49 protein-coding genes, 3 tRNA genes, 1 other RNA gene and 1 pseudogene (2 of these 54 only partly in view) are annotated in these 57671 nt (G+C 40.2%); 20 read left to right on the top strand and 34 right to left on the bottom strand.

Annotated features, from left to right (window positions below):
• The 10 genes from drt2 to VCASEI_RS05225 form a co-directional block, all read right to left on the bottom strand.
• On the bottom strand, window positions 1-1235 hold the 5' portion of the coding sequence (drt2, locus tag VCASEI_RS05275; protein WP_089110811.1) for an antiviral reverse transcriptase Drt2. Its footprint begins 76 nt before the window's first position; only the first 1235 of its 1311 coding nucleotides appear in the window; its start codon is at window positions 1233-1235; its stop codon lies beyond the left edge, outside the window.
• A 741-nt stretch (window positions 1236-1976) separates the two neighbouring features.
• The gene (locus VCASEI_RS05270) at window positions 1977-5927 is read right to left on the bottom strand and encodes an NACHT domain-containing protein (protein ID WP_238321391.1); all 3951 of its coding nucleotides are present in this window, start codon (window positions 5925-5927) and stop codon (window positions 1977-1979) included.
• 509 nt (window positions 5928-6436) lie between these two features.
• On the bottom strand, window positions 6437-6907 hold the full coding sequence (locus tag VCASEI_RS05265; protein ID WP_089110813.1) for a hypothetical protein: 471 nt from the start codon (window positions 6905-6907) through the stop codon (window positions 6437-6439).
• Between the two features lie 719 nt (window positions 6908-7626).
• On the bottom strand, window positions 7627-7875 hold the full coding sequence (locus VCASEI_RS05260) for a hypothetical protein (RefSeq protein WP_089110814.1): 249 nt from the start codon (window positions 7873-7875) through the stop codon (window positions 7627-7629).
• A gap of 519 nt (window positions 7876-8394) precedes the next feature.
• On the bottom strand, window positions 8395-9006 hold the full coding sequence (gene cas6f, locus VCASEI_RS05255) for a type I-F CRISPR-associated endoribonuclease Cas6/Csy4 (protein ID WP_089110815.1): 612 nt from the start codon (window positions 9004-9006) through the stop codon (window positions 8395-8397).
• Window positions 9007-9010: 4 nt separating this feature from the next.
• Window positions 9011-10036 carry a type I-F CRISPR-associated protein Csy3 gene (gene csy3, locus VCASEI_RS05250; RefSeq protein ID WP_089110816.1) on the bottom strand — a complete coding sequence of 342 codons (1026 nt, stop codon included), beginning with the start codon at window positions 10034-10036 and terminating at the stop codon, window positions 9011-9013.
• A 6-nt stretch (window positions 10037-10042) separates the two neighbouring features.
• The gene (locus VCASEI_RS05245) at window positions 10043-12139 is read right to left on the bottom strand and encodes a type I-F CRISPR-associated protein Csy2 (protein WP_089110817.1); all 2097 of its coding nucleotides are present in this window, start codon (window positions 12137-12139) and stop codon (window positions 10043-10045) included.
• Window positions 12140-12141: 2 nt separating this feature from the next.
• On the bottom strand, window positions 12142-13368 hold the full coding sequence (locus VCASEI_RS05240; RefSeq protein WP_089110818.1) for a TniQ family protein: 1227 nt from the start codon (window positions 13366-13368) through the stop codon (window positions 12142-12144).
• Window positions 13369-13752: 384 nt separating this feature from the next.
• The gene (locus VCASEI_RS05230) at window positions 13753-15132 is read right to left on the bottom strand and encodes a DEAD/DEAH box helicase (protein WP_089110820.1); all 1380 of its coding nucleotides are present in this window, start codon (window positions 15130-15132) and stop codon (window positions 13753-13755) included.
• Complete coding sequence (locus VCASEI_RS05225) at window positions 15126-15656, bottom strand: hypothetical protein (protein ID WP_089110821.1); 531 nt, start codon at window positions 15654-15656, stop codon at window positions 15126-15128. Before VCASEI_RS05225 ends, VCASEI_RS05230 begins: the two co-directional genes overlap by 7 nt.
• Before the next feature lie 101 nt (window positions 15657-15757).
• Between VCASEI_RS05225 and VCASEI_RS05220 the strand changes: the two genes are divergently transcribed.
• Window positions 15758-16072, top strand: coding sequence for a helix-turn-helix domain-containing protein (locus VCASEI_RS05220; RefSeq protein WP_089110822.1), 315 nt, complete (start codon window positions 15758-15760; stop codon window positions 16070-16072).
• Between the two features lie 3 nt (window positions 16073-16075).
• On the opposite strand, the gene VCASEI_RS05215 is transcribed toward VCASEI_RS05220, so the two are convergent.
• Together VCASEI_RS05215 and VCASEI_RS05210 are read right to left on the bottom strand one after the other, a co-directional pair.
• Window positions 16076-17104, bottom strand: coding sequence for a TniB family NTP-binding protein (locus VCASEI_RS05215; RefSeq protein ID WP_107928101.1), 1029 nt, complete (start codon window positions 17102-17104; stop codon window positions 16076-16078).
• A complete protein-coding gene (locus tag VCASEI_RS05210; protein WP_089110823.1) occupies window positions 17104-18156 on the bottom strand; it encodes a Mu transposase C-terminal domain-containing protein in 1053 nt (350 codons plus the stop codon). Before VCASEI_RS05210 ends, VCASEI_RS05215 begins: the two co-directional genes overlap by 1 nt.
• Before the next feature lie 93 nt (window positions 18157-18249).
• On the opposite strand from VCASEI_RS05210, the gene VCASEI_RS05205 reads away from it, so the two are divergent.
• Window positions 18250-19793, top strand: a protein-coding gene (locus VCASEI_RS05205) for an IS3 family transposase (RefSeq protein ID WP_110957763.1) whose coding sequence is annotated in 2 segments (ribosomal slippage) — window positions 18250-18715 and window positions 18715-19793 — 1545 coding nt in all. Because the reading frame shifts where the segments join, the coding sequence is not laid out codon by codon here.
• A 17-nt stretch (window positions 19794-19810) separates the two neighbouring features.
• On the opposite strand, the gene VCASEI_RS05200 is transcribed toward VCASEI_RS05205, so the two are convergent.
• The 3 genes from VCASEI_RS05200 to ffs all read right to left on the bottom strand — a co-directional run bounded on the left by VCASEI_RS05200 (window position 19811) and on the right by ffs (window position 21462).
• Complete coding sequence (locus VCASEI_RS05200; RefSeq protein WP_162621023.1) at window positions 19811-20617, bottom strand: hypothetical protein; 807 nt, start codon at window positions 20615-20617, stop codon at window positions 19811-19813.
• Window positions 20618-20622: 5 nt separating this feature from the next.
• The gene (locus tag VCASEI_RS05195) at window positions 20623-21246 is read right to left on the bottom strand and encodes a TnsA endonuclease N-terminal domain-containing protein (RefSeq protein ID WP_089110471.1); all 624 of its coding nucleotides are present in this window, start codon (window positions 21244-21246) and stop codon (window positions 20623-20625) included.
• A gap of 119 nt (window positions 21247-21365) precedes the next feature.
• Window positions 21366-21462: signal recognition particle sRNA small type (gene ffs / locus VCASEI_RS05190), an RNA gene on the bottom strand.
• 245 nt (window positions 21463-21707) lie between these two features.
• Between ffs and VCASEI_RS05185 the strand changes: the two genes are divergently transcribed.
• Window positions 21708-22013, top strand: a complete 306-nt coding sequence (locus tag VCASEI_RS05185; RefSeq protein ID WP_089110472.1) for an MGMT family protein — start codon at window positions 21708-21710, stop codon at window positions 22011-22013.
• Window positions 22014-22036: 23 nt separating this feature from the next.
• Here VCASEI_RS05185 and VCASEI_RS05180 read toward each other — a convergent pair whose 3' ends face one another.
• The gene (locus VCASEI_RS05180; protein ID WP_086959201.1) at window positions 22037-22498 is read right to left on the bottom strand and encodes a YbaY family lipoprotein; all 462 of its coding nucleotides are present in this window, start codon (window positions 22496-22498) and stop codon (window positions 22037-22039) included.
• 96 nt (window positions 22499-22594) lie between these two features.
• Here VCASEI_RS05180 and tesB point away from each other — a divergent pair, with 96 nt between their 5' ends.
• Window positions 22595-23461: an acyl-CoA thioesterase II gene (gene tesB / locus VCASEI_RS05175; RefSeq protein WP_086959199.1), complete on the top strand. Its 867-nt coding sequence runs from the start codon at window positions 22595-22597 to the stop codon at window positions 23459-23461.
• Between the two features lie 59 nt (window positions 23462-23520).
• On the opposite strand, the gene VCASEI_RS05170 is transcribed toward tesB, so the two are convergent.
• On the bottom strand, window positions 23521-23997 hold the full coding sequence (locus VCASEI_RS05170) for an Lrp/AsnC family transcriptional regulator (RefSeq protein WP_086959267.1): 477 nt from the start codon (window positions 23995-23997) through the stop codon (window positions 23521-23523).
• 129 nt (window positions 23998-24126) lie between these two features.
• Between VCASEI_RS05170 and VCASEI_RS05165 the strand changes: the two genes are divergently transcribed.
• Window positions 24127-25188: a PLP-dependent cysteine synthase family protein gene (locus VCASEI_RS05165; protein ID WP_086959198.1), complete on the top strand. Its 1062-nt coding sequence runs from the start codon at window positions 24127-24129 to the stop codon at window positions 25186-25188.
• Window positions 25189-25350: 162 nt separating this feature from the next.
• Here VCASEI_RS05165 and VCASEI_RS05160 read toward each other — a convergent pair whose 3' ends face one another.
• Together VCASEI_RS05160 and VCASEI_RS05155 are read right to left on the bottom strand one after the other, a co-directional pair.
• Complete coding sequence (locus VCASEI_RS05160; RefSeq protein WP_089110473.1) at window positions 25351-28464, bottom strand: multidrug efflux RND transporter permease subunit; 3114 nt, start codon at window positions 28462-28464, stop codon at window positions 25351-25353.
• On the bottom strand, window positions 28464-29546 hold the full coding sequence (locus VCASEI_RS05155) for an efflux RND transporter periplasmic adaptor subunit (RefSeq protein WP_086959194.1): 1083 nt from the start codon (window positions 29544-29546) through the stop codon (window positions 28464-28466). The genes VCASEI_RS05160 and VCASEI_RS05155 overlap by 1 nt, the downstream gene beginning before the upstream one ends.
• A 236-nt stretch (window positions 29547-29782) precedes the next feature.
• On the opposite strand from VCASEI_RS05155, the gene VCASEI_RS05150 reads away from it, so the two are divergent.
• The 6 genes from VCASEI_RS05150 to VCASEI_RS05125 all read left to right on the top strand — a co-directional run bounded on the left by VCASEI_RS05150 (window position 29783) and on the right by VCASEI_RS05125 (window position 35381).
• Window positions 29783-29867, top strand: a tRNA-Tyr gene (locus tag VCASEI_RS05150).
• Between the two features lie 121 nt (window positions 29868-29988).
• Window positions 29989-30073 (top strand) — tRNA-Tyr (locus VCASEI_RS05145).
• Window positions 30074-30174: 101 nt separating this feature from the next.
• Window positions 30175-30259 (top strand) — tRNA-Tyr (locus tag VCASEI_RS05140).
• A gap of 492 nt (window positions 30260-30751) precedes the next feature.
• Entirely contained in the window at window positions 30752-32311 is a 1560-nt protein-coding gene (locus VCASEI_RS05135; RefSeq protein WP_089110474.1) for a nucleobase:cation symporter-2 family protein, read from the top strand.
• 159 nt (window positions 32312-32470) lie between these two features.
• Window positions 32471-33853: an 8-oxoguanine deaminase gene (locus VCASEI_RS05130; RefSeq protein WP_089110475.1), complete on the top strand. Its 1383-nt coding sequence runs from the start codon at window positions 32471-32473 to the stop codon at window positions 33851-33853.
• A 202-nt stretch (window positions 33854-34055) separates the two neighbouring features.
• Window positions 34056-35381: an anaerobic C4-dicarboxylate transporter gene (locus tag VCASEI_RS05125; RefSeq protein WP_086959948.1), complete on the top strand. Its 1326-nt coding sequence runs from the start codon at window positions 34056-34058 to the stop codon at window positions 35379-35381.
• A 123-nt stretch (window positions 35382-35504) separates the two neighbouring features.
• Here the strand turns inward: VCASEI_RS05125 and VCASEI_RS05120 are convergent, their stop codons facing one another.
• Window positions 35505-36461 (bottom strand): glutathione S-transferase family protein, encoded by a 957-nt coding sequence (locus VCASEI_RS05120; RefSeq protein WP_089110476.1) that lies wholly within the window; start codon window positions 36459-36461, stop codon window positions 35505-35507.
• A gap of 163 nt (window positions 36462-36624) precedes the next feature.
• Between VCASEI_RS05120 and VCASEI_RS05115 the strand changes: the two genes are divergently transcribed.
• Window positions 36625-36927 (top strand): cysteine-rich CWC family protein, encoded by a 303-nt coding sequence (locus VCASEI_RS05115; RefSeq protein WP_086959957.1) that lies wholly within the window; start codon window positions 36625-36627, stop codon window positions 36925-36927.
• A 42-nt stretch (window positions 36928-36969) separates the two neighbouring features.
• Here VCASEI_RS05115 and VCASEI_RS05110 read toward each other — a convergent pair whose 3' ends face one another.
• From VCASEI_RS05110 to VCASEI_RS05055, 12 genes and pseudogenes are all read right to left on the bottom strand, one after another.
• Entirely contained in the window at window positions 36970-37320 is a 351-nt protein-coding gene (locus VCASEI_RS05110; protein ID WP_086959946.1) for a DMT family protein, read from the bottom strand.
• An 85-nt stretch (window positions 37321-37405) separates the two neighbouring features.
• A pseudogene (locus VCASEI_RS19860) lies at window positions 37406-37495 on the bottom strand (AraC family transcriptional regulator); the annotation flags it as partial.
• Window positions 37496-37558: 63 nt separating this feature from the next.
• Window positions 37559-38155, bottom strand: a complete 597-nt coding sequence (locus VCASEI_RS05100; protein ID WP_089110477.1) for a GNAT family N-acetyltransferase — start codon at window positions 38153-38155, stop codon at window positions 37559-37561.
• A 35-nt stretch (window positions 38156-38190) separates the two neighbouring features.
• Window positions 38191-38382: an antibiotic biosynthesis monooxygenase family protein gene (locus VCASEI_RS19820; protein ID WP_309598714.1), complete on the bottom strand. Its 192-nt coding sequence runs from the start codon at window positions 38380-38382 to the stop codon at window positions 38191-38193.
• A gap of 128 nt (window positions 38383-38510) precedes the next feature.
• Entirely contained in the window at window positions 38511-38915 is a 405-nt protein-coding gene (locus tag VCASEI_RS05090; RefSeq protein ID WP_086959944.1) for a DUF1801 domain-containing protein, read from the bottom strand.
• A gap of 144 nt (window positions 38916-39059) precedes the next feature.
• Entirely contained in the window at window positions 39060-40166 is a 1107-nt protein-coding gene (locus VCASEI_RS05085) for a Gfo/Idh/MocA family oxidoreductase (protein ID WP_089110478.1), read from the bottom strand.
• 108 nt (window positions 40167-40274) lie between these two features.
• Window positions 40275-41696 carry a glycoside hydrolase family 1 protein gene (locus VCASEI_RS05080; protein ID WP_089110479.1) on the bottom strand — a complete coding sequence of 474 codons (1422 nt, stop codon included), beginning with the start codon at window positions 41694-41696 and terminating at the stop codon, window positions 40275-40277.
• A 257-nt stretch (window positions 41697-41953) separates the two neighbouring features.
• Window positions 41954-42916: a LacI family DNA-binding transcriptional regulator gene (locus VCASEI_RS05075; RefSeq protein WP_089110480.1), complete on the bottom strand. Its 963-nt coding sequence runs from the start codon at window positions 42914-42916 to the stop codon at window positions 41954-41956.
• Window positions 42917-43112: 196 nt separating this feature from the next.
• Window positions 43113-43424: a PTS N,N'-diacetylchitobiose transporter subunit IIA gene (chbA, locus tag VCASEI_RS05070; protein WP_086959956.1), complete on the bottom strand. Its 312-nt coding sequence runs from the start codon at window positions 43422-43424 to the stop codon at window positions 43113-43115.
• A 77-nt stretch (window positions 43425-43501) separates the two neighbouring features.
• Window positions 43502-44881, bottom strand: a complete 1380-nt coding sequence (locus tag VCASEI_RS05065) for a glycoside hydrolase family 1 protein (protein WP_086959940.1) — start codon at window positions 44879-44881, stop codon at window positions 43502-43504.
• A 57-nt stretch (window positions 44882-44938) separates the two neighbouring features.
• Window positions 44939-46261, bottom strand: a complete 1323-nt coding sequence (locus tag VCASEI_RS05060) for a PTS sugar transporter subunit IIC (RefSeq protein ID WP_086959939.1) — start codon at window positions 46259-46261, stop codon at window positions 44939-44941.
• 138 nt (window positions 46262-46399) lie between these two features.
• Window positions 46400-46705 carry a PTS sugar transporter subunit IIB gene (locus VCASEI_RS05055; protein WP_086959938.1) on the bottom strand — a complete coding sequence of 102 codons (306 nt, stop codon included), beginning with the start codon at window positions 46703-46705 and terminating at the stop codon, window positions 46400-46402.
• A 182-nt stretch (window positions 46706-46887) separates the two neighbouring features.
• Between VCASEI_RS05055 and VCASEI_RS05050 the strand changes: the two genes are divergently transcribed.
• Together VCASEI_RS05050 and VCASEI_RS05045 are read left to right on the top strand one after the other, a co-directional pair.
• Entirely contained in the window at window positions 46888-48168 is a 1281-nt protein-coding gene (locus VCASEI_RS05050; protein ID WP_086959937.1) for a PTS sugar transporter subunit IIC, read from the top strand.
• 249 nt (window positions 48169-48417) lie between these two features.
• Complete coding sequence (locus VCASEI_RS05045; protein ID WP_086959936.1) at window positions 48418-49329, top strand: ROK family protein; 912 nt, start codon at window positions 48418-48420, stop codon at window positions 49327-49329.
• Window positions 49330-49400: 71 nt separating this feature from the next.
• On the opposite strand, the gene VCASEI_RS05040 is transcribed toward VCASEI_RS05045, so the two are convergent.
• Window positions 49401-50054 carry a MalM family protein gene (locus VCASEI_RS05040; RefSeq protein WP_086959935.1) on the bottom strand — a complete coding sequence of 218 codons (654 nt, stop codon included), beginning with the start codon at window positions 50052-50054 and terminating at the stop codon, window positions 49401-49403.
• A gap of 517 nt (window positions 50055-50571) precedes the next feature.
• On the opposite strand from VCASEI_RS05040, the gene VCASEI_RS05035 reads away from it, so the two are divergent.
• The 6 genes from VCASEI_RS05035 (at window position 50572) to VCASEI_RS05010 (ending at window position 57503) form a co-directional block, all read left to right on the top strand.
• Complete coding sequence (locus tag VCASEI_RS05035) at window positions 50572-51783, top strand: carbohydrate porin (protein WP_089110481.1); 1212 nt, start codon at window positions 50572-50574, stop codon at window positions 51781-51783.
• A gap of 367 nt (window positions 51784-52150) precedes the next feature.
• Window positions 52151-53155, top strand: a complete 1005-nt coding sequence (locus VCASEI_RS05030) for a LacI family DNA-binding transcriptional regulator (RefSeq protein WP_089110482.1) — start codon at window positions 52151-52153, stop codon at window positions 53153-53155.
• 39 nt (window positions 53156-53194) lie between these two features.
• Window positions 53195-54436, top strand: coding sequence for an extracellular solute-binding protein (locus tag VCASEI_RS05025; RefSeq protein WP_089110491.1), 1242 nt, complete (start codon window positions 53195-53197; stop codon window positions 54434-54436).
• A 67-nt stretch (window positions 54437-54503) separates the two neighbouring features.
• Window positions 54504-55490: a carbohydrate ABC transporter permease gene (locus tag VCASEI_RS05020; RefSeq protein ID WP_089110483.1), complete on the top strand. Its 987-nt coding sequence runs from the start codon at window positions 54504-54506 to the stop codon at window positions 55488-55490.
• A gap of 1 nt (window position 55491) precedes the next feature.
• Complete coding sequence (locus VCASEI_RS05015; protein ID WP_089110484.1) at window positions 55492-56358, top strand: carbohydrate ABC transporter permease; 867 nt, start codon at window positions 55492-55494, stop codon at window positions 56356-56358.
• A gap of 47 nt (window positions 56359-56405) precedes the next feature.
• On the top strand, window positions 56406-57503 hold the full coding sequence (locus VCASEI_RS05010; protein ID WP_086959928.1) for an ABC transporter ATP-binding protein: 1098 nt from the start codon (window positions 56406-56408) through the stop codon (window positions 57501-57503).
• Window positions 57504-57584: 81 nt separating this feature from the next.
• Here the strand turns inward: VCASEI_RS05010 and VCASEI_RS05005 are convergent, their stop codons facing one another.
• Window positions 57585-57671 carry the 3' end of a LacI family DNA-binding transcriptional regulator gene (locus tag VCASEI_RS05005; RefSeq protein ID WP_086959927.1) on the bottom strand. Its footprint extends 933 nt past the window's final position, so 87 of the gene's 1020 nt are visible here — the last part of the coding sequence; its start codon lies beyond the right edge, outside the window — the gene reads right to left on this strand; it ends in the stop codon at window positions 57585-57587.

Genomic DNA, 57671 nt, shown 5'->3' with positions numbered 1-57671 from the left:
TTGGCTGCTCGATATCCGTACGATAGAAAGTTTCTTTGACCACGTGCTGTATACAGTTTGTGAAGCTTTCTTTTGTATAGGTATGTTTGCTCTGGCTCACCTTTTTCACGACGGATTCGATTTTCTTTTTCCATCGTTTTCTTAGCTAGTTTTACGCCACCTTTCATTTTTTCAGAATAACGAGCCAACGCAGTAGAGCGCAAAAAAATCGAATGCCCATCAAACAAAAAACCTAAATACTGTAACGGTTTTTGTTTACCATGCTCGTCAAATGAACTCAACTTACCATCGTGAATTCTAAAGTCTCTAATCTCTGTTTTATCACTATTAATTTTTACTTTTAGCGCAGTAACTTTGCTATTTGCTAGTTTCTCTATCATATCTCGATGTTTGGAAGGGACAATAAACAACATGTCATCACAATACCGAAAATACTTGCCATCAACAGAGTCAACATAGCTCTTCATTTGTGCGTCAAAATTGAGCATATATATATTAGAAAGTAATGCGCTGATCGGTGAGCCTTGGGGGATACCCATCATTCCATTCGGATTTTTCTTAATCAATCCAGAAGCACGTACTTTCTGCCTAAATTCACTAGGTGAACAAACCCGATTGCGCCCGTTAGCTTTAGGGTTATATTGAGAGATATCAAATAGATCGAACAGGGCACATTTATCGACCGTTGAAAATTTGGTCAATGAGCGGAAAACATTGTAGTGATCTTTTGGCAAGTAATCCTCACCGAGTAATTTCCTCCATTCTTCTTTTAAAATTTGATGGTCTAATGTGTCGAAGAACTTAGAGAAATCCAAAGCTATAACAGAGCAATCTTCAAACTTACTTATGTGCTTAAACGCATCATCTGCGAAATGAATATTACTTTTTCCATCTAATTTACGGAAAGCTAATACTGATTCATGCAATCCTAATTTCTTGATTTGCTTTTCGTATAAGGTTGATAGTTTAGAAGCATAAAACGCGTAGATATGACTATCTACATGAGATGAATAGGCAACACCTCTTGGTTTCGGCTTGCGGTATAGCTTACCAGTAGAAGTATCTCGATCTAACTTCGTAAGCTGGAAACTATATGAAATGAAAGGAAAAAAGGCATGCCTTGCAACCGTTATTGGGTCGGATGCTATTCGTTCAGCCTTATGAACTGAGACAGGTATATCAAAATGAAGATAGTTTCGCTTGGTAAACCAAGGGTGCTCAGTAGTGTTTTTCATAAGAAGAGAGATTCTATTCTAGCAAAACCCAAAGGGAGTGGACATGCGGCCTTTCCGTGTATCCCTTTGGGCTTTAACTAACTGGCCTAACCAATCATCTGGCCCCTAAAGGCACACGCCGCGATCTATTAGAAATGATATATAATGTAATCTGCGATGGAGACTATACAATGGTAATCTTACGCTTCATGACAATGTGTTTATCTTGGCTCTGCAAGGATAAATGCATTGACAATCTGTCACAGCCCTTCACGCCTTTCGCGTAAAGCACTCACAAGGTAATATTTTTTAATTAGGTGATCAACTTCGCTTTTCATTTCTGTGCGTGTAATTGCATAAATCAAAAATCTAAGACTCAAGTTTCAAAGAAATAGGGCTTTTATCTAAGTCGCTTTTGTCCCGAAGTGACTCCAAATCATCTTCAGCATATCTCCGGGCAACCGATTTCTAACTACTCACCTTCAATGAATAATTGTGCAATCACATATATTTCCCTCACATGAATTTTATTGAGGGAAATTTCGAAACAGGACGACAAGCAATTTAATGAGTGAAAATGACAATGGGGCAATTTCGAGTTACGCCCCCCTTCAGCAAGGTTCTGGACAGAAACGGCTTAGATTTGCGCACTAAGCCGATGGTTTCGGATAAGCTGAAATTGGGAAAAAGGGGCTTGTTACAGTCTAAAAGCTAGATGACTATTCAATTCACTATCTAAAATAATCTCAAACTCTAGTGACATTAGGAAAGTGAGACATCTAAGACAAATACATCTATCAGCCCTTTGATCTCTTGTGGCAACCTTTCTTCAATAATCAATTTGAGAGCCTGTGCACAAGTAATATCATTATTTTTGCGCCCAGCAATAGCTTCTCTGGCACCAAACCATATGACAAGATATATACCTTGCTGTTCTGCATCAGGGTGAATTGAATAGCGTTGATGCAACTGAGCGGAAGCCGCTGTATACAAATCCTTGTGCCACTGCCCTTTAGCTTCAATTACGAGTAGTCGCCTTTTACCTCCAATCATTTTCTCTGCTGTTATATCAATTCTATTTTGATTTTTAGTCTGATGTTCAGACGAAATAGTAATACTTTGTGGGTGAAGTACTAAGTTCAGACGTTCGGCAATTATCTCAACACAGCTAACTTCATTTCGGTGTATAACTTTCCCGTTATCATCTTTCGTGTAATATCTCGTAGCAGCATTGAATTCCCCACCATCTATATCCTTCTGATATTCTCCAAGTTTTTGAAGAACAAGTTGTCGTAATCCTTCCACTGTAACAACAGCGTTATTGTCCAATAAATCCACAATTTTTCCTGGAATAGGTGGCTCGAAATCTCTCAGCGCTTTTTTCCGCAGCTGCTCAGCTTTTATGCTTTTCAACTTTCTCTGAATATCACTAAAACTGTGATCTTGAATGAGGCGATTAAGGACGGGAATTGCTTCCTCAGGTGTATCGCTACCTATTGACCAAATAATTTCAGTGAGGAAACGATATGCAGTTTCTCCCACTGGGCTTCCAGTTCCCGAACTGCTAGGAAGGTGAACCTTCGGCCATTGATTGAAGAAAGCAACTAACATCGATTCTATCTTAGTAGATGTTAGATTTGGCCAGTAAGAAGAACTGTCTCGACTCATTCTACTTGAGCGGCCCTCAAACAGAAGCAGTGAGTTTCTATCACTTTTAAGCCAATCAAAATATGGCTTCGCTATTTCTAAATCCAGAAAATAGAAGGCTCGAACAAACCAAAACTTGCGCTTTTCTTCGATCTTTTCATCATCTGTCAGCTTGGGAAACTTAGACAAAAAATTAGAACAATGAGTCAGAATTATTTCATTCAGATTATTTCTATCTCCAAACTGCGCTGCGAGATCGAACAACATATCAAGCGCGTAAAGACCTAACTCATCGAAACGTTCAAGCCATTCAATTGGTAACTTTGTCCGCAAGGGTGTAAATATCTCATCATACTTCAACATATCTACTCTCGGATGAGAGCACTGGGAATCTACTAACTGAGGTTCGACATAGGAACGGAGAAACTGTTCAATTGATTCATTATTAGGGAAAAGTAATCGATTAGCTTCCGCTTTTAGAGCGTCGAACTCGGTTTCGTCAACCGCATCATATCGAACATTGAAGTTGGTCTTTAGAGCTAGGAGTAATTCTGGCTTAACGCTGTCTAAGTTTCCGTATTCACGCATTATTTCAATGCAAGATGCGAAAAGGATCGTTTCAACGTATAACCCCTTGGAGGAGCATCGCAATTCAGCCAGTTTGTTTAAGCTAGGAACTTCTGGTTCAATGAATTCATGGCAACTTTTAAGAGCGCTTTTCACAATTTCCTCGTTGCCAAATTTAAGAGCAACCTCTTCTGGTTCAGTAAGCACGGTCTGGGCAAAATTAACCAAACATCCCCAATGACGACCACTCTCAACTAGTTCTCGATTTTCTTGGATATATTGAATGTTTTCGGCATAGATATCACTTTGTCGCTGTTTATAGCGGCGAGACATTCGATTACTTCTAGCTCCCCATCGTTTATAGTTTTCTTTCGCAAGTAGCGAATCAGCCCTATTGCATTTAACCCACTCTCGCATAAACATCGGCTTCTCCAATGCCTGAATTCGCATGTGGCGTCGCAAATCATCTGGGCCTCTTTCCTCTGGCTTACGGTGTCTATTATGTCTCGCAATAAAACTCCCCCATAGTTCAGGGTTATCTGTATCAAATGCTAGATCAACTATAAACTTAAAGTCTTCATTAAATAAGCAGAGGCCTGAGTGTGAGTGAAGATCGAACTTATGCATCTTAATCTCAAATATTTGGTCACGCTCCGTTATCCCGCTGAAAACATGAGTAAGAATACCTTGTCGTAACTCGCTATTTTCATATATTACTTGAACAGATCTACTGTCTTTGGGCCCCATACCTCTATGGAAGTTTAAATTTTCAACCCAGCCCCAAACGCGCAATGGCTCATAAGGGGGTAGTGCCATATCAAAATAATGGTCCAGCATATAGCCGACAATCTTACTTATACCGTTTCGACAACCGCATTCATATGATTTTAAACCACAGATACAGGTAAGATCTCGAGTTAATGCATCTAGCAGTTGCTCGACATTTTCTTTATCTAATCTGAGAATTAGAGATTGTATAAAGTAACGAGCTCCAATTACTCGCTCTAGTTGAAGCTTATTGCTTGGATATAAATTTGCACAAGCCAAAAAGAACTTTTCGAGAAACGTTAATCCGATCGCATTGAAATCAAGGCTCTCCATTCCTTTAGCTGCCACCTCAAGTGACGCTGGAGTGGCTTCAGATAAAAGATTCGTCAAATCTGATTCATGATCATAAGTAGTACAATCCAAAAGACATTTCATTGCATAAATACGATTATACTTGTCTTCTTGAGGCTCCAGGAGGATCTGACGTAACTCATCGGTCAATAGGGGAGCAATAGGAGATTCAATCAATAGTTCAAGAATTAAATTACGTAGGTGCCCATCGCCTTGGCGGTTAAGCAGTGCTTTGGTATCTACGATAAGACCTTCTGTGAAAAAGCCTGCAACACTGAACCTACGCCAAAAATCGCTTCTCCTAAAATATGGATCCATTTCCTCGATTTCCTTCAGTTTAGACAAAAGTAATTGCTTTGATGAGGGGGCTAGCTGAGAAGGGTCTCCGTTTGCAAGGACTGCGTAAGGGTCGAGTTCAATTGCAGCATGTTGGACAGCCTTATTCCCCAAAGCAGCCATCCAGCCCAGTAGTCCACGAAGTTCATCTCTTACGGTAGAGTTCGGCGCAATAATTGGTAGGCATTGGTGTAATGTTAGGGCATCTGCAGGGTCTACTATTCGCTTTGTAAGGTGGGCGGCTGCACAATACTCAGCTACTATTTTGTGGACAGGACGGTGTTGGTCAGTACTATCCCCTGGCTTGAAAAGCCTAGTAGAAAGGACATTGAAAACTGATGGTTCGCTACCAACAAGTGATGTAAGCATAGGATATATGCGGTTTTCTTCGAATTCGCTGACGCTTACCCCTTCTGCTCCAGACAATAGCAGTTTGGCAAATACCTCTGACGAAATATCGACTTTTTGACTCGCGGAAAGTGATAGGCTGGTTCTTGAGGACGTTTGACTTACTTCTTTAGCTAATCGTTCCACTGCAAGTTTGAAGATAGATTTTTTATCTGCAAAGTTTCTTTCGCTTTCAAGGTAAGCGTCAGCAAACATTTTCAGGAACTGGGGGTTCGGCAGAAGGGCTTCCAGATCAAATCTACTTACTTCTGAATAGAATCTAGTGAAGTCTTCTCCTGGGGCATGGTGCTCAAAAATAGCGCGTTGTTCAGAATCACCAAACTCGCAAAGCCTAACCACTAATGGTTCAATTCCCAAAAAACTCTTAACTGCATTTGTGGCAGCTATATCCCACTCACTAGATCTGCTAGAAATAACGACATGGGTGGGCTTAGCTATCGTTATTTTTGCCAGAAGTTTATGAATGCCACTTTGATCAATTTTGGCAAGTTCATCAAAAGCATCAATCACAAGTGGTGTATTCTCGTGCTTAGCACCTAATTGTACGAACATGTTTGCAGTAAATGAAGATGTACCCAACTGTTGAGCCAAACTTCCAAGAAGTTCGGTTTTACCACCTCCAGGTTCGGCTAACACGACAACGCAACTTGAAAAAGCTAAGAGCTCTACTTCCGAGAAAGTCTTGCTTTCACTTGAGAGTCTACGCGGTAAATATAGCTTCGAATACATAAGCAGCAGTCACTTTCCTGAGGTAAAAAGGTGTAGAATTACTCAGAAAATCTAACAGAGTTTTTAAGTAATGTCTTTGAGCAATATTTTTATAATCAGTCTGTTATGGATAGCCTATGTAAAGAAAGCTTGCGGAGTGTCTAGTGACTTCCCAACAATTAGTTGACACTTTACTCTCCAGAATCACCTATTAGGTGTACTGAGTTCTGTCTTATCCGTTAAACACACATTAGTTTTTATATAGAAAACTCGAATAAAAAATCTCGTGGGAGTATTAACACTAACAAACTTTGGGGCATTTTCGTGTTTCATGCCCCTCAGCACACTTCTGGACAGAAGCATTTTAGATCTGTCGCATCAAAACGCTTCTATCATATTAGGAAAAGTATCTTGAAGCCTTAAATGTTTGTAAGCACTTATGGACAGACTGCTATAGGTACAAGTTTATAAAAAGGCAATAAATCACCATAAGCACCAATTAATGACCCCAAAATAATTAAGCCAAATCCATATACTTCATCTGATAAACGTTCAGCAGTTTCTTGGACATTATGATCAGACTCAGCATAGCCTTCCCACACCGACTTTAAGCTCGCCCCCTCAGTTTCTTGTAACGCTAAAATTGCATCAGAATTTTTAAACAGAAAATTGTGCTTCAAAGTAAGTAATAAGCCAAAAACAGTAATAATCACCCCTGCTTTTGTAACCAAGGCACTGCCAACGACAAAAGAAGCTGAAAAGTATGAAACTAGAAAAATTAGTATCGAAAATAGAATTAGCCAAAATCTATTAACCATTGGGCTAACAACTTTTACAATTTTTGTGAGCATAATTATCTTCTTATGAGCAGGAGTTACTATAGCAACTTTTTTTTCTGTACCAGACATATTATTCTCTCTTGTGTTACTTATCATAGAAATTGAGCAAAGCTAATCATTGAATGAATGCTAACAATTTTATAGACGGAAAAATCCGTATAATCTTTCCGTCTATCATTCCATTCGTTTTTTCATTCAAAAAGCTAAATTACTCAATTTATTCATAAAGTATGAGCTTATCTCATATTCACTATATTCACTCAGCATAAAATGCGGAAACAATCCGTATAGTTCACAAAAGCCAACTCGTGATAAAGAGCTGTGTATTTAACCAGACTCTAAAACCAACCGAAAGCCGGAGCTATATCTCTGATTCATCATGCCTAGCTTTCTAACTAAAAAAAACAGCTATTCTAATTTTAAGCTATACAGGATTAGCAACATGTAGCATGAGAAAATATATGGAAAAATAAAATCATTGTAGCCGTTGCAAGGTTATTAGCTAACGCATTTTGGGGCAAAAAACGTTTTAGAAATGACAGCGTACCGATGAGGTCGCTGTAATTAATATGAATTTTTATTACTTAATATCAACATCCTCTAATTTGTACTAATTTAAACCCGCATTGCGTATCGAATATTCAATGCCACTGTATTTACTACAGATAATGCGTGACAGAGCCACATAATGTGGCTCTTGTCGTTTATTAAAGGGCGATATTTGGAAGTGAGTGAGCAAGGTTTGCACTTTAAAAAGAGGAAAAACACTGCTCACTCCACTTATATCGTTATATCGGATAATGTTTTTCTTCATACTCTTCAACAAATAAAGCTAGCTGTTCAAGCTCAACACCTTCAGGTGTACCGGGCTCGGCATCGTATATGACATCAACTATCTCTAAAGCCATCCTGTAATCTCTTTCAGAAGCTTCAGTTCCTAATTCAATTAAGGTAGTAATGGCTATTTCATCAGCATGTGCAGTATAAGGGGTCATACCCTCAAACAGTTCTTTTTCTGATAACTGTTTTTTGCGCATAATATGCTTCTCAACTCAAAAATGATCCAATATAAAGTCAATTTTATTAGATAAAATATAATTTCAACAATTTTGGCCCACGTAACTCTATAAATTCCATGAAAAAAGTAACCCTACTAATCAACACCTAGTAGGGTTACCCTTATATGTTTTACTGCTTATCAGCAGGCATGGATGCTTTCTTCCTGACCTTTTCTTAACTGCCTATTCGGCAGGTCACGTATAGCTATCAACGGTATCAACAAAACCCACTTTCCTAGCTGCCTATTCGGCAGGTCACACTACGTTAGTCTTACCCCAAGTTACAGTAGATTTTCTAGCTGCCTATTCGGCAGGTCACTCATCATTTGTGCGCCCGCTGGGTTGCGGTCATTTTCTAGCTGCCTATTCGGCAGGTCACTATAGAAAATAGTCATAACTTCACCTGTTTTCAAATGATTACGCCCAGAAACCCTAAAGTACCTTGTATTTCAAAAAAACGAATAAGACACTGATTCTGCAAGATAATAAACAACATACTTAAAACATGGTATTTTTCAGATCAGGCACTGTTCCTTTCCATGCTTGATTCGTTGCTAGTCCGTATGAATTAAAGTGGTTTAGCCTAATATCCACACATTCTTCCTTTTGAACATGAAGCATGATGTCTTGATTGGTAGACTGACTAGAAAGTGGTATACGATGAAAGTTATCAAAAACACGGTCTTCATTAACTTTATTCGGCTGAATGTTTCCGAGCTTTTCAGCCCTATCTTGTGCGCGTTTCATTCGCCGCCTTTTTGAACCTAGGAAGCTTTTACCAATAGCTTGATTACGTATAAACCTGACCTCTTTAGCATCATCAGTTACAGGTAATACAGCTGAAAGTTCAAATAACCCCTCTTCCTTCATAAGTGAAAAATAAGGCTGAAACGACAATCCAATCAACAACTCTTTATCTTCGGCAACAAAGGCAATTGCATTACCCAATGATTCTTCTGTCCAGAATGGAAAACTCACCCCAACCGCATTCTTTCCCGTTGGATTTTTATTGATAAAACCATGCATGATTGAGATACACCGACCACATAGCAAACTGGTATCAGCATAATCAGGAAGAAATTTAACCACAAAAAAATATCGGCCAGACATACAACTATTCCTTTCCGCTATTAAATAAGCCACCTTTAACCAAAACAGACATAATAAAATGCATCTCATCAGGAATATCATCGGACTTCAGCAAAGTTTCAATCCAATGCTCTGCTTGGCTAACCAAATAGTAAAAATCCGTATTCAAGGCCGAATGTCGCCTTGCAATGACATATTCTCTATCCGCACCGTACTCATTCACTCGAAGTGGCTTATCTGCATTGTCCTGCCACCAATCGTCGATAGACTGAATAGCCGCACCAATTTTTTGCCCATGAAAAGCTACGGTTTCATCACCATTGGGAAGATGTGTTGTTGCCAATTTTTTCGTTGGCTTACCTTTCTCTTTTTGATCAAGAAATTCTTGGCTTGGATAAATTTCATCCCCCCAACCAACACTCATCGAGGCTTTGATATCCATATAAAAGTAATCTTGATTATTTGAAAGCGCTTTCGTGATGTATTGGGTTAAGCCCTTTAAAGCTTGTTGTGACTGCTTATCCCAATGCCCATACCAACTCAACTTCAACGCATTTTCAATGATAAACGTTTCTTGTTCACTGTTTAGAACTTCAATTTTTACTGATCGGCATGCTCTGTTCCGCCACAACCAAGTCCCTAATAAAATATTTTTTGCATACCGCTGCGCTAATTCTTCATAGCCACCTTTTTCAGCATATAGCGAGGCCAATTGAGTTAACATTGCCCTTACCTCTGGATCTGAGCATATTTCGGGCTGCAACGAATTAGCGTTGATTCTCAATGAATATGAACAGTAAATGGTATTCACAGTCGGTGGTACGTAACATTCTTCAATGTAATGGATGTTACCTTGTGCTAATTCATACGAAGCCACATTCTTCCGTTTCAATTCACCAGTATATGCTTGAGAATAATCGCCTTTAGATGCCCTTAATCGTGTTCTATCTATGCTGATTGGCTGAATTTTCTCTTGCGCATCAACAAAGTAAAAACACGCTTTACCCGCACTTAAAGAGCGAACATAATTCAATTGTTTACAAAGTTTCATAGCAACCTAGTTTTTATCCTTTTGAATAAGAATAGTTGCCTCATTATTTTCTTGCTTCCAAAATGCCTGCTTAAAAAAGTGATCCCGGCCACTAAAACGCACATCTATAGCACTCACACACTTAGCCACACCTGTCGTATTTTCGGCATAAACATGTAAATCCGTCAGCGAGTTCATCCTTTCAGCGGGATGTTCTAAAAAATGGAACCCATTGGTAACTGGAATTAATTCTCCATCGCTTGATAACAACTCAGTTAATTCGGTAAAGCTTGTCGGTTGCTGCTCTTCAGGGAATAACCAAGCACCAAAGGCTGGAAAAGATTTAATGCGATAAAATAAGTCTGTTTGACTACGATAAGTTTCAAGCCAATTAGTCTTTGAATGAAGATTCGGTTGGAATAGCGAACCTCCGCCAAGTGAACTTGGTAATGACGCTTTCAATTGTCTGGTGTAATCGGATAAACACCCCTTACTTTGAACCTTAATCACAATATCAAATTCCAAATCCACCGTCCTTGCAGGAAGAATTGTCGACCTCTTAACCTGAGAAATGGTTCGTTTTGCCTTGAGTACACTAGGCTCCGTTAGTTTTGCAGATGACTTGATATTCTCATTACGATAAAAGATAGCCACGCTTTGAAATTGAAATACTGCAGAGTCATTTAAGGATTGATTAAATTGTCTCTGATAATGATGAATACAACCCCATATAGCGGTTAAAGACAAACATCCGCATAAATATGGGCTACTCATCGCATTCGCATCCTCTACTCGCAACGAACTTAAATGAATGTATTGCTCTTGATTTTCTTGAGTTTTCGTCACCTCTGATGGAACGGATGGCTTACTTAATTGCTTTAAAATCCATTGTAATTGTTGCTTAAGAGGAATTAACAACTTCGGATGGTAAGCATAACGACTAGAATATTGGTTATTTTGAAGGGTCTGCTGTAATAATTGATTTAATGGATTGAGTAGCTTAATGATTTTGCATTCTTCACCATAAAGAAACTCTGCTATAACAGAATTATCATCACTTACTTGCGACACTTCATTTTCAGCAGCTAAGTGATCTCTTAACTCAATCAACGGTAATAACCATAACGCAATTTGCTTTCTTACTATTCGCAACTGAAAGTGCCTTGCTCTCTGCTGCTTTTTGGCGGTATGTAATGACTCAGAACCGCATAAATGACTTAAGACTTTGCAAAATTTTCTATTGGTTAATTGATAGTCATCGAACCACTTGCCCGTTTTATTTCTACTAGCAGAGAAAGTAGATTTAGGATCTTTATTCAAGCCTAGCGGGTAATGTAAAGCTTTCATATTACCGCCTACCGAAGCACATAAATCACCAATACTAGCTGAATTAGGAAAAGCCAAAGTTGTAAAGTTTAACCCCGAACTTTTATCTCGTGCCAACCTTTCAATCTCTAGTTGAATTGCATGACTCACAACAGGTGTGATGGACAAATAATCGCCCTCCCAAGGAAAGCGAACTTGCTTACTAAAGCGGTCTATTTCCGATGGAAAATCAGGTTTCTCTGGTAAATCACAAGTGATTGCTTGTTGTAATTGCTTTAAGGAAGCGGCTTTGAGGCCAAACTGTTTTAAAAGATTCAACCATAGTGACTCAGATCTACGAATCAAATCTAACAAGCAGCAAATCTCTTCTTGCCAAATAAAGGTACTTAATAGCCAAACCGTGTGTTTATACACCGCAGAGTTATGAGACCATCCCAGTGACGGAGATAAATAAGCGCTAGAGATAAATGAGGCATCACAAAGTAAAGGATGAGCAATGATACGCTGGTCTTTAACCCGGCAATCTGGAAATTTAAGGTTATGGGAATGCAGCCACTTTATTTCATTACAAATGATATCAATGTGCTTAGGATCTATGAGATAACCTTTCGCTCTTGCAGAGTCTAACCAATTCGAACAATCAGGTTTGCTGAGCGATAAATTCAATAGAATGGTTAACGCATTAAACTCATCACCATCGACGTCTATTAGCTCAGAATATGGCATGAAGGCTTTCTTCAATACAATTTGACGGTCAGCTTCATTCTTCTCATTGATTAAGTCTTTTAATTTAACCATCCTTACCACTCTGGGAGATACAAGTTTAAGCCATCAACCGATGAAGTCATTTTCGCCAATTTTAACTCTACGATACTTCGTAACGTAAACACTGACTGCTGACTTGCCAACTTACTGCTCATTTTAAGCCTTACACCTGCCTTAATTCCACCAAACTCATAAAGCCGATAGATTTCATCAACAGTACAAGAAAGCAACGTAGACGCCTCTAGAGAGCTTAATAGAACATCCCCCACATTGGACTTCTTATCTTTAGGATTTCGAATGACAAGATCTGTCATGTACTCTAAAACCGTACTTAAAACTTTATTATGAGCAATTTGACGATTAGGTAGCCTGCGACAATCTTTTAATAGCGAACCAAAAGCCTCATTAAAAAACGTTTGATGCCAAGGTTTAACCCGAACCAGTTCCGCTTTTTCCAATTGACGATCTAAATCAGAAAAAAAGCTTTGAGGCCACTGTTGTGCATAAGCAATAAAACTCTGTAAATTTATATCCTTATCTTCGCCATATCGATTCACGTACCACAATAAAATCCCATAACGTTCAGAGATAGAACATGAATAACTGAACAAGCCTTGTGATTCCGTCATGCTTGAGTTTGAACTACTGACTTGTAACCACTGCGACACAGACTGCTGAGCATCACTTGCTGGTTCTGTTTTTGCGTCAGTGAAACAATAACCGCATTCACAATGGTCAATAATTTCAGAGTATTGATAACCAATGCGGCAGTTACACTCAGGGCAATCGTGCAATAATTTGCATTGGTGAACATGACAAGATTGATAAGGTAAAAACTGCCAATGCTGACGGATATAACTCGCCTCTGCTAAGCATTCTGGACAAACAGGAGTGAAGGTTTTTCTTAGAAATGAAAATGGATAATCAATATTATTACGGTAAACCGCTTTGTAATCGGGTGAGAATATTGCCTTGGAATGACTTAGTGCAATTTTCATCAAGCTAAAGCTTTTAAGCTCTAATTGATTGGCTAAGTGCATCAACACTCTTACACGCATTTGGCTAGTTGTTTCTGCGTGAAATAGGTTAACCCGGCTTAACTCGAAGGGAAAAGCACCTGCCATCGCCTCATGTTGCCCAAGTGTGTCGCGCCATATATCTTCCGCGAAATGTGAAAAACGCTCGTAGCCTTGATATCGGGACAACCGAAGTAAAAAACTTTCGAACGTTTCGTCTGGGTAATACGTAAATTCAAATTTCATTGCCAACCTAAAACTTAGTTATTCTAAGTTTTAGTATTGACCAATTTTTTCATTTAACCATCAAGTAATTCAAAAATGTTAAGTCAGTCAAATTATTCAGCCAAGCAACAGTTCACAGCGTACCGCATAAACAAACTGGTTATATTTCAAAGTGTCGCGGAACTGTAATTCTGTACGACCTTGACTCTTTGCATTTACAAGATCCGAACATAAAATACGGTCATTACTTCCAGAAACAATTGACTCTTCATCAATACCTTCGAATAGATCAACGCTATCAGTTCTTAGCCGATCTTTAAACACAACAACTCGCTCAGTTGCTTCTAGCCAATTTAGAATTTAAAGCCGAGTAATAATGATCTCGACTCAAATCTCTATTTCATTTTATACAAATGCAGCAATAATTCTTTGCTTAAACTGGCCTAGTTTCAAATCGTTTTCATAAGATATTAAATCACTCCTACCATGTTTTAATGCAGCTTTGACTTCACTCGCTTGCCATTTCACAGTAGAAATATTTAATTTCTCCAGCCGTGATACTATTTCTGGTTTAGATGTGTCCAAGGTTGAGATAAAACCTCCCTTTAAATCATCAAATTTGGCAAACATACAAGTCTCTGGAATATCTTGCTCTATCTGCTCGGAAAATTTCACCAAACTGCTTTCAGCAAAAGTGTATAACCATGCCTCTTGATTGCCATTATGATTAACTCGCAGGATTCTCCCAAGTACCTGCCTAAAGTACAATTCGGTTTTCACGGCACTTAAATGACAACAAACTTGCAGTCGAGGAATATCTGTTCCTTCGCTAATCATTCCAACACTGACAATCCATTGTATTGTGCTGTGCCTAAAACCATCAATTAATTTTAATGGATTTTCTTGTCTGTAAGTCACTAACTCAGTGGTTTGTTGAAACTTCTCTATGAGTGTTTGTTGAATTACTTTAGCGTGCTCGACGGATGAGGCTACAACTAAACCCCCTGCATTTGGGATCTTTGATCTAATTTCATTGAGCTTTTTACACCCTAAACCTAATAGGTAATCCATCGCTTTTTCGTTATGAAGAATGCTTTGATAAGATAAATCTGAATGCTTTAATAAATCTAGAATCGATGAAAACGACTTACTTTCATTGGATTCAGTTACCGATAAATTATCATTATCTATTAGCGTGATTTTCGGTATCCGGCATACTCCATCTTGTACCGCTTGTTTTAAGGAATATTGATAGTTACAGACAATTTGTCCTTCTGGATCAGAATATTTAGCCATAACAATAGGTGCTTTATCTGTACGCCACGGTGTTCCGGTTAACGCTAATGTATAATCCGCCACATGTTGTAGCTTAACTAAAACTTGTTCTCCCCACGCATTTGATGACTCAGGCGTATCACCAGCACAATGATGGATTTCATCGAAAATTACAAAAAGACGTTTTCTTTTTAACATCAGCCAAAAAGAATCAGGAAAATAAGCCAAACTTTGATAAGTGAATGACGCACCAATTGCTCCAAGTCCTCCATTAAAAGCACAGTTTAACTTCCAAGAAAATGTATCTTTTATTCCTTCTGCAACACTCAACGAAGGAGAAAAACATAGCACTAAATCAATTTTATTTTCATCCAGTAATCTCTTAGCAACCTCTGCGGCTAGCACGGTTTTACCTGAACCTGGTGTTGCCTGGCATAAGAAATGTTTACATTGATTTTTATAAAATGAGATCGCTTTATCGGCACATTCAGACTGCCACTTTCTTAGCATAGTTTTGAACCGTTATTGTTCTGTGATAACACATTAGATAAAGCATTTATTTTACCTAATAATTTTGCTGATTCTTCTCTTGCGGAAACAAGTAGAGGTTGTATCTGATCAAACAATGAACGGTATTTATGCATTAAAAAGACATACTCATCTATTTCACCTAAAAGAATGGATAGTTCTCCCTGTGCTTGGGATCTTTCTTTTGTCATATCATCTCGCCATTTATTAGCATCATCACACCTGACATCGACGAGGTTATGGTTATTAGTAGCCTCCTTTTCAGACTCTTCTTTGTGGACCACTAAATATCTTTTGGTTCTTTTTTCACCTTCAGAAATCAGCCAACCTTCAGATTCCAATCGGCATAAACCCCGATAGACATATTGGTAAGTTCTTTCTCGACTATCAAAAGAATATCCAGCCTTACAAAATAAATCCGTTAGCTCCCGAATAGAAAATTTCACTAAATCATTTTCTTTCAAAAAGTTACGGACCAATTCTTTTTCTTTCTTTTTTTCTAACACAGACTAGCAACCATACGCAAAAACTTAGGATTGCTAAGTATACAAAATTAAGTAAAACTTAGACAATCTAAGTTATCGATAGGACAAAAAAAGATGCCTAAGTGCAAAAAGACAACCCAATTCCAGCGAGGCTCAAAGAAGCCCGTAAAAAAGCCAAAATCACCCAAAAAGAACTGGGGGTGAGAATAGGTATGGAACAAAGCTCGGCAAGTGGTCGAATGAATCACTATGAAAAAGGACGTCACATTCCTGACATCAGTACATTGCGTCGTATGGCTGAAGAATTGAACGTGCCTTTACATTACTTCTTTTGTGAAGATGAGATTAGTGCGGAATTGGTGTGTGCGGTTGATAAGCTCTCAGATGAAGATAAGTTAGCATTAATGAATCAATTAAAAGCACAACATAACAAATAACTCTTACGTTTTAAGACTACTCTTTGAGAGTAAAAGGTTCAACGGTAATGCATCCGTGAAGCGGCGACTAATGATTTTATCTTCTTCCTTTAGTGCATACGGATTGAACTTTGTTGGTATCGATAATTCTGAAATTTTGATACCTTCAGGATTTAAGAATGGGTTAAGGTTCGATGCTGTCTGTGCATATTTCAATTGATATGTTTCGGCTAATACATCTAAGTTCACCGTTGCTCCTCCAGCCAAAAAACAAGTTAGCATTGCATCTTCTAAAAAATGTTTGAGTAATCGAAATTCACCTCTACAAATCGAAAATAAAGCAATGGCAATCTCTTTTTTATGAAGTTCAGGAGGTTCTGAAAAACCCATCCTATTAGCTAACCCTTTAATAACCTTTATGAAATGTGCTTTATTTTTACTTAATTGAAAATACCGTAACTCTCGTCTCCAAGAAAGTCTTGAATTCCATTGAGGTTCTTCTGCAAGTAGCTCTGAATATGGCATTCCAACCAGAACAAAAGACACTTGTGCTTCTTCACTGATATATTTCAATGTATTTGCTATGGCTTGTCGATCTTTGACTGATGAAAACTCTATCAACTCCTGCACTTCATTTAAGATAATTAATTCTGTTTTTTTTCGCTTTAACTGAACTACAACTGACTCAGCTAGCGCTAGCTCATTTCGATTACGTTGGGCTCGACTACCTGTTTGAGTATTGAGGTCTTTTAGAAGCTGAAGCATTGTACTTAGTTCGTTTACTTTTGGCGGAATACGAGTATTCAAGATAGGTTGATATGCAAATGTAGAGGTTGTTACTGTTTGATGTTTCGACAAATAATTATTAATTAATGCTGTCTTTCCACTTCCTGTTTCACCTGTCAACAAAAGAGATTCTTGCTCACCTCCTAACGATTTATTTAACCGCATACGATCAAAAATACTATAAATTTCTGTGATTTCAGGGTATTCAATGAAGCAAGTTCTAAAGCTATACAATTGGGCTTTTTGCTTCTCAGTCAGTCCTAGCATTAATAGCCCTCGATATCTTCAGATTCATCATCCCAATCCACTTCCTCTATAAGAGGCTGCTCAGTACTTTTAGGTGGCTGAGAATTTGATTGAGAAGCTATAATTGTCGTTGGTCCATCACTTCCGACTTCATGATATTTTGCTAGTTTTGACGTACTGCCAACTTTTACATTGGGCCTTTTTTTATTTGAACTTCTATTGGTTTCTGTTTGGATTCTTTCTTCTATATAAAGCCGAGATTCGGCCAAACTTAACTCATCGGCACTGAACCGTGTATTCAAACGCCGAACTTTCTCAACGATTTTATGCTGAAATAAAGTTAGGCCACGGGTATAGTTTGTATTATCAACAACTGGCACTTTGATATAACGAAATTCATTTTCCAGATAAACATATATGTAACTTAAATCCATAGGGTCAGTTTTAGTTTTCACGTAAAGCTTGCCAGAATTATCTAATGAATTTTGTTTACGGTATTCTATTAACTCTTTGGATTCATATCTCATGTTATATAAACGAATGCCACCAAGACCAATAGTTCGATGATGAACTGGACCTAACTCAATTTTAAGCTGTTCTTTTTCTGATGATTTATATTCAGACGGACGAAACTTAGATTCATACCATCGTTGGACAGGTATTCCCGTCTCCCGTGCATCTGGAGATTGATGATAGAGATCGATAATCCATTTATGCAAAAGTTCTAAAAACTCACTAACCCGCACCACCGCATCTCTTTTAGGGTTATAGTCTTTCAATTGTTCAGTGCGTGAAAAGGTCTTACCGGGAAATTTCTTAATTAAACCATTATTTAACTTATCGAAAAACTTCTCTACACCGGTCTTTTCCCAAGGATTACCAGCTTTGGTATAAAGAATATTTGACACTAATGGGCGTAATGCATCTTCAAGATCATTACTCCAAAACTCAGCGCCATTATCAACAACCAGATTTTGGATTTTACCGCTACAAGGCCATTCATTTTTTATGCAAGGATATTTTTCTTTTACCCAATCCTTTTGTAGGACCGTGTTTAAAATTGCTTTGCGCACAGAATTATAGCTTGGCTCACGGAAGTTTCCCTCTCTGTCAGACTAGTTGTCGCGCTTAATATTCAACCATTAAACAGAGGGCGTGGAGTAACAATGAAACATTATTCAGCGCAAAGCAAAGAGTCGGCTCTTCAGAAGATGATGCCTCCAAATAATATAGCAATAGCCCAATTATCAATCGAGATGGGGATTGGTGAATCAACCTTGTATAATTGGCGAAAACAAGCAATTGATAAGGGGCATTTAGTGCCAGGTGATGGAAAGAATGCTGAGCAGTGGTCATCAGCAAATAAATTCTCAGTCGTGTTGGAAACAGCCTCTTTAAATCAAGCTGAGTTAGCGGAATATTGCCGAGGCAAAGGTCTTTATGTGGAACAAGTATCGGCTTGGCGAAATGCGTGTATAGATGCAAACGCTAACGTTAAAGAGCAAGAAAAAGCCTTCTCCACCGAAACAAAGAAAGATAAAAAACAGATCAATCAATTAGAAAAGGAGCTACGTCGAAAAGATAAGGCACTCGCTGAAACCGCAGCACTATTGGTGTTAAGAAAAAAAGCAAATGCGATCTGGGGGGAAGCCGAGGACGAATGATCCTCGACTCAGCTCGCATTCAAGCAGTTAAACTAGTTAATGAAGCTGTGAGTTCTGGTGCGCCAAAGTTTAAAGCTTGCCGTGAACTTGGGATCAGTGTCCGGACGTATCAACGTTGGACTGTTGACGGGAACATAAAAACAGATGGTAGACCAATATCTCAGCGCCCTGAGCCAAAAAATAAGCTATCAAAAGCAGAGAGAGATAACATATTAGCCATCGTTAATAGCGATGATTTTAAGAGCTTACCACCAAGCCAAATCGTCCCTACATTAGCAGATGAGGGTATTTATCTTGCTTCTGAATCAACATATTATCGTGTTCTTCATGAAGAAAAACAGCAAAACGCTCGCGGACGTAGTCAGATAAAAGAGAGAAAAGTACCGACGACACACTGTGCTACAGGGCCAAACCAAGTGTGGTGTTGGGATATTACTTGGTTACCAGGCCCCGCTAAAGGGCTGCATTTTTATTTATATTTGATACTCGATATATTTAGTCGAAAGATTGTTGGATGGGAAATTCATGATGACGAATCAGCAGAAAATGCATCAATATTAATTAAGAAAGCTCATTTAAAAGAAGGAGTTAAAGATAATCCTCTGGTACTGCATTCGGATAATGGAAGCCCAATGAAAGGCTCATCAATGCTTGAAACACTTTATAGTTTAGGTGTCGTGTCGTCTTTTAATCGTCCTAGGGTGAGCAATGATAATGCTTATGCTGAGTCGATATTTAAAACGTGTAAATATCGCCCTGACTATCCGTATAAAGGGTTTTCAACAATTGATGAGGCGCGTAGTTGGGTGTTGAAATTTAGCCACTGGTATAATTTTAACCACAAACATAGTGGCATCAAATACGTCAGCCCACATCAAAGGCATTCAGGATTAGCGGGTGACATATTGGCTAATAGAAAAGAAGTTTATCAAGGTGCTAAAGATGCTCACCCTGAGCGCTGGAGCGGTAATATCCGTAATTGGGATTTACCAAAAGAAGTGTACTTAAACCCTGAACAAAATAGTGTCAAGGCTGAGAGTGCATAACGTAGTGATCGCGACAACTAGTTTGACAAACACCGGTTTACACTTAGCCCAACAACACATTTACTAAAACGATCATAAAGAATAGTTAAATAAGGCCGTCCTAGCGGTATGTCACCTTTGTCATCAAGTAAAATAGCATCAAGCGGTGAATGATCTATTTCAACATACTCCATTGGCATCGTACATGGTATCTGTTGACCTACTGAACGGTACTTTCTATCAGCTATTCGCTTTCCAAAGCGAGCTACATCAACTTCATAAGGAGGAAGCATTTGAACACGATTGTAGAACGTTCTCTTACTTAATAGTTGAATACCACCTGAAACTATTGATTTATTAGCGACAATAACCAGCGACTTGTAATAGGCATAAGTGTCAGAAACACTAACTCTTTCTTTTGTTAAGTATTTTTCATTAATAGCTTTTAACACATACTTTTCTGAATCATTTTTTTTCTCTCGATTACCCTTACCTTTATGCCTAGGAACTAACGCGTGAATTAACTCTCCTGATTCATAATAAGCTTTTTTCCAATTAACCAATGTTCTCCATTTTGGCGCAGGTAAAGGCAAACTTTGCGATGCCTCTCGTAATATCGGCGTTAAATTTTTTTGAGTCCAACCACCATTAATCCGTGCATTGACAAAGCGGATATAAGAAAGGCGTTTTTGTATCTCATTTTGTATAGATAGTGGGTAAGAATCGATTGAAATTTTAGGAGCAAACTGAACTACTTCTAATGATTTTTCAACTACATATCTATCCTCTGAAGTTTCATCCAACTTAAATTCATCGAAAAAACCATCATTACTATTAAAGTCCATAAGCATTAGCACCAAACATGGGTTTCTAACGATATTTCACCAGACTTTAAATCTGCTTGAATTTTCCCTTGGGATAACCACGACAATGTGCCAGATAAAGCTTCTGACTCCGTAATTCCTAAAACCATAGATATGTCATGTAATCGTATTCTTTCGCTATTTCGAACCACATCAAGAATAGCGTATTGAATATCAGAGATCGTTTGTAAACCGGAATAACGATGTAACAACTTGAGATTATTCAAAATAGGGTTTATACGGATTTGCTTTTCAGTAATTAAAATGAGTTTTTTATTGAGTTGCTCAAGCGAGAATTGTTGTTTGGAAGCGAAACGTCGTCTGAAGTCAGGATCATAGATTTTTGATGAATGCTTGACTTCAATAAATGTCTCATCTCCATTTGAGTTAACAATATTGAAATCAGGTGTATATCGACACTGACGATTGTTGAATTCGTAATAAAAGCCATTAGGTTGGGAAGTATAGCTTTGAATTTCAGGGGAATATTCAAGATGAAAACACATATCGAATTCAAGCATCGACATAGTGCGAACTACAGCATCGTTCTTCAAACTCATAAATTTTGAGATGTTATGAACGTGGGAGGATTTTTTAGTTTGATCAAACATGCCGAAGTCCATTTTGTTGTAAACTTACAACTAAAAGTAGACTATGCAGACTTATCCTGCAAATATGCAAACTTCTTTGCAATTTATGCAGACTTATTTTTCAAACATCAGGTAGGTGGAAGCCCCAGCCACATCCCGGCACACACGTCATTCGCTGTGGCTGCTTCCTTCCGGATCTGACCAAGTTCACGAACTAGTATTGCGGGAGGACCAGGGCCTCCATTGATTTTGCTCTATCAGCAACAATTTGCTTTAAGATGGAAAGGATTATCTAGGATAAATGTTTCAATTGCAACCGTCTTGCTTCCTTAATGGTTTGTTTGCTTAGTTCTTCAACAATTCTAATAAATAAACAGAAATATCTATCCTCTGCCACGGTTTAAAATAATAACGATAATGTTTTTCATGCACATAAAATTGGGTATATTTACCCAATTAAATTGGATATCTAAGTAATCTCTATGAACGAATTCCATATGCAAATATTTACTGTCATTCACCAAATCCCAAAAGGGAAAATTAGCACCTATGGCACGATTGCTAAAATGGCAGGTTACCCCGGTTATGCGCGACATGTAGGTAAGGCTTTGAGTCATTTACCTGAAGGGTCGACTTTACCTTGGCACCGCGTGGTAAATAGTCAGGGTAAAATATCATTGAAAGGTAATGATTTACTCCGACAGAAAACTAAACTCGTAGACGAAGGGGTTGAGGTGTCTGGGTTAGGAAAAATTAGCTTAAAGCAATATCTGTGGCACCCAGAGTAAGTACCACAGAAAACAATCATGAATTATTTAACGCCTATTAGCATTAACTTAACTGACTGAGTTTTATCTTTATCCGTAATAACGGTTTCACGAGTATCAGTAATGAATCGTAATTTACCATTCACTGCAATTTTAGCGCGTACCGCATAAGTATGGTTTGGAATTATTTTATTCGCATCGTAATCCAACTTGAATGCAAATGGAACTTGCTTGCCACCCGCGACAAAAGAGTCTGTAGCAATAATATCTGCCGCTTTATCTGCAATAGAAACATCTTCCAGCGTGACTGAAATTACCGCATCTTCTGGTAATGCAATACGCTCTCGGTACGCTAATGTTCCAGATACGCTTTCTAACATAACTGGTTTACCTGCTTGCTCGGTTTCTGTCGAGGCCATCTTTGTATCATTCGCTTGTGTCGTGATGCAACCAGACATTGACGCACCTAAAATTATTGATGAAAATAACAATAATGACTTTTTCATAGTATTCCTTATCTTGTTTTCACTGAGTTAACCGCGTCTGCTCTTGTAATATTAGGCTACTCAAGCTATTAATTGACAATACATTACGGAGGTCTGATGAGCAAACAATTACAAGCATTACTTGAGCTTCACCAACTTGAACGTTTAGAAGTTGGTCTATTTCGTGGCAAATGTGAAAATTTAGGATTACCGCAGGTTTATGGTGGTCAAGTCATTGGGCAGGCTCTTTCTGCGTCAGGATCCACAGTTGATGTGAATCGTACCGTCCATTCCTTTCATAGTTATTTTTTACATCCTGGAGATATCACTAAACCGATCATCTATGATGTCGAAAAATTACGTGATGGAAAAAGCTTTTCAACAAGACGTGTCAAAGCCATTCAAAATGGCCGCCCTATCTTTTACTTAACAGCGTCTTATTTAGGTGATGATGAAGGATTCGATCATCAAGAGGTCACCATGCCGAATGTGCATGGCCCTGAAGGATTACCCTCAGAATCTCAACTTGCCGAAAGCTTAGCTGAGTATTTACCAGAACACATTCAAAAAGCCTTTTGTGGCGAGAAAGCGATTGAAGTCCGCCCTGTTGTTGTCAATAACCCACTGAACCCTGAAAAGCTCCCTGCAAAACAATATTTATGGATTAAAGCAAACGGGCAGCTACCTGATGATCCCATTTTGCACCAATGCCTATTAGGTTATGGTTCTGATTGGGGCTTTTTAGTGACGGCCTTATTCCCACATGGCGTATCACTATTAACGCCTAAATTCCAAGTGGCTACCATTGACCATTCCATGTGGTTTCATCGTCCGTTTAAAATGGATGAATGGTTGTTGTATGTGATTGAAAGCCCCACTACCAGTAATACCCGCGGATTGGTAAGAGGCGAAATTTATAATCAGCAAGGACAACTAGTCGCCACCGCCGTTCAAGAAGGTGTGATGCGATTTAGAAATCAATAACGACGATATCTATAAAAGAATAAGTAACAGAAGCCAGTGATCATTTCACTGGCTGGTTATTACGAGGATGTAATCGGCAAAGCGGTCGTATACTTAAGTGATTCCATCGCAAATGTTGAAGTCACGTTTGAAATGCCTGCCACACTGTTCACCAGCTTTTTATAAAAAGCATCAAACGATTTCATATCTGAAACAAGTACTTTCATCATGTAATCATATTCCCCTGCCATGCGATAAAATTCCATTACTTCAGGAAACTCGCAAGTAGTATTAACAAATTTTTGATACCACTCATTTGAATGATCATTCGTTTTAATCAAAACGAAAGCAACAAAAGATAACCCTAGCGCTTCTGGATTAAGTAACGCCACCCGTTTATCAATAACCCCCTGCTCTTCTAATCGCTTTAAACGTTTCCAACATGGTGTTGTCGTTAAGTTGACCGCTTCTGACAGATCATGCAATGACATCGCACCATCTTGTTGCAGCAATGTAAGCAGAATTTTATCTATTCGGTCCAAATTGACAGATTTCATCACCCACACACTCACAATAAGAGAATAACTTTCTACAATAAAAGCAATTAATAGGCTATTTAGCAAACTTTTTCTCCAAGTTTACAGGTAAATTATTCTCATTATGAGAATGCCTATAGGAAGAGAGCCATGTGTGTAGATAGAAATTGGATTAACCAAGCCATTGGAAAGATTGAATCGGATTTTCAACGCTCAGCAGACACACACTTAATTAAGTTGGATTTACCCCATCTAGCTGGTATTGATATTTATTTGAAAGATGAAAGCACCCATCCAACGGGTTCTTTAAAACATCGTCTTGCTCGTTCTTTATTTTTATACGCATTGTCTAACGGTTGGGTCGGCCCTGAAACAACCGTAATTGAATCTTCTTCTGGTAGCACAGCTGTTTCCGAGGCTTATTTCGCACGTTTATTAGGATTGCGCTTTATCGCCGTTATGCCGAAATCAACCGCCACTAAAAAGATTGAACAAATCCAATTTTATGGTGGTGAAGCACATTTGGTCGAAAGATCCGATCAAATCTATGCAGAATCTCGTCGTTTAGCAGAAGAGTTAAATGGCCACTACATGGATCAATTTACCTACGCTGAGCGAGCCACCGATTGGCGTGGAAACAACAACATTGCAGACAGCATTTTCTGTCAAATGAGCCGAGAGCCCCATCCAATTCCATCTTGGATTGTCATGAGTGCTGGCACCGGTGGTACTTCGGCCACGATTGGGCGATTTCTGCGTTATCAAAAACATTCAACTCAATTGTGCGTGGTTGATCCTGAGAACTCTGTTTTTCACGATTATTATAAAACGGGTAATACAAACCTGACTTTAGAGTCTGGTAGTAAAATTGAAGGCATTGGCCGCCCACGTGTAGAACCTAGCTTTATTCCAGGCGTTATTGATGAAATGCGCACGATTCCAGATGCTGCAAGTATTGCCACGATTCATTGGTTAGAAAAAATATTAGGGCGTAAAGTCGGGCCATCAACTGGCACCAATCTATTCGGCGTTCTAAATATTGCCGATGAAATGATTCAACGAGGAGAGACAGGATCTATTGTGACGCTCATTTGTGATAGTGGTGAACGATATTTAAATTGCCATTACAACTCTGAATGGGTTAATCACAATATTCCAGAGCCAACAACACCCTACCTTGAAAGATTGCAAGCCATTACTCATATTAAATAGAGTGAATGATATAAAAATACAAAGGACTAATGACCGGATCATTCTTCCTTGTTAAAAACTCGCTTAGCTTTTAGTAAGCAGGCGAGTTTTTTATTTTTGTCCCTCTAATGTGGCTCTACATTCATTTTCAACTAGCCATATCTTTTATTCATATTTTATTACCTAACCATGCCCAGGTCTGGTTTTCACATCGCGATCGAGTTCTTTTTCAAGTAAAGCTTCTATATGACCCGGTGAGTGTGTTTTCACGGAAATAAGTCGATACATTTGAGGAATAACAAAAAGCGTCACTAATGTTGCAAAGCTCATACCAAATAGCACAACAGTACCCACAGCCACTCGGCTTTCATAACCGGCTCCAGTCGAAAAGACCAAAGGTAGGGAACCCGCAATCGTCGTGAAAGCCGTCATGAGGATTGGGCGTAATCGACGCGCTGAAGCATCAATAACGGCTTTTTCAAACTCAATGCCTTTATCCCTAAGTTGGTTGGCAAACTCGACAATCAAAATGCCATTTTTAGTCACCATGCCGATCAACATAATCATACCTATCTGGCTATAAATATTTAAGCCTTGTCCCATGAAATACAACCCAAGAAAGCCTCCTAATACCCCCATGGGTACAGTAAACATCACTACCAATGGATTAATAAAGCTTTCAAATTGAGCGGCAAGCACTAAATAAGCAACCAATAACGCAAGGCCAAAAACGATCAAAACACTTGACTGATTCTCTTTAAAATCTTTAGATTCACCACTATATGAAACGGTAATATCACTCGGAAGGTTATCGATAGCTTGCTGATCTAAATAATCCAGAGCCTGACCCAATGTGTAAGCACTGCCAACATTGGCACTTAAGGTTATCGATTTTTGTTTGTTGGTATGAGATAAACGGTTCGCTGACGCAATTTCTTCAATTTTAGTCACCGTATCCAACGTCACTAATTCGCCATTATCAGTGCGAAGATAAATCTTGCTCAAATCAGAGGCATTATTAAAACTATTTTCATTCCCCCGTAAATAAACATCGTATTCTTCACCGCGCTCTAAATAAGTTGTTTCCGTACTGCCACCTAACATCACTTCTAGTGTATCTGCAATATCACTCACGCTAATACCCAGTTCCGCGGCACGTTGCTTATCAACGCTTACAACCAGTTCTGGAGTTTTCTCTGAGTAATCTAAATCCCCATCCGTGATTATGCCGCTTTGTTCACCTTGACGTTGCAAGAACTCAGCCCAGCGCATTAATTCTTTATAATCAGCCCCCCCCAAAACAAATTGAACAGGGTTATCTGAACCACCACGAAATCCGGGCAACATCGCTCTTACCTGCACATCAGGAATTCCTGACAATGTTTTACTGATCACTTGCAGTGCTTGTTGTATCGAGACATCACGCTTACCCCAATCTTCCAGTACCATAATAACAAAGCCTGTTTCGTCCCCCGCTCGCCCACCAAAAGCAGGAGCATCGACACTGAACGACTTTAAAATCCCTTTGCCTAGCAATGGTTGCAAGCGGTTTTCCACTTCATCCATATTAACACTCATGCGGTTAAAACTGGTGGCGTCAGCCCCTTTAACAAAAGCAAACAATACGCCTTTATCTTCTTTAGGCGCTAACTGGCTAGGGACTAATGTCATTAACCATACACTGCCACCAATACACGCTAAAATACTAATAGGGGCAATCCAACGCCAAGCAATAGCCTTCGTCAACAAACGTTTGTAACCCGACTCAACTCGCTTAAAGCCATTATCAATACACTGATTAAAACGACTTGGTTTAATATTCGCTTTTAATAATTTACTGCCAAGTACGGGGGTGAGTGTCAATGCAATAAGCGATGAGAAAATCACGGACATCGCGAGTAATACGGAGAACTCGGTAAATAATAGCCCAACCATGCCATCCATAAATGAAATAGGAAGAAATACCATCACCAATACCAATGTGGTCGCCATCACCGCAAAGCCGACTTCTCTGGTGCCTTTATAGGCAGCAAGCAAAGGTGGCTCGCCTTTTTCAAGATGATGGAAGATATTTTCAACCACGACAATGGCATCATCTACCACCAATCCAATGGCTAAAATCAATGCCAACAATGTAATCAGGTTAACCGAGAAGCCAAAATAATAAGCCGCCATAAAAGCAGAAATAAGCGAAACCGGAACGGTCACCGCCGGAATTAGTGTTGCACGCATTTGGCCTAAAAAAATATACAGTACTAATACCACTAAACCACCAGTGATAAACAAGGTGTTATAAACTTCACTAATCGATTGCTCAATAAATACGGTGGCGTCATACTCAATTTTTAGCGTAGTGTCATCCGGTAAAAATTTCTGAACATTGTTGACTTCTTTACGCACATGCAGAGCAACCTCAAGTGGGTTTGCATCGGTTTGAGTAATAATGCCCATGCTCACACCAACCTGGCCATTACTTTTATACATTGAACTTTCGTTCTTAGCGCCCAAATAAATTTGCGCGACATCTTTCAAATAAATCGGGTATCCATCTTTGCTTTTTTGGATCACGAGATAATCAAAATCTTCCGCTGTCAGGTAATTACGAGTAGTTCGTACGGTCATTGCCGTCGTATCGTTACGCACTTCACCACTTGGATTTTCAACGTTTTCACGATTAAGTGCACCTGAAATATCAGAGGTTGTCACCCCAAGCCCTGCCATCGCTTTAGGATCAAGCTTGACGTACATGACTTTGTCTAAGCCACCACTGATATCAATCGAGCTCACTCCTGAAATAAGGCTAAAACGATCAATTAAAACCCGATTAATATAATCAGTTAATTGCGTTCTATCCATTTTGGTCGAAGTGAGGTTGATGTGAATAGCGGCATCACCTGAGCCATTATCTTTAGAGACTATAGGATCCTCGGCTTCATCCGGTAAGCCTCGTTGAGCTCGGGCTATCGCATCACGTACATCACTTACTCCTGTCGTTAAGTCATAGCCTAAATCAAAAGTAATATTGATACGTGAGCTACCATTTCGTGACACTGATGAAATATCATCAATACCACTAATTCCCGATAACTGATCTTCTAGTATGGTCGTAATTTGACTTTCCATGATGCTAGCAGATGCACCATCATAAGTTGTCGACACCGTCACCACAGGGTTAGAAATATCAGGCATTTCACGAACAGCCAATTTAGTGAAGGAAACGTAACCAAAAACACAAAGCAACAGACTAAATACAATCGCGACCGTAGGGCGTTTCACTGACACATCAGATAACCACATTACTCGGCTCCTAAATCATCAGAAGCGTTAAGCTCAAGCTTGTCATCTTCAACAATATGAACTTTTAAACCATCACGCATATTCACTAAACCTTTAGTGACAATTTTTTGGCCAATACCTAGCCCAGATTCGACGACGATTTTATCTTCAATACGAGCACCCAGCACAATTTCGGTACGCACCACTTTATTATCGATAATCACATACACAAATCGTTTGGTGCCAGAATACTCTAGCGCTTGAACAGGAATAATAGGTTTGTGAATAGCGGGGAATAATATGGTCGCCGACATCAACATTCCCGGTTTTAAGGTATGATTTGAATTAACAATATCAAGACGAACTGGCACACTCAGTGTCGTGCTATTCACACGGGTATTAATATGAGTAATTTTCCCTGGAAACAGTTGCCCTTTCCAAGCTCGGCTTGTTGTATTCACCGCCATACCCACAGAAATTTGTGATAAATATTTTTCAGGTACTTGAAGATCTAAACGCATATTGTCGAGGTTATCGAGCGTAAACAGATCCTCGTTCTCAGTCACTGTTTTACCTTTACTAAAATCAATAAAACCAATAGTACCAGTGAAAGGAGCTTTAAGAGTGAGGTAGGCAAGATCGGCGGTGGCAACATCAAAGCGCGCTTTTGCTATATCAACGCTCGCACGCTGCGCATCTAACTCAGTTTGCGTAATGGCATTCTTTTTAACAAGGCTCGCGTACTCTCTTTCTTTTCGTCTTTCATCATTATAATAAGCACGGGCTTCATTCAAGGTTGCTTTCGCTTTGATGCTATCTAATGTGAGTAACGCTTGTCCTGATTTCACCGCTTGATTCGATTGAACCAGTATTCTTTCAACACGCCCAGATACTTCTGGCCGAATCTGCACAGACTCTTGTGCCACCAACTTAGCGACCAATATTAGGCTTTGTTGCACATCATGCGCTTCCACCAGCTGAGCACTAACCGGAATTGAAGGTATGCCGATACTTTTTTCCGGTGTGGCGGCGCTAGCTAAATAAGAAGAAGTAACGAAAAAAGAGAAAGCTAGTCCCAACGAAGTGAGAATGTTTTTATTCATGACACCAATCCATTTGTATTTTTCAACGATTCTACCAGCAGAATCGTTGATGAGCGTAAAGCAATGTAAATAATAAGGAATAGAAAATTGCTTATTATTGACTTAATTCTCTATCAATTTGTTCAATAAAATACCACCACAACACGCATTTGTTCGAAAACTCAGCACTCAATCAATTATTTAAAAAAATCCCTTTACAGCTTTTAAGAGTTTGCTATTATCTGCCCCGCACTTGTGGAGGGGTTCCCGAGTGGCCAAAGGGAGCAGACTGTAAATCTGCCGGCTCCGCCTTCGATGGTTCGAATCCGTCCCCCTCCACCATTATTTAACTTGCTAGTGTTTATTCCTTTTAAACATTAATAAGATGTTCTAGATACTTACACTTTAACGGAAAAGTTAAAGTCAGGTCAGTAAGCATTATTGAAGAACAAACACAATTTGTGGAGGGGTTCCCGAGTGGCCAAAGGGAGCAGACTGTAAATCTGCCGGCTCCGCCTTCGATGGTTCGAATCCGTCCCCCTCCACCATTATTCACTTGCTCATTATTAACTATGATATTTAGTAACGAACAAGCGTTCTAGATATAAAGCAAAGCCATTTATATTTGAGATGAACAAACACAATTTGTGGAGGGGTTCCCGAGTGGCCAAAGGGAGCAGACTGTAAATCTGCCGGCTCCGCCTTCGATGGTTCGAATCCGTCCCCCTCCACCATTATCTCTCTTATTTACTCAAAGTAAGAAACAAAAAGCCAGCTGATAACGCTGGTTTTTTTTCGCCTGCAATATACTCAACCTCACACTTCTACAAATTTATCAAACAATAAAATAAATACAAAAACATAAATCATTGTATACATTTATTCTTGTTTTTATTTTACTAAATCACATTATAAAGAATGCACCAAATAAAATAAATAAACTTTTAATACAATTACTTAAAAGCAAAACACCTCAACTTTCAAGCCTAAATTCTCCTTGTTAAATATTGGCATAAATATTGCGCATTAGACCTATGTTACAAAAATTAACATCACCAATTTACAAAACACATTGTATTCAATATTGTTGCAACAATGTTAAACAACTTCTATACCTACATAAATGCAGAAAATAATTATATCAATCACTGCTGATTACTCTTGGATTAGGAAGCACACTCCCTAATGGAATAGACAATAGTGGAATAGACAAATAAGGAAATGTCATGAAGCTTATGTACACATTGAACCAAAGACCACCGATGAGCACGACTCTACTTCTTGCGCTGCAGCACATGTTGGCATCGATAGGCGGTATTGTGGCAGTTCCTTTGATTGTAGGCGCATCGGTTGGGCTACCTGCCATTGAAATTGCCGATTTGATTAATGCAGCACTACTTGCTGCTGGGATTGGGACCATTATTCAATGTTTTGGATTTGGCCCTGTTGGAATACGTTTGCCTGTTGTAATGGGTTCGAGTTTTGCGTTTCTTGGCGTACTCATTACCATAGGTAAAAATGATGGTATGAGTGGCGTAATGGGCGCCGCTTTTGCCGGTTCATTCTTAGTGATTTTAGCCAGTTTTTTTATGGACAAAATCAAAAAACTTTTTCCAGATGTGGTCAGCGGGGTCGTCATTACTTTAATCGGCTTGACTATTTTACCGGTTGCCATGAATTGGATTGGTGACGCCCCAAAAGGCAGTGCCGATTTTGCAACGCTCCCAAAATTGTTCATTGCCATCATCTCTCTTGGAATCGTGATTGCAGTCTCGGTGTATTGTAAAGGTATTATTGCAGCTTCTGCAATCGTAATTGGCCTTGTCGGAGGTTATTTAGTAGCACTTAGCATGGGCATGGTCGATCTTGATCAAGTGTCTAACGCATCATGGGTTGCCGGTCCCGAGCCGTTCAAGTATGGCATGACCTTTGCCTGGGGACCTATTTTAAGTATTTGTTTGGTTTATATTATTGTGGTTGCAGAGGCAACAGGCGATTTCATGGCTTTGGCGGCCAACTGCCAAAAGGATTTAAGTGGTAAAGATTTGAAACAAGGTGTTTTAGCCGACGGTATCGCCAGTACGATTGGTTCCATGTTAACTGCAATGCCACTTGCTTCATTCAGCCAAAATGTAGGGATTGTAGGCATAACAGGTGTGGCAAGCCGCTATGTTGTTGCTGCAACAGGTGGCTTATTAATTCTGGGAGGAATGTTCCCTAAACTCGCCGCAATCGCAGTAACCATACCAAAACCAGTATTAGGCGGTGTCGGTTTCATTATGTTTGGCATGATCGCTTATGCTGGCATTCGCATGTTAATAAAAGCGGCAGATACTCGCCGTAATGCATTAATCATTTGTGTCAGTTTAGCCGCTGGACTTGCCGTCACTATCGAGCCAAGATTAATTCAGCATTTACCTCATATGGTGGCAGAGTTTTTCCACTCAGGAATTACAACGGGCACACTGATCGCCATTATTTTACATCTCATTCTTCCACAAAATCATAAAGAGGAACGGGCAGTAAAAAAATTAGAAATAGCTGAAATGACTCGTGATGAAACTGCACATACTGCAGCGACCAAGGTAATGGAATCGAAAGCGACAATTTCAAAAGCCATTGCCACAATTGAAGCTATGCGAATTGAAGCGTTAGAAGTCATGCAAAATGAAGCTCAACTCGATGTGCATAAAAATAGTACGAGTGAATACACCGATGAGAATCAGTCTGAAAAAAAGACCAATGACCGTCAATCTAATTTAACGCCTAATACCGCCATCAAATAAGCTCAAGATAAGATAACGCTTGTTGTAATATTCAAGCGTTATTCTTGTCTTTTAAACAAACTAGCCGCACCTCTTTTATAAAGTGGGCTTGAATTTTAATTAAAATATAATAAAGACCTGCTCCCCTGAAATGGATGCGTAGGCTAAGGATTACTATGAATGTCATTCAACGTAAATAATCAAACAACTTGGATCAAGAACCCTCTCGCCGTTTACACCGGCAGTCTACAAGATGCACGTGGTGGGTTGGTTATTCAAGGCAATACTATTCTAGAGCTTGTCGCATTACATAATGAACCTTCTTATAGGATTGATACCGTAGTTGATGCCAGACAACACGTTGTCACTCCAGGCCTAATCAATGCTCACCATCACTTTTATCAAACCTTAACTCGTGCCTACCCTGATGCTTTAAATAAAGAGCTATTTAACTGGCTAAAAACCTTATATCCAGTTTGGGCTGGCCTTGATGAAGAAATGCATTCGCTTTCCACAGAAGTGGCCTTAGTCGAAATGATGATGTCAGGCTGCACCACAGCTTCAGATCACCATTACCTCATCCCTGTAGGGCTGGAGCACGCGATTGATATTCAGGTAGAAGCGGCAAAAAAACTTGGTATTCGCGCCATTTTAACTCGTGGTTCGATGAGCCTTGGTGAAGACGAAGGTGGTCTTCCACCACGCCACACCATTCAAACAGAACAAACTATCATTGATGATAGCGTACGCCTTATTAAGTCATACCATGAGCGAAACGATGGTGCGATGACTCAAATCGCGCTAGCACCTTGTTCGCCATTTTCGGTGACAACCGATCTCATGAAAGAAACGTCCCGCATTGCGCATCAAGAAGATGTCATGATGCATACCCATCTATGCGAAACCATTGATGAGGAGGATTTTTGTCTACAGCGTTTTGGTCACCGTCCTGTTGATTACTTGGAAAGCGTCGGTTGGCTAAACGATAAAACATGGCTAGCACATGGTATTCATTTCAACGATGAAGAAATAAAACGTTTAGGCAAAGCGGGTGTTGGCATCAGCCATTGCCCAACATCAAACATGATGCTGGCGTCCGGTATTTGCCGAAATAATGAATTAGAAGCGGCAGGCGTTAAAGTGGGTTTAGGCGTCGATGGTTCCGCTTCAAATGATGGATCGAACATGATTGGCGAAGTGCGTATGGCCATGTACTTACAACGTTTGCGTTACGGCTCTGCTAATGTGAGTCACACTGACGCGTTACGCTGGGCGACCAAAGGCTCAGCGGCAGCAATGGGACGAACCGATATCGGTACACTTGCAGTGGGCAAACAAGCTGACGTTGCCATGTTCACATTAAATGACATTCGTTTCTCTGGCTCACACGACCCTCTGGCAGCACTCATCATGTGCGGCGCTCAACAAGCTGATCGCGTCATGATTAATGGCGTTTGGCGTGTGCATGATGGGCACGTCATTGGGTTAGATTTAGAAAACCTACTCATTCGACATCGCGCAGCAGCAAAACGTTTAGCCGAAAAGGCGATGACTCTGCTTTAATGTTCAAAGTACAACGACGTTAAATAATAATACACCGCGCCTTCGCCTCACGTATGAAGGCGCTCACTACCTATATATTCACACTCCTTCAAAAAATATTATTCTTTGTAATCCAAACACAATTGAAGCTGTACTAGATCAATATCCCTTCATTTCTTCAGTGCTAATGTAATTTAAATTACTACTTTAGAGGTAAAGGATTATGTTCTACATTCATATGCTGCTGCTGTTAGCCGTGATTTTTACGGGGATTCGCTTCGGCGGAATCGCATTTGGTTTACTGGGCGGTTTAGGCGTTTCAGTTCTTGCTTTTGTCTTCGGGATAGCCCCAGGTTCACCACCAATCAGTGTTATGTTGATCATTCTTGCGGTGGTTGCAGCATCCGCAACACTAGAGGCAACCGGCGGGTTGAAATTACTCGTGGCTTATGCTGAAAAATTACTGCGCAAGCACCCTAACCAAATCGTATTTTTAGGCCCATTTTGTACTTATTTATTAACCGTTCTAGTAGGAACAGGACACAGTGTTTACCCACTGCTTCCCGTTATTTATGATGTTTCGATTAAAAAAGGCATTCGTCCGGAACGCCCAATGGCAATGGCATCGGTTGCCTCACAAATGGGAATCACTGCCAGCCCTATTGCTGCCGCTGCAGCGGTAGTCATGGCAACCGCTGCAACGAACAACCTCGATATTTCATTAATTGATGTTCTACTTGTCACAATTCCTGCAACCATGTGCGGGTTATTAGTCGGCTGTACTTGGAGTTTATTTAGAGGCAAAGATTTAGATAAAGACGAAGCCTTCATCGAACGCTGCAAAGACCTTGAATTTAAAGACGCTTTGATCGAAGTGCAAGCCGAGGGTCAAGCTAGAATCGAAGACAGTAAACAAGCCAAAACAGGATTAACTGTCTTCTTACTGGGTATTGCCACCGTGGTATTTGTTGCCATGTTTGGTAAACCATTAGACTTATTGCCAAAAGGGGTTGGCATGTCGGTTGCTATTCAATTTCTCATGCTAGCAGTCGGCGCCGTTATCTTACTGATCACCAAAGTAGAGCCAAAAAAAATCGTCCACAGTAACGTCTTTATTGCTGGCATGACCGCCGTGATCATCATCTTTGGTATCGCTTGGATGAGTGACACCATTATTGAACACCATAAATCATTCTTAATCGACAGTATCAGCGGTATTGTTAGCTTACACCCATGGACATTTGCTCTCGCCATGTTTGCCGTTTCGGTTTTCTTAAAAAGCCAAGCAGCTGTATTGACGATCATGTTCCCACTAGGCTTCTCACTTGGTATACCTCATGAAGTTTTAATTGGTGTTATTCCTGCGTGTTATGCATATTTCTTCTTCCCATTTTATCCATCCGATTTAGCTGCCATTACCTTTGATCGCTCTGGCACCACATCAATTGGTAAATATGTGCTAAACCACAGTTTCTTTATACCGGGTATTCTGGGTGTTTCAACTGCAACCGTGGTTGGGTACTTTATCTCAACCGTATTAATGGGTTAACCGTAACAACAAAACCGCTTAAATACCCCACAAAAAAGCCGATCGTCACTTCATATAACGGATCGGCTTATTTAATCCAACAAATTTATGTCAAAAAATGTTAGAACTCCCTTGATAACGTTTCTATTTACTCACGAGCACATCATCTCGGCCATGTGCTGACGCTAGATCAAGATCAGGCCCCTTCGGTACCACTTGAGTAGGGTTAATGCCTTTATGACTGAAATAATAATGACGCTTAATATGTTCAAAGCTTACCGTTTCTGCCACATGACCAAATTGATATAGCTCTTTCATATAACCTTGAATATGTGGGTAATCGGCTATGCGCTTTAAGTTGCATTTGAAATGCCCAACATAAACAGGATCAAAGCGAATCAGTGTCGTAAATAAGCGCCAATCGGCTTCAGTAATAGTATCCCCAACCAAATAGCGGTGAGTCGCCAAATGTGCATCAACTTTATCAAGCGTGCGAAATAGACTATTAAAAGCTTCTTCATACGCTTCTTGCGTGGTGGCAAAACCCGTTTTATACACGCCATTATTAATATTCGGATAAACAAATTCATTCCATTCATCAATCTGTGAACGTAACGCTGCCGGATAATAATCATCGTTATTGCCCGTTAAATCATTAAATTCAGAATTAAGCATGCGTAAAATTTCAGAGGATTCGTTACTCACAATCGTATTGTTTTTCTTATCCCATAAAACAGGCACCGTAACACGACCAGAATAATCGGCTTTGGCCTTCGTGTAAATTTGATGCATTTTGGTAAAACCAAATAGCGGTTCGGGTTGTGAAAATTCCCAGCCATGTTCAAGCATGTCAGGGCTAACCACAGTAACATTAATATGTGTAACCAATCCTTTTAGCTCGCGCATGATTAAAGTTCTGTGCGCCCACGGACAGGCTAAGGATACATATAAATGGTAACGACCAGATTCAGGTGGAAATTTTGCATCTGGTTTATTTTCAACACAATCACGAAACCCAGCATCTTCACGGATAAATTTACCACCGCTTGATTTGGTGTCATACCAAACATCGTGCCATACGCCTTCAACTAACTTACCCATCACGATCTCCTTTTATTCTTTCACTACCTTTATTATAAAGGCTAAGAATATGGATACCGTCCGTCAGTATCGTTGATGTCGTTCAAAAATTTTGAATAAGTGACTCCGCTTTTCAACCATGCTAGAGTCCGCGTCATTCTACTTCCTGGGCACAAAATCTATCATGAAAACACCCTGTATTGCGGCATGTAAAAATAATGGTGGCCTCTGTTCTGGTTGTCATCGTACTATCGATGAAATCATAAATTGGCGTCACCTAGACGATGAGAAACGAGAGAATATAATAGCAACAATTTCAGGTACTGAAACCACACATCCCTGCCCTGAGTGCAATGAGAATACCCATTGCGACATTGCTGCAGGTAAATCAACATGCTGGTGTTTTAATGTTGAAAAGCGGGAAGTGGAAAAACCAAACGACCTATGTTTATGCCGAAAATGTTTGGAAAAGACACCAACGGCATAATCAATAGCAATAATTAACTTACAGTTGAAGTTGAAATTGTAACTAACCTAATTTACTACGGAAAATAAAATACACTGCGCCCAGTAAACATAAACCTGCCCATAAGTAATCCAATTTCAGTGGCTCTTTTAAATACATCACTGAAAATGGCACAAATACCGACAAAGTAATCACTTCCTGAATGATCTTTAGCTGCCCAACGGAAAGCACAGTATAGCCAATACGGTTAGCCGGTACTTGGAACAGATATTCAAATAATGCAATCCCCCAACTCACCAGAGCGGCGATAATCCAAGGTTTATTACCCAATTCTTTTAAATGGGCATACCAAGCAAACGTCATAAACACATTGCTGCATACCAAAAGGGAAATCGTAATAAAAATAGGCGGCATGGTGGTCTCAATAAAATGATGGATATTAAAGGCGAATTAAAATAGCATCGTTTTAAAAACAGGCAATAAAAAAATCACTGCCCAGTTAATTGCGACTAGTTCTATCCGTCAAATAATTGGAAGGGGAGACACCAACGGCTTTCTTGAAATTACGGCTAAAATGACTCTGATCGTAAAATTTTAGATTCTTCCAAAGCTAACTCCGTTATCCTTTCAAACCGCATCGAAGAATTTATGCCTAAAATTGTCGATGCATTGCTAACTTTTGCTCTAGGCTCATTTTCACCACTGGCCATTCCGTGTTAATAATTGAAAATACAACCGTATCACGATACCCCCCATTCGCCATTTTTTTGTGATTACGTAATACGCCGTCTTGCTTAGCACCTAAACGTGCGATCGCGGTTCGTGATGCTTGATTATGCCAGTGGGTATTAAACTCAACCGCAATGGCATCTAATATTTCGAATGCATGAGTTAACAACAATTGCTTACATTCTGTATTGACGGCAGAACGTTGGTAGCTTTTCGCATACCACGTATGACCAATTTCAACTCTTTGGTTTTTTACATCAGCATTACAAAAACGCGTCGAGCCAATTACTTTATTGGTGCTTTTATCAAGCACGGTAAACGCTAACGATGCACCGCGTTCTTGCTCTTGAAAAGCAAAAGCCAAATAAGCCTCAATCGTTTCAGCATTTGGAACCGACGTATACCACAGATCCCATAAACGCCCATCACTGGCGGCGGCAACCAGATCATCTGCATGTTCTCTTTGCAACGGAATTAATTTAACAGTGTTAGATTCCAATTCAACTTCTTTAAGCCACATAGTTCATCCTTGTGTAAATGTTTAAATACCGTAACTTAGCTCAACTTTCGATATTCTAGTTTTGAAAGAGGAGCACCATTTTCATGCCCCTGTTTTTGCGCTTCTCGATGTTCAAGATTTACTTTCCAATTCTTAATCGCTTCGAGATCTTTCCAATAGGAAACAGCTATACCTACATCTTCTCTGGCTGACTCGCCCCCCAATAAATCCGGATTGCTGTGAGTCAAGCTCCGCCACTTTGTCTGATATCTTGCCCTGACCATTATCTATACCGGTACGATGTGAAGTAAAAATGACTGCGTAAGTAATATGGAGGCTTTGGCATATTGACAATTAACGGCATTCTAATTTCTTCTTAAGCCCCTAACAGCGGTAAATGTTTAATGGTTTTATAGTTAAGTGATAGCTCAAGGCATTGCCTAATCACGGACGTTGGAAGTGGTGAATTCACATTCAATACAATGGCACGATTACCTTGAAATTCAAGCACATCTGAATGCAATTCTCGGAAGGTATCAACAAGTTTAGTATTGCAGTTGAAGAAAATGAAATATTGATCAGGGAATTTAGGCTTCCAATCCATTCGAACGGTACTGCCACTTTTAACCAAATAACTTGGTTCACCCCATTTAAGGGTTTCCTCAACATCACCTAAATTTTGCTCGTCTGCAATATCAAAAATTAAAGCGCGAATAGGTAATAGAAGCCTCTGAATATGTTCAGGGTAGCGGTTGAATGTATCTTGGATATTGAGTCCCATTTTAGTATTCTCATTAATTCAGTCCATAGTACTCAATATACTTAAATCACCTTATATACCCAAGTAACTTCAAGATGCAGTTTCAGCAAGAGTAAAATAAACCGGACCAGCAGGAACGGCTTTCCTCTATTTAAGTATGATGAGTTATCGACGTGCTTCATCTTTTATAAACGGCAATATTCCTAATGGCTTAAAGGCTTGTTTATTTACGATGGTTTCCAAAATATGCATCACAACTAGCGCTTCCGGCTTGCTCACAGGGGCTTCTGCGTTGCCTTCAATCCACAATTTAACGTTTTTATAGAATTGAGTGTAATGATGATAGTTAGCCGCCATTACCTCTTGATGATCTTTAAAATAAAGCGTACAAATACCCTCTGGGCTGTCTTGACCAAAGCTAGGAGTGTCTAAGAATATCCCTTGTTTAAGATCGCGCTCTTGCTGATCGATAAAATATTTTTCCACCGTTGCTTCGGTCGCATTGATGATCCAGCGAGGTGGCTCTTTTACGACTAATTGCGAATGCCTTACACGAACTCTTAAATTACCGTAAATCAATTTGATGTCATAGTAATCTTCAGGCACTTTATTTTGTTCCGAATGGGTATCATCCGCATACTCGCCAAAACGTTTTCCTGCGCCGATGTAATAATTTTTATGATTGGTCACATCATAGAGGATTGAATCAGGTTCGCCATATAGGCTGACAATTTGATCAATAAAATGAACCGCATGACCGTATACACTACCATCGTATTGATGACCAGAATAGTCGGCACCGTCGGGTCGATAATGGGTATGATTTGATTCAATCTCCATCACCCGGCCAAGATCTTTCCGTTGTAATACCGCCTTAATCGTTAAGAAGTCACTATCAAAACGACGATTCTGATAAGGCGTTATTTTCACCTGTTTCTGTTCTGCAAGTTGATACAATTCCTTTGCTTGGCCTAACGTATCACAAAACGGCTTTTCAACGATGACATGCTTATGTGCAAGAATAGCTTGTTTCGCATACTCATAATGAGAAGAAGCTGGTGTTGTGACGGCAATCACTTCAACATCCGAACAAAGCAAAGCTTCCACGCTGTCAAATCGTTGAATGTTTTGGTTATATGATGGATATGGCATATCAAAATGCCGAGAACCACGAGTATAAAAACCCACCACCTCAAATTCACCAGAAGCTTCCACAAAGGGCATATGATAACGATTGGTACTTTTACCAAAGCCAATAAAACCTAATTTCATCCTATTCACACCCCATTAATACAAAATGGCTGACGCACTATTTATACGCCAGCCACCTAAATGTTATACCCTGTACTCAATCAGAGCAAAGCGTCTGTCATAAAATAATTACAACTCTTTTCCATTACTTTCAATCACTTTTTGATACCAGTAGAAGCTATCTTTCTTGTAGCGTTTTAACTCTTTTTCGCTTTCTTCATCACGGTCGACATAAACAAAGCCGTAACGTTTTGCGTAACCGTTGAGCCAGCTAAACAAGTCTTGGAATGACCAAGTACAGTAGCCTAATACTTCACAGCCATCATCAATCGCCGCTTCAATCGCTTGAACGTGCTCTTTTAAGAAGTTAATACGATAGTCATCATGCACCTTGCCATCTTCCGTTAAGGTATCAAATGCCCCGAGACCATTTTCGCTAATCAGAATTGGAACACCGTAACGTGAAGTAATACGACGTAACGACACCCGTAAACCATTTGGATCGATGGCCCAATTCCAATCGGTCATTTTAAGGTAGTCATTATCAGCGCGAGCATAAAGCTTTTGCGTTGGGATCTCTTTCACTTCTGATACCACAGATACCTGCGCCGCATTACCGGCCTGCACATTGTCTTGCTTCTGATTAGGATCGATGAAAGTGGCCGATTGATAGTAATTGAGCCCCATGAAGTCACATACGCCCGCTTTAAGCAGGGCTTTATCGCCCGGTTGGAAATCGACTTTAATGCCTAAGTTTTCCAACAGCTTCAAGCCAATGCGAGGGTATTCACCTTTTGCGTAGACATCCATCCATAAGAAGTTTTCGATTTCTTGCGCATTTTCCATCGCAATCACATCTTCTGGTTTTTCACTTTTGGCATACGTTGGGCCATAAGCGAAACTTGGACCAACTTGACCTTCGATACCCATATCACGGAACAGCTTAATTGCACTCGCATTAGCAAGGCTTGCAATGTGGTTAGCATTAATAAAACGCTGGTAGTCCGATACTTTCGGCGGATGAAGCTTTTGCACATAGCCTAGGCCAGTAAAGATATTTTGCTCATTGAGCGTTACCCAATACTTCACCTTTTTGCCATATTCTTTATAAAGCAGCTCACAAAATGCAGTGAAGTCTTTAATAATTTCACGGCTCTCCCAGCCGGCGTATTCATCTTGCAGTGCTTGAGGTAGATCCCAGTGATAAACCGTTAAGATTGGCTCTACACCAGCCTCGATCAATTTATCGATAACCTTATGATAAAACTCAACCCCTTTCGGGTTCACGGTGCGGCCATCTGCCATTACGCGAGACCATGAAACAGAGAAACGATACGCGTTTAAGCCCATCTCTTTCATCAGCTCAATGTCTTCTTCAAACTTATGGTAGAAATCGATCGCCACTTCACCGGTAGTATTTTTAAAAGTATTACCTGCAATGCGTGAGTAGGTATCCCAAATCGATGGACCTTTTCCATCTAAACTTGCCCCGCCTTCAATTTGATATGCCGCCGATGCACTACCCCATAAAAAATCATCTTGAAATGCCATACCTATCCTTAAACTTCATTGTTATTAGTGAAATAATCATTAGCTCTACGTTAACGTAAAGCCCGTCAATTAACTGTAATTGACGACGAGAAATCCTTCAAAACTCTAGACTAATTCGGGTTTCGTTCGATAAATCACATTGATGGTTATGCCATGAAACTGGCGTAATTTATTTCATAGCGATGAAAGTGACACCGATAAAAAAACCGCCAAAGAAAGGCGGTTCAATCAAATATATTGAAGAAAAATAAGTTTAATTATAAATCCGAAACCGATTCTCGGCTGACTAAACGGCCAGAAATTAAAGGGCTTGATTTCATAGTTTGGATTGATCGTTCTAAAAGCGTTTGTAAGTTATCCATACAATAATCAGCCAATTGCTCACTAGAATGGCTGATACAAGTCAGTGTTGGATTAAGCTGTTGCGCCAAAGGAGAATCTTCTAATGAAATAACCGATACCTCTTTCGGAACTTGGATATTAAATTCACGCATGATGCGCATCGCTTCTGCGGCATAACTATCACGCTTCACCACAATTGCCGTATATTGCGTAAAGCTATTAATCAGCCCTAGTAGAGATTGTTCAAGCTGATGTTTCGCTTCCAAAATCAAACGGCGATCATACGGCAATGACGAATTCTGTAGTGCATTTTTATAACCATTTAATAAATCCTGGCAACTTCCCTGCTCTAAATCATCGACCAATAAAGCAATCTTACGATGCCCTTTTCCTAGTAAATAACGGCAAGCGCTTTCTGCGGCAAATTGATAATCAAACCCCACCGATGCGTGAGCGTCACTCATCACACCATCCATATGTAATACACGCTCAAAAGCAGAAGTATTGATTGTGCCATTAATCAAGATAACCGCTTCACATTGACTGTGTAATTCCATTAAAGCACTCTGCTGTTCATGATCGCTTTCAGCAAATTGCACTAACATCAATTTCTTCATTGATTTTAGCTTCCGCGATATTAAAGGCAGGTAACTATTAAGGCTAGCGGCATCGGCGGTATTTAATACTACGCCAACATAATTGGTGGATTGTGTCGCTAGATTTTGCGCGGCAATATTCGGGCTGTAGTTGAGTTCTTCAGCAGCTTTTAACACAGTAAGACGACTATCTTCACGCACCCCGCGGCTACCGCTCAATACACGAGAAACGGTGGCTTTTGATACATTGGCTAATCGTGATACGTCTGTGATAGTGGCCATGAACTTATTGTCTCACTCATACTGCTTTTAATTTAATGATTATATACCCAAGTAACTTCAAGATGCGAGTTTCTATATCTCATTGAGTTTTGCAAGATACCGCAACAAAAACCTTAAATTTAGAATGGGGATTTAATGGTTTGATTTGTTCAAATAAATAGCCCATTTGGCATGGGGACCAAATGGGCGTATTGGCTTATTTCTCTGCCACTTTCTTATGCAGCGCGATCAATTCCGCCATCATTTCTTTGGCTAGCATGCTGGTCATCAAGTGATCTTGTGCATGAACCATGATAAGGGTCATTTTGGTTTTGCCTTCACCTTCATCGGCTTCAATCAGCTTAGTTTGTACAAGGTGAGCTTGATTGGCGAACGTTTGTGATTCTTTCATCAAAGCTTCTGCCTTATCAAAATCGCCCGCTTTAGCCGCATAAAGTGCTTCAAAGGCTAAGCTTTTTGATTGACCAGCATTAATGATGATACCCATTACTTGTTCTTCTAAATCCATATCCATTTTCGTGTCCTATTTAATTTTTTATTATTCAATAACCTTTATTGCTTCAAAGCGTTCTGATTGAATTTTTCTTAGAAGCCATTATTTTTCGAAACTTGCGTAAACCATTCACCGCTCAGTTTTTTGGTGCGCGTTTGAGTTTTTAAATCAAGGCTGTAGAAACCATAACGGTTTTTATAAGCGTTACACCAAGACCAGTTATCGATAAAAGTCCACAAGTGATAGCCACGACAATCGGCCCCTTCTTGAATCGCTTTATGCAACCAAGTTAAGTGATCTTGAATAAAATCAATACGATAAGTGTCTTGGATCTGGCCGTCTTTTAAGAACTTGTCTTCACCTTCAACCCCCATACCATTTTCAGAAATAAAGCATGGAATGTTGTCGTAGTTATCCCGCAAATTGATCATGATGTCATAAATGCCTTTTTCGTAAATTTCCCAACCACGATGTGGATTCATTTTACGGCCTGGCATTTCATAGTTTTCAAATAACCACTCAGGAATAAATGGTGAGTTTTGATCAACCGCGGTTAAACGTGCTTTTACACGGCGAGGTTGATAGTAATTCACCCCAAGCAAATCCACTTTACCGGCTGCAATAATTTCACAATCGCCCGCTTGGCACTCTGGCATTTGGTCGTATTGCTTTAATATTTCAATCAAGCCTTGAGGCACTTCGCCTTTGGCCGCTGGATCTAAGAAACTACGGTTAAACAATAAGTCTGCATATTCTGCCGCTTTCACATCGGCTGGATTTTGTGAGCGAGGATAAGAAGGCGTTAGATTTAAAATAATGCCAATTTGTCCATCTTGCTGTTGTTCACGATATGCGATGACCGCTTTGGAGTGAGCTAGAATAGTGTGATAGCCAACGGTAACTGCGCGTCGAAAATCCACTACATTTGGATAATGGAAATCATATAGATAACCGCCTTCCACTGGCACGATTGGCTCATTAAAGGTAAACCAGTGTTTTACTCGATCACCGAATAATTTAAAGCAGGTCGCGGCAAATTCAGCATACGCATCAACCACTTCACGATTTTCCCAACCACCGATTTCTTGCATCGCCACCGGCATATCAAAGTGAAATAAATTAATGAATGGCTCAATACCTTGCGCCACCATTTCATCAATCACATTGCTGTAAAACTCAACCGCTTTTGGGTTTATTTCACCACGACCGGTTGGAATTAAGCGCGACCATGAAATTGAAGTGCGGAACGAGTTGTGGCCAATGTCTTTCATCAATGCGATATCAGAACGGTAGTTTTTATAAAACGTTGATGCTTCTGTGGCACTTACGCCATTGAAAAAACGGTTGGGTTCATTCTTGTACCAAAGGTCCCAAATGTTTTCGCCTTTACCATCTTCAAAAGCCGCGCCTTCGGTTTGTGGTGCTGATGATGCACTGCCCCACCAAAAGTTTTCTGGAAATTGATATTGCATTGAATGCTTACCTTTTATTGATGATGGTGGTGAATACCTCACCACCATCGTTGGTTATTACGCAGTTACGGTTTGACCTTGAGCTTCTTCTTTTGCTGCTTGCTCTTCTTGCTCAAGCAATTGTTTCTCATAAGCTCTTAGGAAAGGTAGGTAAACCACTACCGAAATCGCCATACAGATAAAGCACATAATGACAGGACTAAAGGCCCAATTTGCCGCCCATGATGCGCCGATTGGTGCTGGTGTTGTCCATGGTGTTACCGATACTACGTGTGCAACCAAATCCCATTTAAGACCAAAATAAGCGACGACTGCGTTGATCATTGGCACGAACACGAATGGAATAAACATCACTGGGTTCATAATGATAGGTGTGCCAAATAGTAATGGCTCATTGATGTTAAACAGCGCAGGAACACTACTTAGCTTACCCACAGTGCGCAGGTGAACCGCACGGCTACGCGCCAACATAAAGGCAAGTGGTAAGGTTGAACCTACACCGCCGATAAGAAGATAGTGATCCCAGAACCCTTGTAGGAAAATAACCGGTGGCTCAATACCATTCGCTAACGCAGTTTGGTTTACGGCCAAGTTCGCTAACCAGAATGGGTTCATGATACCAGTGACAATCAAGGCGCCGTGAATACCGGCAAACCATAGAATTTGACACACAAATACCGCAAGTAAAATGGCAGGTAAAGAATCCGAGGCGGAGACTAATGGCTCAAGCAGTGACATAATCGCCTGTGGAATGATCATGCCTGTTTCAGATTCAATCAATAGGTTCAATGGGTGCAACGTCATAATGATCACTAGCACTGGAATTAGAATCTCAAATGAGCGAGATACACCGGCTGGTACTTCAGGTGGAAGTTTGATGGTGACGTTTTTACGCTTTAAGAATGCGTACACTTCCGTTGAGTAAATCGCGGTAATCAATGCCGTAAATATACCTGGGCCACCAAAGTAGGTCATCACTAATTTGCCATCTTCAATTGGCGCGGCAACCAGTAAAAATGACATCAATGCTAGCAGGCCTGTCGCTAGCGGATCTAAATCGTAATGGCGGGCTAAACTCGCGGCAACCCCAGTAGAGATGAAGAAGGTCATAACCCCCATACTAAGGTTAAAAGGTAAAATTAGCTGTTCACGGTATTCATTCGAAAAGTCTAACCAAGCACGCGCAAAACCCCATGTGGTGTCTGGTGAAAAGGGAGGGAAAATAAACACCAGCATGAACGAACCAACGATCATAAATGGTAACGCTGAAATAAAGCCATCACGAATGGAAGTAACGTATTTCTGATTGCCGATGCGTCCTGCGATTGGCGTCACTTTTTGTTCAATAAAGTTCGTCAATAAATCATTAATTGAGCTCATACATGCGTCCTAGATTTGTCTGAGATAAATACCTGCAAAAAAGTAAATACAGATTGCAAGCGAAGTGGTCATGACGAGTGGCACGCTATGATAAAATTCGATGTGCCACTGATTGGTTTTGGTTGTTATGATTGACCATTAATCAATCAAAGACAGCGCGTGATCGAGAACTTTGTCGCCCTTCTGCATGCCGTAATCCATCATGTTAATTGGTTCTACCTTAATACCGTATGCATCAGCTTTCTTTTGTAGATCTGCTTGCATATATTTGATTTGAGGGCCAAGTAAAACACACTGGAAGTTAGGCGCTTTTTGGTCAAACTCTGAAGCGCCGAAAGCTTGAATATCCACTTCTAGGTTGCGTTTAGCCGCTTCCTCGATCATTTTTTTCATCAGCATGCTAGTTGACATTCCAGCTGAGCAGCAAAGCATAATTTTTTTCATGGCAGTATTCCTATTGAGTAATTTAATTTGTATGTCTTGTTCTGTTGATAATAAATTAGCACAAGGAAACAATATGGAAACCGGTTTCCATTAGTTGGAAACCTAACTGTGAATTTGATCACCGGATTAAATAAGAAAGTCTGGCAAAATGAGATCTCGATAAACTTTTGGGTAGGGAAAAAATGAACCATCAAACCAATCAAATACTGATGAAACGTGTTGAACGTCACATTTCTCCCGTGGCGAACTGGTTAGCGAGCAGTAAACATCTGATTGCCATTCGTGATGGTTTTCAAATTGCGATGCCCTTTATTATTGTGGGTAGCTTATTTGTTCCCTTCATTTTCCCGCCGTTTAATCCAGCCAATTACCCCAACATAAACGCATTTTTGCTCGAGCATCGGCATTTCTTTTCGACCATGTTTGAGCATACCATGGGGCTGATAGCTTTATTCATTGCCTTTGGCGCGAGTGCCAGCTTAGCTAAACAATATCGAATTCCAGAGAGGCTTTCGGGATTGACCGGTTGCGTTGCTTTTTTATTATTAACTGGTGCGGTTGAGCAATCTTCACCAGAAAGTTTTTTAGGTGGTAACGGCCTATTTACTGCCCTGATCTCAAGTATTTACAGCATTGAAGTGATCCGGTTTTTTTATAAAAAAGGCTGGTTTTTAGATTTACCCGAAGAAGTCCCGTTGATCACTCGCAATGGCTTTAAGCTAATTTTACCGCTGTTATTTATTATGCTTTCTCTTGCGATTATTAATTTAACCTTAAAACAATATACAGGTTTATATTTCCCACAATTAGTCACCGAAGCGTTCAAGCCTTTAGTCATCGCCAGTGACACATTAACCGCGGTATTGTTTTCATTACTGCTTTGCCAAATCCTTTGGTTTATGGGGATCCATGGCGCATTAATTGTCACTGGAATTATGAATCCATTTTGGCTCAGTGGCTTAATTTCAAATCAGGCTGCACTGGCTATAGGTGAGCCGGCTCCTCATATTTATCTGCAAGGTTTTTGGGATTACTACTTATTAATTGGCGGGGTTGGTTCAACCCTCCCCTTAGTCTTCATGGCAATGAAAAGCCGCTCAAAACAGCTCAACTCCGTTGGTAAAATTGGCTTTATTCCAGCTTTATTCAACATTAACGAACCGATTTTGTTCGGCTTTCCGATCATTATGAACCCGCTTTTCTTCTTACCTTTTGTGTTTGTGCCGTTAATCAATGCCGTGATTGCGTGGCATTTCACTCAACTCGGAATACTCGACCCATTTATCTCAATGTTACCTTGGTCGATGCCAGCTCCAATTGGTGCTTATTTAGCAGCCAACGGAAGTTTGCATAATGCTTTGATGGTGTTATTTGCGATGTTTAACTCTTGGATGCTGTATCGCCCATTTTTTAAAGTGCATGAAAAGTGGTTAATTGACCAAGAAACTCAAACTATTTCATAGCAAGTTTCACCAACAAAATGTGAGTATCCACTGATATATAAGCATTGCAGCACTCAATACAATCATCTTCTAGCAAAATTTCGTTTGTCTTTTCAGTTGATTTGTTAATTTGTTTCTAACCAAGCAATAACAAATTTTGGTTTACTTAACGGTAACAAGCTCCGACTCTACCACTGCTTTCTAAGCTCACTTTGTGAGAGTCTTGTTGAGTAAGCCTTTTCTATCCATTGCTCATGGAATAAAGGTTGTATGATGAGTGAACTACATTATTTAGCGTTAGATATCGGTGGTAGCGCCGTCAAATACGGCATAATAACCCAAAGCGGAGAGATAGTTTCAAAGGGTAGTTACCCTAGCCCAACCACTAATATTGATGATTTTTGGCAACAGTTTGAACAGCACCTACTGCCACTCACTCGCCAGTATCAAGTGGCCGGTATTGCCATCAGCGCTCCCGGTTCAGTCGATTGTGATTCGAGTATTATCTATGGGCATAGTGCGTTGCGTTATCTACATGGTCCGAATTTCAGAGAACACATTCAACGGCATTACCAACTCCATTGTGAAATCGAGAATGATGCCAATTGCGCCGCTCTTGCCGAATTATGGCACTCTAATATTGACGATGACTTTTGCTTATTGGTCATAGGAAGTGGGGTCGGAGGCGCGACCGTGATAAACGGTAAAGTACACCATGGCAAGCATTTACATGGCGCTGAATTTGGCTACATGTTTATCGGTGTGGATGATGACGGTAAACCGGTAAATTTAAGTGGTTGTGGCGCGACACGTTCTTTAGTGCAACACACCGCCAAATTACTGGGCATACCAGAAGAACAGTTGAACGGTAAAAAAGTATTTGAACTAGCCGAAGCCGGTGATGAACGCATACAGGCGATTATCGATAAGTGGTATCAAATGTTGGCTTATGGTCTCTATAATGTACAATATTGCATCGATCCTGATCGAATCATTATTGGTGGAGCCATCAGTAGTCGTCTTGACCTATTAGACAAAATAGAAGAAAAGTTAGCACAAATATTTGTTGAAAACCCCTACTCTAGCGTTCGCCCACAATTAAGCGTTTGTAAAGCAGGCAATGATGCCAATTTAATTGGGGCTTTATTCCACTACTTGCAACGCCAACAACTGGATACATAAATATTCCATCATTAAAAAAGTCACGATAGTAAATATATTATCGTGACTTTCTTCTGTATGATTTTTAGTCTTTATTGATCAGTCAAACGTTCCAATTTGATCGTTAAATTACCAACTGGAACATGGGTGGTTTTCAACCAAGGTTTAGCCGGTTGATCCACACCATTCTCTTTATTATAAGCTTGCTCTGCATCATATAATTGAGTCTGTTTACCATACTCATCTTGATGGCTATATACCGCTATATAACGAATCGATTTAGACATGCCACTCACTGGAGCGATTAAGTCAAATTGGTCATATTTGGCCAAGTAAGTTGATTTTATCTCTTCTCCAACCGGCTTAAATTGACCATCAAGAAATTGCAAATAAGGCACGACCACGGTCTCTCGTGCTTGACTGCTAATATGAATTCCTTGGTCAAATTCTAACTGTGGTAAAGCAAAAACTTTGACAAAGGTTTTTCCCGAGTCAAGCTGCATGACCGCATCTTTCGGAGATAGGCTAAACGGTACTGTTTTATTGGATGCTAAGTAAGTGGCTTCAATGTCTGAAAAAGTATTTGTGGTAATGGCCATCGACTGCAGGTCGGAAACTTGTTTGACTTCTTCTGCTGTCGTCGCAGCTTTGTCTGATCCAAATAGGTTGGGATTAAATATATTGCCATTTTTATCCGCACATCCGGCCAAGGCTAATAATACGCTTAATGTCAGTATTTTTTTCATCTGTGTTCCTTTCGATAAATAATGATTCTTCTTAAGATAGATTTATTCCCTTTTATTTAGATTGCTGTGTTTTAAACAAACTTGCAACCTAGCATTATTAAGATTTAAAAAAATAAAATCACATAATGAAATATTTCAACATTATGAAATTTTTCATGCATCATCCACCAACCCTGCACATAAAGTGCAATGAATAACGTGATGATAATCACGTATGGTTACTTAGTTCATGAAACTGCCAACTATTCATTCAGATCACCATTCGACTAAAAGACGGGAGTTTTAATTTAAATTCGTGATTATGAATACACTTTTATTAATCGAAATATATTTTATTGTGATCTAATCAGCATTAAACATGCCAAATAGCAATTTCATAAGCCTCTCCAATAATAACTCCATGTGATTCCATTCAATAATTTCAAACCTTTCACTTCATATACTTTGCACTGCATTTAGGAAACACCAATAAAAAATAACGAGCACAGTTTAATTTGTGCATATAAAGGGAAATTATATGAAACTTTCAACACTCACATTGGCGATTGTTACTGCCTCTACTTTGCTACCACTTGCTGCACAAGCCGACGATGCCTTTTTATTTACCGGTTATGCCCGCTACGGTGCTGGCTATACCGCTGATGATGCTCTTTACGACGGCTCGGTAAAAAATGGGATTAACGTCATTAAAACCGCCAGCAGCCAATACCAAGCAACCGGCCGTTTAGGCAACGAAGGCAATGGTTTTGAGTTTAAATTACAAAAAATCTTTGAACAAGATGACATGCAATGGGATGTTGCAGTCATGCTGGACGATGGTTATGACGGTAACCCGACGGGGATTTCTCAGGCATATGCGGGCGGTAAAGGCATTTTTGCCACCCAACCAGATGCTTATATTTGGGCTGGCCAACGCTTTAACGGTCGTGAACAAATCGGGGTAAATGATTACTTCTATCTACAAAATGATGGGACCGGTGCCGGTGTTGATAACTTAGACCTAAACTTTGCAAAATTAGACTTTTCTGTGGTTGCCGGGGATAAAGGCCGTAATGGTCGTTACGCGCTAGTGACTAAACTGCATGATCTTAACCTAACTGACTCTCAAAGCTTACGCTTCCACTTTAACTATGGTTTTGGCAATGGATCGTCAACAGATGCGGACACCGGGATCACCACTGATGTTGATGATAACGATGCATATCAAATTGCAGCCATTCACCGTATTACCTGGTCAAACGGTTGGAACGAAACTGCCGTTCGCTACAGTGACGGTGTTCGTAACGGCATCTTATGGAGCAATGCTGCTGACGATGGCGGTTCACTCGGTGTGTTCGCATATGGTGCGATTGATTTCACTGAAACCATATTGATGGAATACGCATTAAGCTTTGAAGACAATGATTTATCGACTAATGCTAGTGGTGATGATGAGAAATGGAGCCAAGCCGTTATTCGCCCTGGATACCGTTGGAATGATCGTATGAGTACTTGGCTTGAGTTAGGTTATGACCAAGTGGACTTTGATTCAGACAAAGGTACCAACTCTTCTTGGAAAGCCACGCTTTCACAAAACATCGGTCTAGGTAGCTTCATGGGTTCTCGCCCAATGCTACGTTTCTATACCACTTACGGACAGCTTGATACTGAGTTTGTTGGACTATCTGGTGCAAAAGATGGTGATTCAGATGCGCTAACCTTCGGTGCAATGTTTGAAGCATGGTGGTAAGCACTCTCTCTTTTAAACCGCTGCCTGTGGGAATATCTAGTTTTCATTCCCACATATTAATCCTTTATATATGAATACATGCTTTTCATACCTTTCTGAATAACGGCCAGTTTGTTCAGAAAGGCTTTTTTTGATGATGGTGACGCTTTGATAATAACCGTCATGAAATAAAGTTGAAATGTTTCATGAAGCTGGATTTTTTTGTTTCAATTTTCAAGCTTTGAAGACTTACTTGCTTCGGGATAAACAAACCGAGAAATGAATTCTCGCCTTTCACGCCATTCATTGCATAGTGTTACATCACTTGGAAACCGCTTTCATTATGTGGACACCATTAAATGAAATCACTAAAGCTAAAGGATATAGCATGGCAACAATCAAACAAGTCTCTGAACTTTCTAGAGTCTCTCAAGCGACCGTTTCACGTGTCATAAACGGAAGCAGTCGAGTGAGCCATGATAAGAAACTGCGCGTTGAAAAAGCCATTCAAGCGTTAGATTATCGCCCACAATCCATCGCCCATTCTGCCGCCCTCAATCGCTCAGGCTGTATTGGTCTGGTTATTCCTGAACTCGCAGGTCCATATTACGGCAACATCATGAGCACTATTGAAGAAACCCTGCGACCATTGGGTTATCAATTGATGGTGACCGCTGGCGGTCAAAACGTGCAAAGCGAACAGATGGCGGTCGAGTTTTTGTTAAGTCGCCGAGTCGATGCTCTACTGATCTACACCTCTTATTTGTCTGATGATTATTTGATTGAATTATCAAAACAAAAATTACCAGTAGTGATACTAAGCCGTTCGATTCCCGAGCTGCATAGCAGCTGTATTGAAATGGATGATGAGCTCGGTGGTAAATCAGCCACTAAGCATTTAATCGAATTAGGTCATCGTCGCATTGCTTGTATTACAGGGCCACTATCCAAGCCTGATGCTCGCGCACGCTTACAAGGCTATCGTACTGTTTTAGAAGAAGCCAATATTGCTTACGATTCTAGATTAGTCGCAGAAGCTGGATTTACCGAGTTAACTGGGGCAAAAGCCATGGAAATGTTACTCAACCGTAATCTCGATTTTTCAGCCGTTTTTTGCTGTAACGATTTAATGGCGATCGGGGCAATCGAAACACTTAACGAATTGGAAAGGCCTCAAGAGAAAGCCATCTCTGTCATGGGCTTTGACAATATTATTTTCAGCCAATACGTCACCCCTGCCCTATCCACAATACATTACCCTATTGAAAAAATGAGCGTAGAAGCGGTTCATCTGTTACTGCAAAAGTTCAATAAGAAAAAACCCGATGTGCAATTTAAATTTACGCCGACATTAGTCGTCCGTGAATCCACCATGGCGATTGCACCTCTATAAAAAACCATAAACCAATAACATTTTAAGGACGAAATAATGATGAAATTGAAGTCTATTACTCTTGCTGCGATGGTCAGCGCTGCGGCTGTTGGTTCAGTCCAGGCTGAAGAAAATATCCGCTTTGATGGTTTTCCCGATTTTGATAGTAGTTTAAATGTACTGCTACCTGACTTTACCGAGAAAACAGGAATCAAAGTCGATTACTTAATGAATAACCATGGTGACCATCACACTAAATTAACCACAAACCTCGCAACCGGCTCTGGCGCGGGCGATGTCGTCGTCGTGGATGTCGAAAAAATTGGCCCATTTGTAGCTTCAGGCGGCTTAGTCAATTTATCTGCCTCTTTTAAAGCTGACCAATATAAAGATCAATTTGCTCCTTATGCTTGGGCGCAAGGTCAAGGAGCTGATGGTAGCGTTTATGGTATCCCGGTTGATTTAGGCCCAGGCGTAATGTACTACCGCCGTGACCTACTTAAAGATACTGGCGAAAATATCAATGAAGTGATTAAAGATTGGGATAGCTACATCGCCTATGGTGAAGAACTCAAGAAAAATAATGTCTACCTAATTGCATCGGCTGCTGATGTTGCTCAAGCGATTATCTTTACCACTGTCGGTGATAATGAAGGCCTCTATTTTGATGCCAAAGGTGAGCCGATTGTCACTAGCCCTCGATTTGTTAAAGCTTTCACTATTGCAAAAGAAATCCGCGATAAGGGTCTTGATGCTCGTATCACGGCTTGGAGTAATGAGTGGTATGAAGGCTTCCGTAAAGGTACCTTTGCAACACAGCTTTCTGGTGCTTGGCTACTTGGTCACTTACAAAACTGGATCGCACCTGAAACCTCTGGCAAATGGGGTGTAGAGAACTTACCTAACGGTATCTATGGTAGCTGGGGTGGTTCTTTCCTATCCATTCCTAAGCAAAGTGAACACAAAGAAGCCGCTTGGAAACTTATCCAATACATGACGACTGAGCGTGAAGTGCAACTTAAACACTTTGAAACCATTGGTGCATTCCCAGCCAATAAAACCACTTATGATAGCCCAATCTTTAATGAGGAAATCCCATTCCTAGGTGGCCAAAAAGCACGTTTGTTATTTGCTGATGTAGCAAAAAATATCAAACCCGTCTTGCCGGCTAAAGGTGACCATGTGGCTCGTGCGATCATCTTAGAGAATGCTTTAATGCAAGTTCTTGATGAAGACCGAGATATCAAAGAAGCATTAGCAGAAGCGGAACGTTTAATTAAACGCCGTACCCGTAACTTATAAGTTGTTAATGGCGTAGGCAGCCAATGTCTACGCCTTCTTTTGTCACTTTCTGCTAAGAGAACCGATTATGACTCAAGCTGTCAATCAAGTAGTGTCGGCTCACTGCAACAAAAAAGCCTCGCGTTTTTCATGGTCCAAAATTACACCATATGGCTTTTTAATGCCTTTTTTAATCTTATTTGCTGTGTTTGGCCTATTCCCACTGTTGTTTTCTGTCTATTTATCCTTCCATGCTTGGAACCCGGTAGAAGGCCTATCTGCCATGAAATATGTCGGAATCGAGAACTACGACATTGCACTGACTGACCCGTGGTTATGGCGCTCTCTGCAAAATACATTTTGGTTAGCGATTACCTCTGGTGTTATGCAGCATGTGGTTGCGATTCCTGTAGCTTATGCTCTGGTATCGTTTTCCGATCGATTACGCCACTGGCTAACCTCTGCCTACTTTTTGCCATACATTACGTCGACGGTCGCGGTTTCGCTGATCTTCTTTAACATGTATTCACCAACATCAGGCATTATTAACCAGGCGCTTATTTCCTTAGCCAATAACCCTTTCTTTGGCTGGGCTTTTGCTTGGGTATTGGATTTTCAACCGATTCGCTGGTTAGAAGATTCAACCTTAATTAAACCTTCGATTGCCTTTGTGGTGTTCTGGAAATATACCGGTTTTAACATCGTGCTTTACACCACCGGCTTAATGACGATTCCTAAAGATATTTTAGAAGCGGCTCGCATGGATGGTGCCAATGCATTGCGTCGTTTCTGGCACATTTCTTTACCTATGATCCGTCCATTTATTTTCTTTGCTGTCACCCTAACGATTATCGGTAACCTGCAATTATTCGAAGAACCATTTGTATTAACTCGCGGTACAGGTGGTACAGGCCAGTCAGGTTTAACTATCTCGATGTACCTCTATAAAGTGGGTTGGGAATGGTTAGAGATGGGAACCGCATCGGCAATTTCTTGGCTGCTCTTCGCCCTGATTGCCACGATGACTGCATTGCAATTTTTCTTCTTCGGTAAGAAAGGATTAGAGGCCAATTAATATGGATAATATACAAACAAAACCAAGCATTCGTTGGTCAGACATCATCACCAAAGTGGTGTTGATCGTCCTTGGATTATTTTTAATCTTATCGGCAATCATGACGGTCTTTCCATTCTTATGGTCCGCTATTCTTGCTACGCGTGATCGTACTGAAATTTTCGGTGTTGACCTTAGCTTCGCACTGGGTGATAGCCTGGCTTATAACTATGAGCAACTGCTTGAAATCATGCCGTTTTGGCAGTCGATGTTTAACAGCTTTAAGGTGGCGTTTCTAGGCACCACTATCTCACTACTATTTTGTAGTATGGGTGGTTACGCATTCGCGGTGTATAAGTTTAAAGGCAAAAATGCATTATTTGGTCTGTTGGTTGGTTCTATGATGATCCCACCCGTGCTAAGCATTATTCCTTATTACTTAACGGTACAATTTCTAGGCTTGCTCGATAACCACTTGGCGGTATGGCTCCCCTTCACTGCAACACCATTTGGAATATTTTTGATGCGTCAACACATTGTGGCATCCATTCCAAGAGAACTATTGGAGGCAGCTAAACTTGATGGCGCAGGTGAATTTCGCACTTATTGGAGCGTAGTACTACCGTTACTCAAACCAGCATTGGCAACACTGGCCATCGTGCAGTTCGTGTTCTTTTGGAATAACTTTTTAACCCCATTAGTGGTATTGAACTCAACCGAAAATTACGTCGTAACACTGGCACTGCGCTCCGTTCAAAACTTACCGAATACACCTTGGGGGGCGGTAATGCTGGGGACCTTTATCTCGATTCTCCCAATTGCAACTTTCTATTTATTTGCATCTCGTCAAATGATCAGCGGCCTCACATCTGGCGCGGTCAAAGGATAAGTAATTATATTTTTGATGAACCATGATTCATCAGTAAGGATACCGATATGGCACAAGTTGAATTTAAAAACTTAAAAAAATCTTTTGGCGATGTTGAAGTCGTCAAGCAGTTCGATTTAAAAGTACAAGATGGTGAATTCTTAGTTTTACTCGGACCATCGGGTTGTGGTAAATCAACCATTCTTCGCATGTTAGCCGGCTTGGAAAACATTACGTCTGGCGATGTTATTGTCGGCGACCGTGTGGTCAATGACGTGGATGCCAAAGAGCGTGATCTGGCAATGGTATTCCAAAGCTATGCGCTCTACCCGCATATGACCGTATATGAAAACATTGCCTTTGCATTGAAATTGAAAGGCATGAAAAAGCCTGACATTGACACAGAAGTACGTAAAGCCGCTAAGATGCTAGAGCTTGAACCACTACTAGACCGTAAACCTAAAGAGCTTTCTGGTGGTCAGAGACAGCGTGTCGCAATGGGCCGTGCCATGGTACGTACACCTAAAGTGTTTTTGTTTGATGAGCCGTTATCAAACCTAGATGCAAAATTGCGTGGCACCATGCGAGATGAGATTAAAACCTTACACCGCACACTCAAAACCACCACTATATATGTAACTCACGACCAAATAGAGGCCATGACATTGGCTAATCGTGTGGTGATATTAAAAGATGGTTATATTGAGCAAGTGGGTACCCCAGAAGAAGTGTTCCGCCACCCAGCCAACGAGTTTGTTGCTCAGTTTATCGGTAACCCTTCAATGAACCTGTTAGATGGAAAAATTGAATTGCATGGGGATAAGTACATTGTTGATTTAGGCCAAGAGACGCTGACCGTTCCGAGTCGCTTCCACGATAAAATTCGTAGCGGCCAAGCAGTTCGTGTGGGTATTCGTCCAACCGATATTTATTTGCGCAGCAATCATATTGAACACGACCAAATTCAATCCTTTACTGTCAGCATTAAAGATAAAGAATTGCTGGGTGCTAATATGCTGTTAAAAACACAAATCGGAGAGCAGCATCTGCTGGTTGAAGCCAGCATTGTGGATACCGATAGCAGTGCCATTACGGATATCGTTTGGGATATTAACGAGCTGCACCTTTTTGATAAAGAAAATGGTCGATCATTAGCTAGCGTCTAAAAGAGAGTTATCAATTTAAGCCCCCATATTACTAAGCGTTTTCTTCGTAATATGGGGGATTTCCTAATTCAAAATAAATTCTTAGTTAATCGAAAACGGCGCTGTCGAATCACGCACTTTCAATTCAACCGGTGGCACTCGGTGTGCTTGATTATTACCATTAATTAA

It is taken from the genome of Vibrio casei (assembly GCF_002218025.2).
Taxonomy (GTDB): Bacteria; Pseudomonadota; Gammaproteobacteria; order Enterobacterales; family Vibrionaceae; genus Vibrio; species Vibrio casei.
The sequence above is the reverse complement of the archived record's forward strand: the minus strand, read 5'-3'. Positions and strand labels throughout refer to the sequence as shown.

Excerpts from the sequence above, each read along its gene's own strand:
- VCASEI_RS05265 (WP_089110813.1), bottom strand. The coding sequence starts at position 6,907 with ATGTCTGGTACAGAAAAAAAAGTTGCTATAGTAACTCCTGCTCATAAG.
- VCASEI_RS05260 (WP_089110814.1), bottom strand. The coding sequence starts at position 7,875 with ATGCGCAAAAAACAGTTATCAGAAAAAGAACTGTTTGAGGGTATGACC.
- cas6f (WP_089110815.1), bottom strand. The coding sequence starts at position 9,006 with ATGTCTGGCCGATATTTTTTTGTGGTTAAATTTCTTCCTGATTATGCT.
- csy3 (WP_089110816.1), bottom strand. The coding sequence starts at position 10,036 with ATGAAACTTTGTAAACAATTGAATTATGTTCGCTCTTTAAGTGCGGGT.
- VCASEI_RS05245 (WP_089110817.1), bottom strand. The coding sequence starts at position 12,139 with ATGGTTAAATTAAAAGACTTAATCAATGAGAAGAATGAAGCTGACCGT.
- VCASEI_RS05240 (WP_089110818.1), bottom strand. The coding sequence starts at position 13,368 with ATGAAATTTGAATTTACGTATTACCCAGACGAAACGTTCGAAAGTTTT.
- VCASEI_RS05230 (WP_089110820.1), bottom strand. The coding sequence starts at position 15,132 with ATGCTAAGAAAGTGGCAGTCTGAATGTGCCGATAAAGCGATCTCATTT.
- VCASEI_RS05215 (WP_107928101.1), bottom strand. The coding sequence starts at position 17,104 with ATGCTAGGACTGACTGAGAAGCAAAAAGCCCAATTGTATAGCTTTAGA.
- VCASEI_RS05200 (WP_162621023.1), bottom strand. The coding sequence starts at position 20,617 with ATGGACTTTAATAGTAATGATGGTTTTTTCGATGAATTTAAGTTGGAT.
- VCASEI_RS05195 (WP_089110471.1), bottom strand. The coding sequence starts at position 21,246 with ATGTTTGATCAAACTAAAAAATCCTCCCACGTTCATAACATCTCAAAA.
- VCASEI_RS05185 (WP_089110472.1), top strand. The coding sequence starts at position 21,708 with ATGAACGAATTCCATATGCAAATATTTACTGTCATTCACCAAATCCCA.
- VCASEI_RS05180 (WP_086959201.1), bottom strand. The coding sequence starts at position 22,498 with ATGAAAAAGTCATTATTGTTATTTTCATCAATAATTTTAGGTGCGTCA.
- tesB (WP_086959199.1), top strand. The coding sequence starts at position 22,595 with ATGAGCAAACAATTACAAGCATTACTTGAGCTTCACCAACTTGAACGT.
- VCASEI_RS05170 (WP_086959267.1), bottom strand. The coding sequence starts at position 23,997 with ATGAAATCTGTCAATTTGGACCGAATAGATAAAATTCTGCTTACATTG.
- VCASEI_RS05165 (WP_086959198.1), top strand. The coding sequence starts at position 24,127 with ATGTGTGTAGATAGAAATTGGATTAACCAAGCCATTGGAAAGATTGAA.
- VCASEI_RS05160 (WP_089110473.1), bottom strand. The coding sequence starts at position 28,464 with ATGTGGTTATCTGATGTGTCAGTGAAACGCCCTACGGTCGCGATTGTA.
- VCASEI_RS05155 (WP_086959194.1), bottom strand. The coding sequence starts at position 29,546 with ATGAATAAAAACATTCTCACTTCGTTGGGACTAGCTTTCTCTTTTTTC.
- VCASEI_RS05135 (WP_089110474.1), top strand. The coding sequence starts at position 30,752 with ATGAAGCTTATGTACACATTGAACCAAAGACCACCGATGAGCACGACT.
- VCASEI_RS05130 (WP_089110475.1), top strand. The coding sequence starts at position 32,471 with ATGTCATTCAACGTAAATAATCAAACAACTTGGATCAAGAACCCTCTC.
- VCASEI_RS05125 (WP_086959948.1), top strand. The coding sequence starts at position 34,056 with ATGTTCTACATTCATATGCTGCTGCTGTTAGCCGTGATTTTTACGGGG.
- VCASEI_RS05120 (WP_089110476.1), bottom strand. The coding sequence starts at position 36,461 with ATGGGTAAGTTAGTTGAAGGCGTATGGCACGATGTTTGGTATGACACC.
- VCASEI_RS05115 (WP_086959957.1), top strand. The coding sequence starts at position 36,625 with ATGAAAACACCCTGTATTGCGGCATGTAAAAATAATGGTGGCCTCTGT.
- VCASEI_RS05110 (WP_086959946.1), bottom strand. The coding sequence starts at position 37,320 with ATGCCGCCTATTTTTATTACGATTTCCCTTTTGGTATGCAGCAATGTG.
- VCASEI_RS05100 (WP_089110477.1), bottom strand. The coding sequence starts at position 38,155 with ATGTGGCTTAAAGAAGTTGAATTGGAATCTAACACTGTTAAATTAATT.
- VCASEI_RS05090 (WP_086959944.1), bottom strand. The coding sequence starts at position 38,915 with ATGGGACTCAATATCCAAGATACATTCAACCGCTACCCTGAACATATT.
- VCASEI_RS05085 (WP_089110478.1), bottom strand. The coding sequence starts at position 40,166 with ATGAAATTAGGTTTTATTGGCTTTGGTAAAAGTACCAATCGTTATCAT.
- VCASEI_RS05080 (WP_089110479.1), bottom strand. The coding sequence starts at position 41,696 with ATGGCATTTCAAGATGATTTTTTATGGGGTAGTGCATCGGCGGCATAT.
- VCASEI_RS05075 (WP_089110480.1), bottom strand. The coding sequence starts at position 42,916 with ATGGCCACTATCACAGACGTATCACGATTAGCCAATGTATCAAAAGCC.
- chbA (WP_086959956.1), bottom strand. The coding sequence starts at position 43,424 with ATGGATTTAGAAGAACAAGTAATGGGTATCATCATTAATGCTGGTCAA.
- VCASEI_RS05065 (WP_086959940.1), bottom strand. The coding sequence starts at position 44,881 with ATGCAATATCAATTTCCAGAAAACTTTTGGTGGGGCAGTGCATCATCA.
- VCASEI_RS05060 (WP_086959939.1), bottom strand. The coding sequence starts at position 46,261 with ATGAGCTCAATTAATGATTTATTGACGAACTTTATTGAACAAAAAGTG.
- VCASEI_RS05055 (WP_086959938.1), bottom strand. The coding sequence starts at position 46,705 with ATGAAAAAAATTATGCTTTGCTGCTCAGCTGGAATGTCAACTAGCATG.
- VCASEI_RS05050 (WP_086959937.1), top strand. The coding sequence starts at position 46,888 with ATGAACCATCAAACCAATCAAATACTGATGAAACGTGTTGAACGTCAC.
- VCASEI_RS05045 (WP_086959936.1), top strand. The coding sequence starts at position 48,418 with ATGATGAGTGAACTACATTATTTAGCGTTAGATATCGGTGGTAGCGCC.
- VCASEI_RS05040 (WP_086959935.1), bottom strand. The coding sequence starts at position 50,054 with ATGAAAAAAATACTGACATTAAGCGTATTATTAGCCTTGGCCGGATGT.
- VCASEI_RS05035 (WP_089110481.1), top strand. The coding sequence starts at position 50,572 with ATGAAACTTTCAACACTCACATTGGCGATTGTTACTGCCTCTACTTTG.
- VCASEI_RS05030 (WP_089110482.1), top strand. The coding sequence starts at position 52,151 with ATGGCAACAATCAAACAAGTCTCTGAACTTTCTAGAGTCTCTCAAGCG.
- VCASEI_RS05025 (WP_089110491.1), top strand. The coding sequence starts at position 53,195 with ATGAAATTGAAGTCTATTACTCTTGCTGCGATGGTCAGCGCTGCGGCT.
- VCASEI_RS05020 (WP_089110483.1), top strand. The coding sequence starts at position 54,504 with ATGACTCAAGCTGTCAATCAAGTAGTGTCGGCTCACTGCAACAAAAAA.
- VCASEI_RS05015 (WP_089110484.1), top strand. The coding sequence starts at position 55,492 with ATGGATAATATACAAACAAAACCAAGCATTCGTTGGTCAGACATCATC.
- VCASEI_RS05010 (WP_086959928.1), top strand. The coding sequence starts at position 56,406 with ATGGCACAAGTTGAATTTAAAAACTTAAAAAAATCTTTTGGCGATGTT.